The 57671-nt window shown below is 69.1% G+C and carries 48 protein-coding genes and 4 pseudogenes; 31 read left to right on the top strand and 21 right to left on the bottom strand.

All coding sequences use genetic code 11. From position 1 onward, the window contains the following. Nucleotides 1–32: 32 nt before the first annotated feature. The 3 genes and pseudogenes from ML5_RS31245 to ML5_RS33310 all read left to right on the top strand — a co-directional run. Entirely contained in the window at nt 33–1556 is a 1524-nt protein-coding gene (locus ML5_RS31245) for a VCBS repeat domain-containing M23 family metallopeptidase (protein ID WP_013476116.1), read from the top strand. Between the two features lie 15 nt (nt 1557–1571). Then, nucleotides 1572–2567, top strand: a complete 996-nt coding sequence (locus ML5_RS21340) for an alpha/beta hydrolase family protein (protein WP_013476115.1) — start codon at nt 1572–1574, stop codon at nt 2565–2567. Between the two features lie 153 nt (nt 2568–2720). Then, nucleotides 2721–2798 (top strand): annotated as a pseudogene (locus tag ML5_RS33310) (50S ribosomal protein L31); the annotation flags it as partial. A gap of 155 nt (nt 2799–2953) precedes the next feature. Here ML5_RS33310 and ML5_RS21335 read toward each other — a convergent pair. Together ML5_RS21335 and ML5_RS21330 are read right to left on the bottom strand one after the other, a co-directional pair. Then, on the bottom strand, nt 2954–3601 hold the full coding sequence (locus ML5_RS21335; RefSeq protein WP_013476114.1) for a response regulator: 648 nt from the start codon (nt 3599–3601) through the stop codon (nt 2954–2956). A 9-nt stretch (nt 3602–3610) separates the two neighbouring features. Beyond that, on the bottom strand, nt 3611–4882 hold the full coding sequence (locus ML5_RS21330) for a sensor histidine kinase (protein WP_041784246.1): 1272 nt from the start codon (nt 4880–4882) through the stop codon (nt 3611–3613). Nucleotides 4883–5023: 141 nt separating this feature from the next. Here ML5_RS21330 and ML5_RS21325 point away from each other — a divergent pair, with 141 nt between their 5' ends. After that, complete coding sequence (locus ML5_RS21325; RefSeq protein WP_013476112.1) at nt 5024–5818, top strand: hypothetical protein; 795 nt, start codon at nt 5024–5026, stop codon at nt 5816–5818. Between the two features lie 802 nt (nt 5819–6620). Here the strand turns inward: ML5_RS21325 and ML5_RS21320 are convergent. Further along, nucleotides 6621–7820, bottom strand: a complete 1200-nt coding sequence (locus ML5_RS21320; RefSeq protein WP_013476111.1) for an IS110 family transposase — start codon at nt 7818–7820, stop codon at nt 6621–6623. A 418-nt stretch (nt 7821–8238) separates the two neighbouring features. On the opposite strand from ML5_RS21320, the gene ML5_RS31240 reads away from it, so the two are divergent. The 6 genes from ML5_RS31240 (at nt 8239) to ML5_RS32410 (ending at nt 12087) form a co-directional block, all read left to right on the top strand. After that, entirely contained in the window at nt 8239–8991 is a 753-nt protein-coding gene (locus tag ML5_RS31240) for a hypothetical protein (RefSeq protein ID WP_236619253.1), read from the top strand. Nucleotides 8992–9648: 657 nt separating this feature from the next. Next, a complete protein-coding gene (locus tag ML5_RS33305; RefSeq protein ID WP_143766954.1) occupies nt 9649–10071 on the top strand; it encodes a hypothetical protein in 423 nt (140 codons plus the stop codon). Between the two features lie 220 nt (nt 10072–10291). Next, complete coding sequence (locus tag ML5_RS21305; protein ID WP_013476110.1) at nt 10292–10765, top strand: response regulator; 474 nt, start codon at nt 10292–10294, stop codon at nt 10763–10765. Nucleotides 10766–10853: 88 nt separating this feature from the next. Then, nucleotides 10854–11165, top strand: coding sequence for a transposase (locus tag ML5_RS21300; protein ID WP_013476109.1), 312 nt, complete (start codon nt 10854–10856; stop codon nt 11163–11165). Then, nucleotides 11162–11677: an IS3 family transposase gene (locus tag ML5_RS32905; RefSeq protein ID WP_091331546.1), complete on the top strand. Its 516-nt coding sequence runs from the start codon at nt 11162–11164 to the stop codon at nt 11675–11677. Before ML5_RS21300 ends, ML5_RS32905 begins: the two co-directional genes overlap by 4 nt. Continuing rightward, nucleotides 11635–12087, top strand: a complete 453-nt coding sequence (locus ML5_RS32410; RefSeq protein ID WP_236619455.1) for an IS3 family transposase — start codon at nt 11635–11637, stop codon at nt 12085–12087. The genes ML5_RS32905 and ML5_RS32410 overlap by 43 nt, the downstream gene beginning before the upstream one ends. Nucleotides 12088–12147: 60 nt before the next feature. Here ML5_RS32410 and ML5_RS31615 read toward each other — a convergent pair whose 3' ends face one another. Together ML5_RS31615 and ML5_RS21290 are read right to left on the bottom strand one after the other, a co-directional pair. Next, nucleotides 12148–12435, bottom strand: a complete 288-nt coding sequence (locus ML5_RS31615; protein WP_227457594.1) for a hypothetical protein — start codon at nt 12433–12435, stop codon at nt 12148–12150. Nucleotides 12436–12486: 51 nt separating this feature from the next. Next, nucleotides 12487–13269: an IS5/IS1182 family transposase gene (locus tag ML5_RS21290; protein ID WP_013476108.1), complete on the bottom strand. Its 783-nt coding sequence runs from the start codon at nt 13267–13269 to the stop codon at nt 12487–12489. 520 nt (nt 13270–13789) lie between these two features. On the opposite strand from ML5_RS21290, the gene ML5_RS21285 reads away from it, so the two are divergent. From ML5_RS21285 to ML5_RS21270, 4 genes are read left to right on the top strand one after another with little or no spacing between them, the layout of a single operon-like run. Continuing rightward, nucleotides 13790–14494 (top strand): tryptophan 2,3-dioxygenase family protein, encoded by a 705-nt coding sequence (locus ML5_RS21285; protein WP_013476107.1) that lies wholly within the window; start codon nt 13790–13792, stop codon nt 14492–14494. Nucleotides 14495–14552: 58 nt separating this feature from the next. Then, nucleotides 14553–15824 carry a tryptophan 2,3-dioxygenase family protein gene (locus ML5_RS21280; protein ID WP_049800115.1) on the top strand — a complete coding sequence of 424 codons (1272 nt, stop codon included), beginning with the start codon at nt 14553–14555 and terminating at the stop codon, nt 15822–15824. Beyond that, complete coding sequence (locus ML5_RS21275) at nt 15825–17003, top strand: aminotransferase class V-fold PLP-dependent enzyme (RefSeq protein ID WP_013476105.1); 1179 nt, start codon at nt 15825–15827, stop codon at nt 17001–17003. After that, entirely contained in the window at nt 17000–18031 is a 1032-nt protein-coding gene (locus ML5_RS21270) for a methyltransferase (RefSeq protein WP_013476104.1), read from the top strand. The genes ML5_RS21275 and ML5_RS21270 overlap by 4 nt, the downstream gene beginning before the upstream one ends. A 214-nt stretch (nt 18032–18245) precedes the next feature. Here the strand turns inward: ML5_RS21270 and ML5_RS21265 are convergent, their stop codons facing one another. After that, nucleotides 18246–18776 (bottom strand): hypothetical protein, encoded by a 531-nt coding sequence (locus ML5_RS21265; RefSeq protein WP_013476103.1) that lies wholly within the window; start codon nt 18774–18776, stop codon nt 18246–18248. A 357-nt stretch (nt 18777–19133) separates the two neighbouring features. On the opposite strand from ML5_RS21265, the gene ML5_RS21260 reads away from it, so the two are divergent. Both ML5_RS21260 and ML5_RS21255 read left to right on the top strand, forming a co-directional pair. Continuing rightward, entirely contained in the window at nt 19134–20672 is a 1539-nt protein-coding gene (locus ML5_RS21260; protein ID WP_013476102.1) for a ricin-type beta-trefoil lectin domain protein, read from the top strand. A 315-nt stretch (nt 20673–20987) separates the two neighbouring features. Then, entirely contained in the window at nt 20988–21338 is a 351-nt protein-coding gene (locus ML5_RS21255; protein WP_013476101.1) for a hypothetical protein, read from the top strand. Nucleotides 21339–21663: 325 nt separating this feature from the next. On the opposite strand, the gene ML5_RS21250 is transcribed toward ML5_RS21255, so the two are convergent. The 3 genes from ML5_RS21250 to ML5_RS21240 form a co-directional block, all read right to left on the bottom strand. Beyond that, a complete protein-coding gene (locus ML5_RS21250) occupies nt 21664–22731 on the bottom strand; it encodes a glycoside hydrolase family 43 protein (protein ID WP_069089513.1) in 1068 nt (355 codons plus the stop codon). A 217-nt stretch (nt 22732–22948) separates the two neighbouring features. Continuing rightward, on the bottom strand, nt 22949–24178 hold the full coding sequence (locus ML5_RS21245; protein ID WP_013476099.1) for a serine protease: 1230 nt from the start codon (nt 24176–24178) through the stop codon (nt 22949–22951). Nucleotides 24179–25138: 960 nt separating this feature from the next. Then, complete coding sequence (locus tag ML5_RS21240) at nt 25139–26134, bottom strand: LacI family DNA-binding transcriptional regulator (protein WP_236619252.1); 996 nt, start codon at nt 26132–26134, stop codon at nt 25139–25141. 303 nt (nt 26135–26437) lie between these two features. On the opposite strand from ML5_RS21240, the gene ML5_RS21235 reads away from it, so the two are divergent. The 4 genes from ML5_RS21235 to ML5_RS21220 all read left to right on the top strand — a co-directional run bounded on the left by ML5_RS21235 (nt 26438) and on the right by ML5_RS21220 (nt 31049). Further along, complete coding sequence (locus ML5_RS21235; RefSeq protein WP_236619251.1) at nt 26438–27691, top strand: ABC transporter substrate-binding protein; 1254 nt, start codon at nt 26438–26440, stop codon at nt 27689–27691. Nucleotides 27692–27755: 64 nt separating this feature from the next. Then, a complete protein-coding gene (locus ML5_RS21230; RefSeq protein WP_013476096.1) occupies nt 27756–28688 on the top strand; it encodes a carbohydrate ABC transporter permease in 933 nt (310 codons plus the stop codon). 10 nt (nt 28689–28698) lie between these two features. Further along, entirely contained in the window at nt 28699–29598 is a 900-nt protein-coding gene (locus ML5_RS21225) for a carbohydrate ABC transporter permease (RefSeq protein WP_013476095.1), read from the top strand. Then, nucleotides 29595–31049 carry a GH1 family beta-glucosidase gene (locus tag ML5_RS21220; protein WP_013476094.1) on the top strand — a complete coding sequence of 485 codons (1455 nt, stop codon included), beginning with the start codon at nt 29595–29597 and terminating at the stop codon, nt 31047–31049. The genes ML5_RS21225 and ML5_RS21220 overlap by 4 nt, the downstream gene beginning before the upstream one ends. Here ML5_RS21220 and ML5_RS32900 read toward each other — a convergent pair. The 4 genes and pseudogenes from ML5_RS32900 to ML5_RS32105 all read right to left on the bottom strand — a co-directional run. After that, nucleotides 31025–31156: pseudogene (locus tag ML5_RS32900) on the bottom strand (IS3 family transposase); the annotation flags it as partial. The gene ML5_RS21220 and the pseudogene ML5_RS32900 overlap by 25 nt on opposite strands. 135 nt (nt 31157–31291) lie before the next feature. Continuing rightward, a pseudogene (locus tag ML5_RS21215) lies at nt 31292–32383 on the bottom strand (IS256 family transposase). Nucleotides 32384–32717: 334 nt separating this feature from the next. Beyond that, nucleotides 32718–33842: a hypothetical protein gene (locus tag ML5_RS31230; protein WP_143766952.1), complete on the bottom strand. Its 1125-nt coding sequence runs from the start codon at nt 33840–33842 to the stop codon at nt 32718–32720. Between the two features lie 156 nt (nt 33843–33998). Continuing rightward, nucleotides 33999–34397: a hypothetical protein gene (locus tag ML5_RS32105; RefSeq protein ID WP_128136011.1), complete on the bottom strand. Its 399-nt coding sequence runs from the start codon at nt 34395–34397 to the stop codon at nt 33999–34001. A 335-nt stretch (nt 34398–34732) separates the two neighbouring features. Between ML5_RS32105 and ML5_RS21205 the strand changes: the two genes are divergently transcribed. From ML5_RS21205 to ML5_RS21195, 3 genes are read left to right on the top strand one after another with little or no spacing between them, the layout of a single operon-like run. Continuing rightward, a complete protein-coding gene (locus ML5_RS21205) occupies nt 34733–34954 on the top strand; it encodes a hypothetical protein (RefSeq protein ID WP_013476092.1) in 222 nt (73 codons plus the stop codon). Nucleotides 34955–34961: 7 nt separating this feature from the next. Further along, a complete protein-coding gene (locus ML5_RS21200; protein ID WP_013476091.1) occupies nt 34962–35519 on the top strand; it encodes a DUF6879 family protein in 558 nt (185 codons plus the stop codon). A gap of 30 nt (nt 35520–35549) precedes the next feature. Then, complete coding sequence (locus ML5_RS21195) at nt 35550–37694, top strand: tetratricopeptide repeat protein (RefSeq protein WP_013476090.1); 2145 nt, start codon at nt 35550–35552, stop codon at nt 37692–37694. Between the two features lie 321 nt (nt 37695–38015). Here ML5_RS21195 and ML5_RS21190 read toward each other — a convergent pair whose 3' ends face one another. Genes ML5_RS21190 through ML5_RS31225 form a run of 3 tightly spaced genes read right to left on the bottom strand, consistent with a single transcriptional unit; the run spans nt 38016 to nt 43307 of the window. Continuing rightward, nucleotides 38016–40613 (bottom strand): DUF2510 domain-containing protein, encoded by a 2598-nt coding sequence (locus ML5_RS21190; RefSeq protein WP_013476089.1) that lies wholly within the window; start codon nt 40611–40613, stop codon nt 38016–38018. Continuing rightward, complete coding sequence (locus ML5_RS21185) at nt 40606–42684, bottom strand: DEAD/DEAH box helicase family protein (protein ID WP_013476088.1); 2079 nt, start codon at nt 42682–42684, stop codon at nt 40606–40608. Before ML5_RS21185 ends, ML5_RS21190 begins: the two co-directional genes overlap by 8 nt. Then, on the bottom strand, nt 42684–43307 hold the full coding sequence (locus ML5_RS31225; protein ID WP_013476087.1) for a hypothetical protein: 624 nt from the start codon (nt 43305–43307) through the stop codon (nt 42684–42686). Before ML5_RS31225 ends, ML5_RS21185 begins: the two co-directional genes overlap by 1 nt. Before the next feature lie 408 nt (nt 43308–43715). Here ML5_RS31225 and ML5_RS21175 point away from each other — a divergent pair, with 408 nt between their 5' ends. The 3 genes from ML5_RS21175 to ML5_RS21165 all read left to right on the top strand — a co-directional run bounded on the left by ML5_RS21175 (nt 43716) and on the right by ML5_RS21165 (nt 50273). Continuing rightward, nucleotides 43716–44429, top strand: a complete 714-nt coding sequence (locus ML5_RS21175; RefSeq protein WP_085983669.1) for a recombinase family protein — start codon at nt 43716–43718, stop codon at nt 44427–44429. Nucleotides 44430–44705: 276 nt separating this feature from the next. Continuing rightward, entirely contained in the window at nt 44706–46856 is a 2151-nt protein-coding gene (locus ML5_RS21170) for a DEAD/DEAH box helicase (protein ID WP_227457214.1), read from the top strand. A gap of 240 nt (nt 46857–47096) precedes the next feature. After that, nucleotides 47097–50273: an AAA domain-containing protein gene (locus tag ML5_RS21165; RefSeq protein WP_128136010.1), complete on the top strand. Its 3177-nt coding sequence runs from the start codon at nt 47097–47099 to the stop codon at nt 50271–50273. A 68-nt stretch (nt 50274–50341) separates the two neighbouring features. Here the strand turns inward: ML5_RS21165 and ML5_RS33300 are convergent. Further along, nucleotides 50342–50454, bottom strand: a pseudogene (locus tag ML5_RS33300) (IS5/IS1182 family transposase); the annotation flags it as partial. Between the two features lie 298 nt (nt 50455–50752). Between ML5_RS33300 and ML5_RS21160 the strand changes: the two are divergent. After that, on the top strand, nt 50753–52363 hold the full coding sequence (locus ML5_RS21160) for a copper resistance CopC/CopD family protein (RefSeq protein ID WP_227457212.1): 1611 nt from the start codon (nt 50753–50755) through the stop codon (nt 52361–52363). A 125-nt stretch (nt 52364–52488) separates the two neighbouring features. On the opposite strand, the gene ML5_RS21155 is transcribed toward ML5_RS21160, so the two are convergent. After that, complete coding sequence (locus ML5_RS21155) at nt 52489–53910, bottom strand: MFS transporter (RefSeq protein ID WP_013476082.1); 1422 nt, start codon at nt 53908–53910, stop codon at nt 52489–52491. 241 nt (nt 53911–54151) lie between these two features. Between ML5_RS21155 and ML5_RS32895 the strand changes: the two genes are divergently transcribed. Continuing rightward, complete coding sequence (locus ML5_RS32895) at nt 54152–54436, top strand: heavy-metal-associated domain-containing protein (protein WP_013476081.1); 285 nt, start codon at nt 54152–54154, stop codon at nt 54434–54436. Nucleotides 54437–54522: 86 nt separating this feature from the next. After that, complete coding sequence (locus ML5_RS21145; RefSeq protein ID WP_227457211.1) at nt 54523–54816, top strand: glutaredoxin domain-containing protein; 294 nt, start codon at nt 54523–54525, stop codon at nt 54814–54816. 33 nt (nt 54817–54849) lie between these two features. Here ML5_RS21145 and ML5_RS21140 read toward each other — a convergent pair whose 3' ends face one another. Further along, a complete protein-coding gene (locus tag ML5_RS21140) occupies nt 54850–55773 on the bottom strand; it encodes a M56 family metallopeptidase (protein WP_013476079.1) in 924 nt (307 codons plus the stop codon). Further along, nucleotides 55770–56132 carry a BlaI/MecI/CopY family transcriptional regulator gene (locus tag ML5_RS21135; protein WP_013476078.1) on the bottom strand — a complete coding sequence of 121 codons (363 nt, stop codon included), beginning with the start codon at nt 56130–56132 and terminating at the stop codon, nt 55770–55772. The genes ML5_RS21140 and ML5_RS21135 overlap by 4 nt, the downstream gene beginning before the upstream one ends. 165 nt (nt 56133–56297) lie before the next feature. Between ML5_RS21135 and ML5_RS32405 the strand changes: the two genes are divergently transcribed. Together ML5_RS32405 and ML5_RS21130 are read left to right on the top strand one after the other, a co-directional pair. After that, nucleotides 56298–56438: a hypothetical protein gene (locus ML5_RS32405; protein WP_168168220.1), complete on the top strand. Its 141-nt coding sequence runs from the start codon at nt 56298–56300 to the stop codon at nt 56436–56438. Further along, the gene (locus tag ML5_RS21130) at nt 56435–56815 is read left to right on the top strand and encodes a hypothetical protein (protein WP_049800113.1); all 381 of its coding nucleotides are present in this window, start codon (nt 56435–56437) and stop codon (nt 56813–56815) included. Before ML5_RS32405 ends, ML5_RS21130 begins: the two co-directional genes overlap by 4 nt. A 92-nt stretch (nt 56816–56907) precedes the next feature. Here the strand turns inward: ML5_RS21130 and ML5_RS21125 are convergent, their stop codons facing one another. Further along, nucleotides 56908–57585: a C39 family peptidase gene (locus ML5_RS21125; protein WP_013476077.1), complete on the bottom strand. Its 678-nt coding sequence runs from the start codon at nt 57583–57585 to the stop codon at nt 56908–56910. Nucleotides 57586–57671 lie beyond the last annotated feature (86 nt).

The following is a 57671-nucleotide window of genomic DNA, read 5'->3' as shown; positions in this document are numbered from 1 at the left end:
AGTGCATCCCTCTTCCGACGAGGAGTCACCGCATGCCCAGATTCCCGACGCGTCCCGTCCGGCGGGCCCTCGTCGCGCTGCTCACCCTGGCCGCGGCCATCCTCACCGCGGTGACGGTCACCCCGTCACCGGCACTCGCCGCGCCCACCTTCAAGGCACCGTTCCCCTGCGGGCAGCGGTGGACGTACAGCCACCACAACGCCGAGGTGCGGCAGGCGCTGGACTTCGTCCGCGCCGACGGCGGTGTCACAGGCGGTACGCCCCAGATGGCGTCCGCCGCCGGAGTGGCCCGGCGCTACTCGCAGCCCAGCGGCGCCGGCAACTACATCGTCATCGACCACGGCGGCGGATGGACCACCTACTATTTCCACCTCAGCGCCTACTCGGTGCCCGACGGCGCCTACGTGCAGCAGGGCCAGCAGATCGGGATCACCGGCAGCACCGGCAACTCCTCCGGCGCACACGTGCACTACGAGCAGCTCTACAACGGTGTCGGCCAGGTCATCTCGATCAACGGCGTCTCGCTCGCGCCGTATCCCGGCCAATACAACCAGCGGTTCCTGGTCAGCGACAACTGCGGCACGCCGCCGCCGCCCGCGCCCCGCTATTTCGGTGGTTCGCCGACGGATTTCACCGGTGACGGCCGGGATGACGTGGTCGCGTTCACCCACGGTGCGCTGGCCGACGCGTATGTGGCCACGTCGACGGGTTCGTCGTTCGCGGGCACGTCGGTGAAGTGGCACGACTGGTTCGCCCTGTCCGGAGAGACCCCCCTGACCGGAGACGTCAACGGCGACGGACGCGACGACGCGATCGTGTTCACCCACGGCACCACCGCCGACGTCCACGTCGCCCTGTCCACCGGCACATCCTTCGCCGCATCCGCGAAATGGCACGACTGGTTCGCCCCCGGCACCGAAGTCCCCGCCGTCGGCGACGTCAACGGCGACGGCCGCGACGACATCATCACCTTCACCCACGACACCAACGCCGACGTCTACGTCGCCCTGTCCACCGGCACCTCCTTCACCGGCACCGCCGTGAAATGGCACGACTACTTCTCCATCGCCGGGGAGTTCCCCGCCCTCGGCGACGTCAACGGCGACGGCCGCGACGACATCATCACCTTCACCCAAGGCCCCGCCACCGCCGCCGACGTCATCGTCGCCCTGTCCACCGGCAACGGCTTCGGGGCACCGCAGAAATGGCACGACCTGTTCGCCGTCGGCGCCGAGCAGCCCCGGGTGGGCGACATCAACGGCGACGGCCGCGACGACATCGTCACCTTCACCTGCAACACCGACGCCGACGTCTACGCCGCCACCTCCACCGGCACCACCTTCGCCGGAACCACGATCAAGTGGCACGACTTCTTCTGCCTAACCGGCGAATTCCCCTACCTCGCCGACGCCAACGGCGACGGCAAAGACGACCTCATCGTCTTCACCAAAGGCACCACCAACGACATCTACGTCGCACTCTCCACCGGCACCACATTCGCCCCCAGCACCAAATGGCACGACTACTTCGGCCTCACCAGCGAAACCACACTCTGAGCCCCAGGAGGAACCATGCCGCACGACCGGAACATCTCCCCCACCGTGAGCCGCCGGCGGCTGCTCACCGGCGCCGCCGCGGTCGCGGCGACCGGCGCCCTCGCCGGCGCCTTCACCGCGCCGTCCGCGGCCAGTGCAGCCGTCAACGGGTACGGCCTGCGCATCGTCGACCGCAACGAGAACGGCGGCCGGTTGCAGTACTACCGTTTCGCCACCGACGCGATCGAGTGGGATCCGGCGGTGAACGTGCTGCTGCCCGACGGCTACCACACCAGCCGCAAGCGTTACCCGGTGTTGTATCTGCTGCACGGCGGCAACGCGGACTTCCGCACGTTCCACCTCCAGGACAACATCATCAACCTCACCGCGGGCCGCGAGATCATCGTCGTCATGCCGGACGCCTCCACTGGCTGGTACAGCAACCCGGTCAGCACCAATGTCGGGCCGCGCAACTGGGAGACGTTCCACATCGCCCAGTTGCTCCCCTGGATCGAGGCCAACTTCCGCACATTCCCCGAGTACAACGGCCGCGCCGTGGCCGGCTTCTCGATGGGCGGCTTCGGGGCCCTCAAGTACACGGCGAAGTACTACGGCCACTTCTGCTCGGTCAGCTCCCACTCCGGGCCAGCCAGCCTGCGCCGCGACTTCGGCCTGGTCGTGCACTGGGCGAACATCACCTCGGCCGCGCTCGACCTCGGCGGCGGCACCGTGTACGGCGCGCCCCTGTGGGACGAGGCACGGGTCAGCGCGGACAACCCGATGGAGCGCATCGAGAGCTACCGCAACAAGCGGATCTTCCTGGCGGCCGGCACGTCACCCGACCCGGTCAACTGGTTCGACTCGGTCAACGAGGGCCAGGTACTGGCGGGCCAGCGCGAGTTCCGGGGAGCGCTCAGCCGGGCTGGCATCCCGCACGAGTGGCGCGAGGTGCCGGGCGGCCACTACTTCCGCCACGAACTGTTCGTCCAGGACCTCGCCGGCATGCTCGGCCGGCTGCGCCGCGCCGGCTGACCCACCGGACCTGCGGCGCGTGGCAGGCCGCCACCAATCCGGCGACGGCCTGCCACGCCCGGTCGGCGGACCGCACGCCGCGCGTCCAAGGGGGCTCAGCCCGATCATGAAGTCATCCTCCGCCACCGCGCCGAGGCTACCGACCGCTCAACACGCCTTCTCGACACGGCGGGCCGGGTCGAGAAGTTCCGCGCCAAGTACGCCCGTCGCGAGCCCCGGGAGCCGCGCTGACCGAGGCGCGCATGCTGCTGCGCGCCGGGTACGCGATGCGCGGCGTCCGTCCGTCCACGACGAGGTTGCTGGTCGAGATCGTGGAGAGGTATCCCCGCCCCTGGTACGTGGTCGCGGCTGACGCGACGCCGGCTGGATACTGCCCAGGTGCGGGCTCAGCGGCCGGGACCACCCAGGTCGAGCCGGTCCTCGCGCACCCGGTCGGCCAACTCCAACTTCGTCCGGGTCGGGCGGCCCACCTCGGCATACTTGCGTTTGACCCGTTCCAGATACTCGCGCGCGGTCCCGTAGGCCACGCCCGCGCGGCGCGCGGCGGCCGCCAGGGTGGCCCCGGAGGCGTACGCGGTGAGCACCGCGCGCTCCTGCGGGGACAGCCGCGGCCGGTCGGCGCGGGCGTCGCGGCTGAGTACGAACGCGAGTTCCGGACTGATCGCCGACCCGCCGGACGCCACCTCGCGGATCGCCTCCACCAGCACGTCCAGGGGATGGCTCTTGGTGAGGTAGCCGGCCGCCCCGGCACCGATCGTGGCCAGCACGCCGTCGGCGTCGGGGACCGCCGAGACGACCAGCACCCGCCCGCCGCCGGCCCGGACACGCGCCACGTTGTCCGCCGGGTCGGATCCGTCGCGCAGGTTGAGATCGAGCAGGACCACCCGGGGCGCGTCCGCACCGCCGAGTCCGCCGAGATAGCCGTCGACCGTGGCGGCGACCTGCACCAGGCGAACGTCCTCGACCGGTGCCAGCCAGGTACGCAGCCCGTCGAGCAGCATCCGGTCGTCGTCGATCGCGGCGACAGTGATCATCCGGCCCTCTCACCCAGCCGCCGACGTCCACGCGCCGGGCGGCCAGCTCATCTCGACGGTGGTGCCCTGACCTGCTCCGCTGTCCACCAGCACCTCGCCGCCGGCCTCACCGATCCGCGCGCGCACCGACCGGGACAACCCTAGCCCTGGCCGGATCCGGTCCGGGTCGAAGCCGCGCCCGCGGTCCGCCACCGTGACCCGCAGCCTCGCCGGGTCCGGGTCGTCCGTCCCCGCCGCCGGGCCGGCCACCGTCACCAAGGCGGTCGAGGTGCCGCTGTGCCGGATCACGTTGTTGAGCGCCTCCCGGACCGCGCCGGTGAGCGCTCGCACCACGGCCGGCGGCACGTCCGGCGGGACGTCGGTGACCCGCAGGTGCACCCGCAGGCCGGTCGGCGCCAACTCCCGGATGACCGTGGTGAGCTCGCCGACCAGCCGCATTCCGACCGCGGAACCGGCGGACGCGATCAGGCCACGCAGATGGTCGGCGTCAGCGGCGAGTCGACGCCGCACCACCGGATCACCGGTGTCGACCGCGCCACGGGCGACCGCGTCCAGCGTGGACAGCACGGTGTCGTGCAACATGCGGTGCTGCTGTGCCACCTCCGAGGCGTAGGCGGCGTGCGCCGCGATCCGCTGCCCCGCCTCGGCCAACGCCGCCTCCGCCTTCACCGCCCGTACGGTCGCCCGGTCGGCGCGCAGTGCGGCCTGCCGCAGGGCACCGACCACCAGGCCGGCGGCCGCCGGCACACCCACCAGTGCCAGCAGGTTCCCCGCCGCCCCGGACAGCGCCGCCGGACCCAGGGAGACCGTGGCGTGCACCCCGAGCAGGTAGCCGACCGCCAGCGCGGCGTACCAGGCGAGGGCCTGACGACGCGACAGTGCCAGCGCGACGGTCAGGCCCGCGCCGATCGCGGCCGGCAGGGCCGGATGGCTGAACCCGGTGCCGTGGCCCGGCCGGGTGAGCAGGCCGCCGGCCACGAGGGCGACCAGCGCCACCGTCGCGTCCAGCCCGGCGACCCCCCGGCCCACCGCGCCCTGTCCGTGGACCCACACCAGCACGCCGACCACCGCGAGAGTCTGGACCGCGTACACCGTCACCGCCGCCGGCACCGACCGCAGTCCGGCCGTGCCGCCGGTGAGGACCGCGACCGGCCAGGCGGCGACCTGGCAGATCCGCACCACGACGAACAGCCCGATCAGGCCGGTGGTCAGCGGAATCGCCGGGGAAGGGCCGGGACCGGAGCGGGAAGCGGGCGGAGCGACGGCGGCCGTGGCAGTCATGGCACTCAGCATGCCGGACCGGGCCGGACCGCTGTCGGCAGGACTGCCGACAGCAGTTCGTCCGTCGTGCGGGGGTGCGACCGCACCAGGCATGATCGGGACGGCTCCACCGAATCCTGGTACGACCGGAAGGACAGGCAGATGAGATGTCTCCAGCGGAAGCTACCCGCGCTGGCCGGGATCGCGCTGCTGATCGCGGCGCCCGGTTGCGGCAACCCGGCCGTGCCGGTGAGCGGACCGGACAGCGCCACCCCCACGAGCACGGCTGCCCCGGCGAGCCTGCCGGGCAGCGACCAGGGCGACCGGGTCGAGGTGGACGGCCGGACTGTCGCCGGGGTGGCACCGGGGCTCGGGTTCCCCGCCGGCAGCAAGGTCGACACCGCGTTCGGCGACCCTGGCTCGGCCACGGTGATCCTCACCGCTCCTCCGCCCGAGCAGGTGCTCGCCCACTACCGCCAGGCGGGCCCGCCGGCCGGATACCCGGTGGGCACCGACACCGGTCAGACTCTGCACCTCGACGGACGCGGGTGGACCGTCGAGGTCATCGCCACCTCGCGCGACACCACAGTCACGTTCGCCCGCAACCGGCCGGCCGAGCAGTCGACCGCGCCGCCACAGGCGGAGGAGCCGGCGCTGACCGGCCGGGATCTGGGCGTGACGAACCTGCCGTTCAACTTCCGGTTCCCGCCGGGCAGCCAGGTGCGCGACCTCTCCGACACCGCCGCCGGCGCCCGGCTCACCCTGGTCGAGCCCGACCCTCAGCGGGTACTCGCGTTCTACCGCACCGCCCTGCCCCAGGGATTCTTCGACGTCACGGGCGACCGCACGACCGGCGGGACCACCATCATCACGTTCGAGAAGGACGACGGTGAGTGGACCGGCACCATCGAGGCTACGGACGACCGGGTCACCGTCAGCACGGTCCATCGTCGATAGGACGACCCTTCCGGCGGCCGGCACGTTCCCGTCCGACGGGCTTCGACGACGAACCGGGGCGGTGAAGGGCAACCGTCGGTGGCGTCAGCTGCGGGGGCCCGGACCGGCCACCTGCGTACCCTGGTCGCGCCGTACCCATCTGGCATCCTTCCGGGACACCCTGCGATCGACGAGCGCCAGCACCGTTGCGGGCCGGGCGAGGGCGAGGGCGGTTGGTCGAGCCGATGCTCATGCTCTGGCCTGCGAACGATGGCGTCGCCAGACGGCAACAACCCCCCGATGTGAGCCCGATCATCGATGCACGAGCACCCTATCCGACTGGGGAGTCGAGGAGAACTGGAGCGCTCCGGGTACGCGCTGCCCTCGAACCGGCGGCGTTCGCCACCGGTCTGGGTGTCGTGACCGCACCGCACGGCCGGCGCGTCCCGGCCGGACAGGGCAGGTCCGGCCGGGGGTCACCACGGGTTCGCCGGCGCCACCAGCAGCAGGCCGGTCGCGGGCAGCCCGGTGGTACCGCCCGTGGTACGGCCCGCCGTTGTCGCGCCGGCCTGCCGGGGCCGGTTGGCCTCACCCGGCTCGACGGCGTGCCCACGCTCGTGGTCTTCTGATCGTCCGCGGCCGTGGGCCGCTCTGCCTGCTCGGCTCCCCGCTCGCGCCTGTCCAACGTGTGTCATGCCGACTCGACTGTGAGGATGATCGGGTGCTGCCCGGTGCTCGGGTCTGACTCGCGTTACGGCCGGCCCTTCAGTGCCTTGAGTTTGATCTGTCGGCTCGAGTCCCGGGGGGTGTCCCTATGGGTTCGTCAAGCGGCGATCGGCGTCGTGGGGCGGGGTTGGTAGGGGATCTTGTCGCGGAGCATGGCGTATAGGACGTCGCAGCGACGGCGGGCGAGGCAGATGAGGGCGGCGTTGTGGCGTTTGCCTTCGGCGCGTTTGCGGTCGTAGTAGGCCCTGCTCACGGGGTCGGCCAGGGCTGCGAACGCAGCGAGGAAGAGCGCGCGTTTGAGGTTCTTGTTGCCGCCGCGGGGTGGGTGTTCGCCACGGATGCTGCTGCCGGATCGTCGGGTGACGGGGGCCAGGCCTGCGTAGGCGGCGAGGTGGCCGGGGGTGGCGAAGCTGCTGCCGTCGCCGACTTCGAGCAGGATCCGGGCGGCGGTCCTGACGCCGATGCCGGGCATCGAGGTCAGGACCGGGGCAAGAGGGTGCGCATCAAGCATCCTTTCGACCTGGGCGGCGGCCTGGTCGCGTTGCCGCAGGATGTCGCGGAGGCTGTCGGCCAGGCGGGGCAGGATCGTCTCCGCGGCCTGGGTGCCGGGGACGGTGACGGTCTGCTCGTCGAGAGCGGCCATGATCTGCTCAACGAGCCGGTCACCCATGCGAGGTGCGTGGACGGCGGCGATCGAGAGCAGTTTGCGGCGGCCGGCCTTGCGCAGGCCGACCGGGCCGCCGCAGCGGGACAGCAGTTCCAGGACCGCCTTGTGGTGGACCTTGGGGCCGAGGACTCGTTCCAGGGCGGGGTGGATCTGGGTGAGCAGTCCTCGGATGCGGTTGGACACGCGGGTGGCTTCGCCGGCGAGGTCGTCGTCGAAGCCGACCAGGATCTCCAGTTCGGCCAGAGTTTCGTCGCCGGTGTCGACCCGCCGCAGCGTGTGCGGCAGGGTGCGGGCCGCGTCAGCGATGACGTAGGCGTCGCGGGCGTCGGTCTTCGCGCTGCCGGGGTGCAGATCGGCGATCCGCCGCATCGCCAGGCCAGGCAGGTAGGCCACCTGATGCCCGGCCGCCCGAGCCACCGCGACCGGCAGGGCGCCGATCGAGGCCGGCTGGTCGACCACCACCAGGACACGGCCATGGCGGGCGAGTTTGTCGAACAGCTGCCGCAGCCGAGCCTCGGTGTTCGGCAACGCCGCGTCATGCAGCCGCTTGCCGTCCGGAGCCAGCCCGACTGCGTGGTGGTCACCCTTACCGACGTCCAAGCCGAGGTAGACGCCGTATTCGTCGTTCACCAGACCCGCCTCCACGCATCGTCCGTGGCCTCGGCCGCTGGTCCAGGCGTCGGACTGCCGGCAGCCACGTTACGAAGAGACCTACCCCCACACGGGTGGCCGTGTCCCTATCAGCGGTCCACCGACGCCACCCGACCCGGCGACAACACCCCCCGGATCATCCGTACGACAGGGGCAGGAAGTCATACCGGGCCGGGCGACCGAGGGGCCCCGGCTGGGGACGATCAAAAAGGTAACCGGGGGGGGCTTGCTGCCGCCGGACCGGCGCGACGTGTCCCGATAGGGGCTCCCGCCAACAAGGCGCCGTCACAGCCTGACCATCCTTGCCGGCCCGGCGACGGCCATCCGCTCCCGAGCCGTCAGGAGCCGAACAACCCCGCCCAGCTCGTCGCACCTGCGCGACCTCCGGCACCACCAGTTGTTCTTCGCCGACATGGACCGGCGGACGGCCAGGCCCCGGGCTGCGCCGCGACCCTACGGAGCCAAGGGCCGGCCTCTCAAACCACCACCACCGCCGGCCGCCCGGCCGGTCACTGGATGGATCCAGCCGCCGCTGCTCGACGCCGAAGTGCGCAGCTACCGCTACGCCGCAATCGATCTGCGGCACGGCCCCGCGCCGGACAACCCCTGGCTGGCCTGGGTACTGCACCTGGCCCACACCAACGCGGAAGCCCGTGGCTGGACCCCGGTCACACGCCGGGGAATGCAACGGGTACTGGTAATGCTGCTCGCCGACTACCAGGAAGGCGATCTGATCCGGGTCAGCGGCTTCGCGGACATCGTCGTGCGCCGCTGCACCAACCTCGACTGCGTCATCGAGATCCTCGCCACCTTGGCCGTCGTTGACGATGACCGACCGGCCGCCCTCGAACCATGGCTGCACGCCAAACTCGCCCACCCTCGCCCCGCCCTTTCGGCGCGATGTGCTGCGGTGGGCCCGGTCCTGCGCGATGGCGGACCACACGTCCGCGCCCGGCGCGTCGAGACCGTTCGCGGCTATGTTGCCGCTACCGTGCCCGCGCTGACCGACTGGGCGTGGCATCGCGAGCACCTGCGGGAGGTCACCCGCCGCGACGTCAGCACGTATCTGGACAGGCTGCACGGCAACCCACGCCAGACCGCGACCACGCCCTGCGGTCGCTTTTCGGCTGGGCCAAGCACAGCAACCTGATCTTTCGTAATCCGACCGCCCGGGTCAGAGGGCCACGCGTCGATGACGCGATCTGGCAGCCCCTGCGTCCCGACGAGCTGAACCAGGCCGTTACAGCCGCGACAACCCCGCAGGCCCGGCTCTTCCTCGTACTGGCCGCGGTCCACGCGGCGCGCCCCGGCCAGATCCGCGCGATGCACCTCGACGACGTCGACCTGCCTGGCCGGCGCATCACCATCGCCGGTCACGACCGCCCGTTCGACGAGCTGACCCACCACGCACTGCTCGACTGACTCGACTACGGGCGCCGTCATTGGCCGAACACCGCCAACCTGCACCTGCTCGTCAGTACCGAAAGCGCACTGTGGCACGGCGGGTCAGCCACACCTGCGTTTCACGCTGCCCGCCTCCGGTCTGGCCTCGCCGCATCTGGTCTACGGCGAGCGACCCTTCGACGTCTCCGCGAACTCGTTACGGCTGCTGACCACCGTCCCGGAGCCGCTGCCGGTCGACGGGCCGGCGCTCGGCGGTGGTCCGCCGCGTCGGCGGATCGCGCTGTCAGAGTTGACCGCGATCCTGATGCATCTTTCCTGCGGCTACACCGTGAGTGACCGGGTGGCGGCAGCTCACCGACAGTGCCCGAGGTGGCGGTCCGCCTGGGTAGTCGGAGCGGTCGGGGTGCTCCTGCCCGGGACTGCACCAGCGGCTTACCGGCTGCGCGGCTTCTCCGGGGACGTGCAGGCCGAGGTGATGACCGCATTGCGCTCAACCACGCGGGGGCCCAAGGTGGCGCGGCGGCTACTCAGACTACGCTCACCCGCCGCTCGGACGCCGCTGCGCGCCGGTGAGCCGCGTACGCCCGTGGAGCCGCCGGTGCCGCCGTCGGACGGCGGACACCCCGACGTCGTGCTCGCCCGCACGGTCGCCGCCGGGCTCATCACCACCGCCGAGGCCGACCTGATTGGCGCCACCCGCCTCGAGGACGTGTCGGCGGCCGACTTCGCCGATCGCCCACGGACGCGGCTATTGGGCGTAGCCGAGGAGCGCTCGCGGGCTGAGGAGCGCCTGATCTCACTTTCCCGCACCTGGCGATCCTTTTGACCGGCCCCGCTGACGGCGCTGACACCCCGCAACGGCCCGCCGAAGCCCTTCGAAGGAGGACGGCCACCGCGCCGGGCGCAGGTCCACCAGCTTTCCCTCGCTCATTCGCCCAGCCCTACACCTTGGGGCATAGGGCTCCGAACTGACTGGAAGTGATCATCCGAACGCTTGCGGAATCGCCCTCGTGACCTGCGTCAGGCCTGGGAAGTACTCTTCCGCTGTGAACGTTGCCCGAGAAACCGCCCGCGGTCGACTGGGTCCGCTGCGGGTGCTGCTGGTCGAGGACGATCCTGCCGACGTCGCTCTCATCGAGGACACCTTCGCCACTCACGCCCTGGCCGCTGAGTTGCACCACGTTCCCGACGGGGTAGAGGCCATGGCGTTCGTGCGCCGTCAAGGCCAGTACGCCGACGCTCCGCGCCCGGAGTTGATCCTGCTCGACCTGAACATGCCCCGCATGAACGGCCAGGAGGTCCTCGCCGCGATCAAGGCCGACCAGTGGCTCAAGACGATTCCGGTCGTCGTGTTCACCACTTCCGTGGTCGACGCCGACGTGCTGGCCAGCTACACAGCGCACGCTAGCGCCTACGTCACCAAGCCCATCGGCCTGGACGACTTCGAGCGCGTCGTTGGGCAGATCCACCGCTTCTACGGCCGCACCGCAAGCCTGCCTCCCGATTCCAGCACGGCCTGAGAAATCCTCCGCCCCAAGCGCTGAGCCACCCCCGCTTTCGTGGAGCTTCTTGACCACGGTCTGATGGCCGTGGGGGAGGAAGTCGTCCGTGGCAGCACCGAAGAAGTACCCCGATGAGCTTCGTCAGCGCGCTGTGCGCCTGTACCGCGAGTCGGACCCGAAGCCGGTGATCCGGCGTCTGGCCGAGCAGCTTGGTGTGCATCACGAGGCGCTCAGGAACTGGATCCGGCAGGCCGAGGCGGATGAGGGTGAGCGTCACGATCGGTCGAGCAGCGAGATGGTCGAGGAGAACCGCCGGCTGCGCAGGGAAGTTAGCGAGCTGCGGCGGGCGAACGAGATCCGGAAGGCTGCGAGCGCGTATTTCGCGGCGGAGCTCGACCCGCCCCGGCGACGGTCATGAGGTTCATCGGTGAACATCGTGACCAGTTCGCGGTCGCGCTCCTGCTACGGGTCCTGAACATCGGCGCCTCGACCTACTACGCGTGGGTCAAGCAGGCCGAGCAGCCCTGTGATCGGGACGTGGTCGACCTGGGGCTGATCTCCAACATCTACGAGATCTGGGAGACGTCCGGGCGCACCTACGGCGCGGACCGGGTCCACCGGCAGCTACGCCGTGACGGCATCCGCGTGGGCCGCAAGCGGGTGGAGCGGTTGATGGCGCAGCAGGGCTGGCAGGGGGCGTTCCTGCGTCGAGGCTGGCGCGGCGGCTCCACCCGACAGGATCCCCGGCACACGCCGGCACCGGATCTGGTCAACCGACAGTTCACCGCGACCGGCCCGAACCGCCTGTGGGTCGCCGACGCCACTCGCATCCCTGCGGCGAGGGCGCGTTCTGGCTCGCCGCAGTCCGCGATGCGTTCTCCCGCCGGATCGTCGGCTGGAAGACGTCTGACCGCTGCGACACCGACTTGATCCTCACCGCCCTCGAATACGGCATCTGGTCGCGCGACGTCCGCGACGGCCAATTGATCCACCACTCGGACAGGGGATCGAACTACACGTCTTTCCGCTTCGCGGAACGCTTGCAGGACAACGGGATCCTGCCCTCGATGGGTTCCGTCGGCGACAGCTCCGACAACGCGCTCATGGAGAACTTCTGGTCAACGTTGAAGATCGAACTCGTCTACCGCACCTCGTGGCGGACCCGCGACGAGGCCGAGAACGCGATCTTCGCCTACATCGACGGTTGGTACAACACCCGCCGCATCCAGAAGGAACTGGGCTACCTCAGCCCGAACGAGTACGAGGCCGCCTGGCACAACCACCAGACCGAACCAGCCGAACCACCTATCACCACCCCTGCACCAGCCGGCAGCAGGTAACCACCGCTCCAACAAAGCAGGGGAAACTCAGGAGTAGCAGCCGCGATAGGAAGCAGAGGGCTAGATCAACCCGATTCGGCTGGCGAACTCACGTACACCTAGCAGGTTGCGGCTGTCGCGGTTGAGTAGTTCGGTTGTGAGTTGCTGCGCCCATGGCCGGTAGCGAACCTCCTGCGGGGTGTCTCGCTCGGCAGCAAGCAGCGCCTGGAATGTCGCCTGTGGGCGCCCGCGGCCGTGTAGTGCCAGCGCTGTGTCTTCCCAGTAGCGAGCTCGGCGCTCCGGCATGACGATCCGGGCCGGGTCGACCTGCCGAGCGTAGTCGACAGCGGTGCCGTAGTCACCAAGCACCCGGGACACGCTGATCTTGTAGACAGCCAGGTCGAGCAGATTGAGCCATTTTCATCCTGCGTGGCGGTCGGCTTCGACGCGGTGCAGGACGAGGATGGCCTGCACGATCGCGGTCGCTCGGCGTGGGCAGCAGCGCTGCTTGACCAGGATTTTCCAGGTCTTGAGGGTGGCGATCGCGCGTTCGCCGCGGGCGCGGATCTTCGCGTGCGCTCGGTTGACGGCCTTCTGCCGGCGTGACAGCTTCGGCCGGAAGCGGCGCCGCTTGAACGGGGTGCGCACGCTGCCGGGGGCGCCTTGATAGCCCTTGTCCGCGAAGGTCATCACGTCGGTGCTGGCCAGGGCGTCGATGATGCCGTGGGTGCGGGCGGCGGTCAGGTCGTGCGTCGAGGCGGGCAGCGCGGCCGAGGCCCAGACGAGACGCCCGGCCGCGTCGGCGATGACCTGCACGTTCACGCCGTGACGCTTGTGTTTTCCGGAGTAGTACGGCTTCTGGTTGGCGACCCGGTCGATCGGGATCAGGGTGCCGTCGAGGATTGCGTAGGCGAGCAGACGGATCCTGGTCATGGCCGTGGCCAGGTCGTCGGCGGTCGCGGCGAGCAGGTCGATGGCCTCGCGGACATAACGCCAGGCGGTCGTGACGCCGATGTCGAATCCGGCGGCCAGGCGGGTGTAGGTGTCGCCGTTGCGCAGGTGGGCCAGGGCGAGCAGGGCTTGCCGGCCGGGGTCGAGGCGTCGCCACCGAGACCGTTGCTGCTGGCGGCGGGTTCGGATGAGGGCGGCGAGGTGGTTCAGGCTGCGGGTGGACAACGGAATCGCGGCAGGGTAAGACAGCACAGCGAGGCTCCCGGTTGGGGCATCTGATCTTGGTCGATTGCTGTCTTACCGGGAGCCTCGTCCTACCTGGACACCGGCCTCCCACACCGCCCGTGACCTGCGCCGTCACGATGAAAATGGCTCATAGGTGGCACCGCGAATCCGGCTCCTGCCGCGCCGGCCCTAACCTCGACGAGCACCAGCGCCCGAAGGCCCGGTGAGCACCTGGCCCAGCCAGAGCAGGTCCACCTCGCGGCTGATCAGCAGGGGCGCCGCCACCCCGCCCGCGCCCGGGCCGGCCACATCGCAGCCTTTCCCCGGCTGCATCGGTGGACGGCCTGCCGACCCACCGCACACGTACGGCCAAATCTCGCCCTGCCCAGCCTGACCGTTTTCAAGGGCGGAAAGGAGGTTTTACGCTCTCAGATCGATCGGGTTGAGATATAGCACATTGTCGTTTGCCGTTGCATAATGTCCGCTGCACGCATGGTCGCACCATCGGTTTCCGATGCAGCGACGTCGACCGAAGGGAACCGATTCCGTGAAGCAGGACCACTCACCTGTGCTGCCCGGCGACGGCGCCACGGACTATGCGCGCTACATGCGACTGAACACGCTGCTCGCCCTGCAACGACGGCCGGACGAGATGATGCACCGCGACGAGTTGCTCTTCCAGGTGGTGCACCAGTCCACCGAGTTGTGGCTGAAGCTCATCGCCGCCGAGTTGGCCGAGGCGGTCACCCGGCTGCGCGTCGGCGAGCTGGCGGTGACCGAGTCGCTGCTAACCCGGGCGACGTTGGGGATCCGACTGGTCACCGACCAGCTGGAGATGTTCCGGCACCTGTCCCCGGCCGACTTCCAGGCCATGCAACCGGCGCTGGGTAAGGGATCCGGGGCCGAGTCACCCGGATGGCGGCAGGTCCACGCTATGAGCCGGCAGCTCGGCCGGGCGTTCGCCGAGCACCTCGAAGTCCGAGGAATTGAACCGGCCGCACTGGGTCGGCCGGATCCCGCCGACCCCGTCCAGCGGCTCGCCGAGGCGCTCATCGAGTGGGACGAGCGGGTGTCGCTGTGGCGTATGCGGCACTACCGGGTCGCTCTGCGCGTCGGGGGCCACGATCCCGGCGGCGCCGAGGCGACGATGCTCGCCAAGTTCGTCGGGCACCGGTTCTTCCCTGCACTGTGGCGGGCCCGCCTGAAGCCCTCCGACGGATCCGCTAACGAATCACAGGCCGACCAACGTTGACAATCCTCGTTCACCAGTAATTGTCAATTTTTCCTCACCCACCTGCGTAGCGACCGAAATGTCGAGGTGCGGTTTCGTGCGCGAACTGACGAGTTGGCTGTCCGGCGGCGGTCAGACCTGCCGTTTTCCGTACTCCGCCGTGCTGGCGGAGTTTCACCGGGTCGGTAAACACTTCGTCGAAAAGGAAGTGCTGGCTCTGCTCGACCAGGCCCGTACGCAGCTGACGGTGCCGGCGACCGCGCGGGAGCCGCAGGCCCGGCTGCTGGGTGACTTCCTCGACGTCGCGCTCGATAAGTGGGACGGCCGGTACGACTACCGCAGCTATCTTGCGCTGCGGCTGCTCCGGCTGCCCGGCGGGGGCGACGTCGCCGGCCCGTTCGGTGCGCGACGGGACCGGGACCGGCTCCTCGTTCGCCTGGTCGCCGACGTGCTGGCCTTCGAGTTGACCGCCGCCTCCGGTGCCACCGACCTGCTGCCCGAGCGGCGCCCGAGCCGGGACGTGGTGTCCAAGCGCTACCGGCTCGGCGTGCGGGCCGTGTCACCCGCTCTCGCCCGGCTGGGCATCGCCGGGATGGTCCCCGGCCGGGAAGCTGTGGCGACCCCGGACGAGCTGCGGGCCGTCGCCGCCGACGCCGATCCCGCCGGCGAGTTGGTCCTGCGGCTGACCATGCTGCCGGTCCATGTGTCGCACGACGAGTACCTGTTCATCCGGGTGCTCCAGTCGTACGAATGCCTCTTCGCGGGGGTCGCCGAGGAGTTGCGCGCCACCATCGCCGCCCTGACCGCCGGCCAGGCGGGGCGGGCGACCGAACGGCTGGCGTACGCCCGACAGCAGCTCACCGCCGCCGGGCCGCTGTTCGCGCTGCTGGCGACGATGCAGCCGGAGGCGTTCCGGACGTTCCGGGAGTACACCGCGGGGGCCAGCGCCATCCAGTCCCGCTCCTACAAGCTCATGGAGTCGCTGTGCCGCACACCCGAGGGGTCGCGATTGGACTCGGCCGCGTACCACCAGGTCCCGGAGGTACGCGAGCTGGTGCACGCCGGCCAGCCGTCGATCGACGACGCGTTCCGGGCGGCGGTGCGTGACGGCCTGCTCGCCGCGCCCGAAGGCGGGCGGGTCGAGGAGGAGATGCGGTCGTTCGCCGCCGCGGTATTCCAGTGGCGGCGCACGCACCACCGGCTCGCGACCCGGATGCTCGGCCCGCGGGCCGGCACCGGCTACACGGAGGGCACGCCCTATCTGGCCGCCGCCCGATCCATCCCGGTCTTCACCTCCGTCGCCTGCGAGCCCCGACCCGTCCCCCATCGAGCCGACCAGAGGCAGCCCTGAGTGAGCCCACCGCACCGGAACTCCGACCTCGATACGCCCGAGTGCCTCGACGCCAGCGCGCACGCCGCACTGCGCGCCGAGTTCCCCCTGCTGAGCACCGGCGTCTACCTGAACAACAACTCGACGGGCGCGGTGCCGCGAGGCGCGGAACAGGTGCTCACCGGCTACTGGCGGACGCTGCGGAACTGGCGGGACGAGGTCTGGCAGGACTGGCACGCCGGCCTCGACCGGTACGCCAGCTCCGTCGCCGCGTTCATCGGCGCACCGCCGGGCAGCGTGGTCACCGACGCGAACCTGAGCACGCTGCTCGCCCGGGTAGCGTCCTGTTTCGACTATCGTCCGCCGCGGAACCGGATCGTCACCACCGATCTGGAGTATCCGACGGTGCCGTTCATCTGGAACGCGTTCCGTCGGTACGGCGCCCGGCTCGACGTGGTCGGCTCGGGCAGCCCGCGGTTCGACGAGGACGCCGTCGAGGCACGGATCGACGAACGCACGCTGCTGGTGTGCATCCCGCACGCCAGCTTCTCCTCGGGGGCCACCGTCGACCTGCCCCGGCTGGTGCGGCGCGCCCACGACGTCGGCGCGCTGGTGGTCGTTGATGCCTTCCAGAGCGTAGGGGTCATGCCCATGGACGTGACGGCGCTCGGCGTCGACGTGGTTCTCGGCGGCGCGCACAAGTGGCTCTGCGGAGTCGGCACTGCCTTCCTCTACGTGCGCCCGGGTCTGGTGCCGCAGCTGGAGCCAGCGGCGACCGGCTGGCAGGCCGGTGACCGGGCCTTCACATTCCAGCCGTCGACAGGCTGGGCCGGTGGGGCCCGACGGTTCGCCGGCGGGACGCCGTTCCCCCTGACCTCGTTGATCTCCCAGGTCGGCCTGGATCTGCTGGCCGGGGTAGGTGCCGGCCCGATTCGACGGCACTCGCTCGCCTGCACCCAACGGATCCTGGAGCGGGCCGCGGTGGCTGGCATCGACGTGGTCAGCCCGACCGAGCCGCACCGGCGCGGTGGCGTCGTGTGCCTGGACGTCGCCGACGGCGAGGCGGTCAAGCGGCGGTTGGTCGCTCGCGACATGGTCTGCAGCTGGCGGGGCTACCTGCGGGTCGGCCCGCACGTCTACAACACCCTCGACGAGATCGACACGTTCATGGACGCCCTGGAAGAGGAGCTGAAACGGTGAAGGTCACGCTGTCCCCACGCGCGCTGATGAGTCTGCTCGCCAACGGGCCGAAGGCCATGGACGTGCTGGAGACCGCGCTCGGCACGGGTCTGCTCGACGCCTTGGAGCCCGGGCCGGCGAGCCTCGGTGAGCTGGCCGCCCGCTTCGACGTGCGGCCCCTGCGGCTCTACAAGTTCCTCGACTGCTTGGAAAGCCTCGGTGTCGTTGAGCGCAGCGAGCCAGGTGACGACATCGCGATGGCAACGTACCGTGCGGTACCCGGCCTCCGGGATGCCGTCATGGCGGTCGTCGGCCCCGGTGCTGTCGAACGTGACCGGGACCGTTACCCCTGGCGGTTGCTGCACGGCCGGCTGGCCGAGAGCCTGCGCGGCGAGGTGAGCATGAGCGACGACGACTTCGCCTGGCCCCCGAAGACCGACGAACAGACCGCCGACTTCGAGCGCAGCATGGCCGTCGGTCTCGGTCCGGTGATCGAGACGATGCATCGCAACGCCAGCCGGCTGTGGTCGGACCGGCGCCGTCTGCTGGACATCGGCGGGGGTGACGGCACGCTCGCCGCGCACATCCTCGACGACGCGCCTGGGCTACGGGTCGACGTGTACAACCTGCCGGCCGTGGCTCCGCTGGTGGAGGCGACCCGGACCCGCACCGGGCATGTCGACAGGCTGGGTTTCGTCGGCGGCGACTTCTTCGCCGAGCCGCTGCCCTCGGGCTACGACGCCATGGCATTCGTCCGGGTGCTGCACGACTGGCCGAACGACGTCGCCCGCCGGCTGGTCGAGAAGGCGTACGCGGCCCTCGAACCGGGCGGGCTGCTGGTGATCTGCGAGGAGTTCCGCACCCCAGACCGCCTGGCGATGCAGTTCTTCTGGAGCTACTTCCTCATCGGGGTCGACAGTTGCGTCAGTCGGCTGCGGGAGGTGGAGTTCTACACCAGTCTGCTCAAGGAGGTCGGCTTCGACCGGGTGGCCGTGCTGCCCGGCGGCTGGGAGCTGGCCTGCGGGCACAAACCGCTGGCCGAAGCGTGACCCGCCCAGCCGGCGTGACGGTGCGGGCGTGGCCGCACCCGCCGCAAGTCGTCCCGGGCTCACCGTTGCCGGCCGGCGCGCCCGTCCCTGCGGCCGTGACGGCCGATCCGTCCGGCGCATCGGTGCGGAGCTCGGCGTCGCGCACCGCCCACCGTGTCGCCGTCGGTCAGACACGTCCCAGCGCTGTGCGGCACCAGCGACTCCGGCAATACACCTAGGTGAGCGCGTGCACCAGTGCGGTCGCCGCTCCGGCCAGGAGGGCCACACCCGTGCCGGCACCGACGACGGCGCTGGGGGTGAAGTCGCACCGTCGGGCGACAGGGACGCTGACGAGCGCGACCAGGGCGACGAGCGCGGCCCAGATCGCGAGGGCCGGATACCCCAGAAGCGGCGCTAGGGGGAAGAAGTGCAGGCCGACGATCAGGGCGATCCAAACCGGAACCAGGGAGGTGCGGCCGGCGCGCCGGAGCCAGATCGCGCCGACGGCACAGAGGACCACCTCGATCAGGACGATCACCCCGAAGACCGGCCCCGTCCTCTCGTCCACGGAACTGCCCTTGTCCCAGGTGCGTGCGGTGACGATGCCGCCGATGATCGCTGCGACCAGAGACAACACCGAACCGATGCCGAGCCACGGACGCCACGCCTTGGGCGGTGCCTCCTGCGCCCAGCCGAACCAGACGATCCCGAAGACCCCGAAAATCGCGGCGGTGGCCGCGGCGTTGGCCGCGAATTCAGCATCCATCGGCGCAGTCTAGGTGCAGATGACCACCGCTCCGAGCGGTGCCCGCACAGGCGCCACGACGCAATGTCGCCTAGGAAACACGACCAGGACGGCCCGCACCAGTGCGTCACGGTGGACGGCACCCCGGTCGACCATATGGGACTCCGGCAACCGCCAGTCCGACCAGACGTGGAGCTCCCGCTGACGTCCGGGTGGTGACCGGCGCTCGTCCCGTCGATCCGCCGAGACGGGCGCGACGGCCGCTCAACTGGGGAATAAATCGAGTCCAATCTATTGACAAGGATTGTTTACGGTTTCAGGCTGAGAGCGCTCTCCCGCGCCGCCTCCGGTGCGTCACGAACAACCGGAAGGAGTTCGATGATCAAGACAACTGCGCTGCTCACCGCTGCGATGCTCGGCCTGTCTGTCCCGGCCGTCCCCGCGGCGGCTCACATCGCCCACCAGTCCGAAGCACGGCCGGCCGTGGCGGGCCTGCCGCTCGGCATGGCCGCCGCGATGCGCCGCGACCTGCACCTGACCGACGATCAACTCACCGCCCGCCTCGCGGCCGAGGCCGCCGCGGCGGTGGTCGACCGACGGCTGCGCGGGCGCCTCGGCACCGGGTACGCCGGCTCGTGGCTGGAGACGGACGGCCCGCTCACGGTCGCCGTCACCGACGCCTCCGCGGCCGACGCGGTGCGGGCCGAGGGAGCCCGGCCCAGGCTCGTCCCTCGGACGCTCACGAGCCTGACATCGGCGCGTACCGCCCTGGACCGGAGCGCCGCCGGTCAACCGCCCGGGGCCGCCGTCCGCGGCTGGTACGTGGACGTCGCCGCCAACCAGGTGGTGGTGCGGGTGGCACCGGGACAGGAACGCACCGGCCGAGCGTTCGTGCGCGGCGCCGGCCTCGCCGACGCGCTCGTTCGCTACGCGCCTGCGCCCGACGCGCCGCGCCCGATGTACGACATCCGCGGCGGCGACCAGTTCGTCATCAACGGCAACGTACTCTGCTCCGTCGGCTTCGCCGTGGTCGGCGGGTTCGTCACCGCAGGGCACTGCGGAGCCGCCGGCAGCCCCACCCGCGGCTTCAATAACGCAGCCCAGGGCACCTTCGCCGGCTCGTCGTTCCCGGGCAACGACTACGCCTGGGTCCGCACCAACGCCGACTGGACGCCGCGGCCCTGGGTGAACAACTACGCCGGCGGCAACGCTCCCGTCGCCGGGTCCCGGGACGCGGTGATCGGCAGTTCCGTGTGCCGGTCGGGACGCACGACCGGCTGGCGGTGCGGCGTACTGCTGGGCCGGGAGGAGACGGTCAACTACGCGCAGGGCGCGGTTTACGGGCTCAGCCGCAGCAACGCCTGCGCCGAGGGCGGCGACTCCGGCGGCGCCTGGCTCTCCGGCGATCAGGCCCAGGGAGTCACCTCCGGCGGATCCGGCAACTGCACCACCGGCGGCACCATGTGGTTCCAGCCGGTCAACGAGATCCTCGGTGTCTTCGGACTCAGTCTGGTCACCACCGGCGGGGGCGGCTCCGGCACCCGGATCATCAGCAACTGGAACAACAAGTGCGTCGATGTGCCGAACTCGAACTTCTCCGACGGAGTCCCGCTGCAGGCGTGGAACTGCAACGGCACGGCCGCGCAGGCGTGGACGTTCACCGGCGGCAGCCTGCGCACGCAGAACAACATGTGCATGGATGTCGCCTGGGGCTCCCGGGACAACGGCGCGGTCATCCAGATCGCCACCTGCAGCGGCAACCCGGCCCAGCAGTTCGTGCTGTCCGCCGCCGGCGACCTGGTCAACCCGCAGGCCAACAAGTGCGTCGACATCAAGGACTGGAACGGCAACGACGGTGCGCGGTTGCAACTCTGGGAGTGCGCCGGCACCGCCAACCAGAAGTGGCGCTCCGGCTGATCCGAGGCCTGACACGGCGTCCCGCCCGGGACGGTCCGAGGTGGGCCGACGGCGGCACGCCGTGTCGCTCCGGGACGTGCCAGCTCAGGTGCGGCCGTCGCCGGCAGTGACCGGTGTCGAACGGTGCGCCGATCACCCTCGTCGCGGGTGCTGGCGAGCCGGTTCCGCGCTGCGCCCACGGTGACCGACGGCCCCGGCGGACCGACGAGCCCGCCGAGGCGGACCCGCTACTCCGCCAGTCAGGATGGCCGGACCGAACCCTGGAGGCCACCTCGGTAGGCATGGCGGATCGTTCGCCGGGGAATACTGCCGGGCATGGCCTCGTACTCGGTGGATCAGGCGGCTGTCGTCCGCGCCCGGCGGCTCATCGAAGCGCGCCAGTACGTGCTCGACAGTGACTGGGGCGTTGTCCAGCCCCGGGCCACCGACGAGAACGGCTACCTCGACAAGCACTCGTGGCGCGAGTATGGCGAATGGTTCCTTGGCCGTACCGAGGGTGCGAACGAGGAGACGAAGGCCCGGTACGCCTTCGCCTATGGCGACTTCCGCCGCGTCCACCGGTCCGGTCTGGTCGCGTGCGTCTACCGCGCCTCGGAGTGGCGGCACAAAGACGTCGAACTGGCCGCGCACGACCTGCTGCAACTGCTCGACCAGGTCGCCGGCTGACCCTGCGCGGGGTGGACCGGACACACGCGCGACGCCAGTTCAGCAAGCCGTGGACCCCGGCACCGGCGCCCGCCCTCGAAGAGGGACGATGGCTCACCACGAGCCGGCACACGTGCCCTCGATATCCTCACCGCAGCCGAAACCGACTCGCCGCTGGGCGAGGTGGAGCTTGGCCACGTGGCGGCGGCCTTCCGGCAGGCCGGGGCCCGTTCCCTCCCGCCCCGGCACGCTCCTGTTGCACGCCACCGGGCGGGCCCGGATGCCGACACGCGGGCACGAGTGGCGTCCGCGCTGTCCGCCGCCCGTGTGGTCCCCCTACCGACCGCTACTCGAAGAACTTCAGGCTCCAGCCGGTGTCGGTGTTCGGGCCGGGGACGTTAGCCCGCCGGTAGGTGGTGTTGCCCCACCAGCAGAAAGTGCCGGTGTACCAGAACCGGTTGCTCCAGGTGTAGGGCGTTCCCTTCGGCACCGCGTGGAACATCAGCGGGAATCGCGGCCCGGCCGGTGGGCTCGTGGCGATGTCGCCATGCAGCAGCACGAAGGTGTGATGCCCGGGGCCGTTGACGTAGAGGGTCGGATCCCAGCCGGACATCATGGTGGACCGGTTCGAGCCGAACAGGCAGCCGTTGGACTTGTACCAGTCCCACACGTACGTCGGGTCGCCTCCGGCCCGCAGTCGCAGGTCCGCGAGACAGTACTGGTCGCTCCAGCTGCCGTTGGCGGAGTAGACGATGTGCAACTGGCCATTCGGGTCTCGAATCGGCTCCGGCCCCTCGTTGATGAACGGGTTGCCGACCACCCGCTCCCACGGCTCCCGGGGTTGGGAGATGACGTAGCGCGCCCCGACCGGCGTGGTCGGGCTGCTCATCCTGGCGAGGTAGATGTTCTGCTCGACGTTGGTGTCACCGGCCCATCCGGACCAGACGAACCAGCGCTGTCCGTTGAACGTGAACAACGACCCGTCGATCGCCCACTTGTCGTCCGGCAGGGCCAGTTTCTGCTCGGCGGTGTACCCACCGTCCGGCGACGTCGAGCTGATCACGAACGTGCGGCGACTGCTGCCCGCGCCCAGCGCGAAGTAGATGTAGTAGCGTCCACCGTCAAGGACGATCTCCGGTGCCCAGACGCCGCCGCGGCCCCGGGTGTCCGTCCACACCTGGCGCTGAACCGCCCCGCTCAACTGGTCGGGTGACGAGGCTTGACGAACGGCGATGCCGTCACCGACCGACTGGGTGGAGATGTAGGTGCCGCCGACCCGGATGACACTGGGATCCGCCGCACGGATGCTCTGCGCGGCTTCGGCCGGCGAGTAGACGAACCCCACCTGCCACAAGCCGGCCGCGGCGAGCAGAACGGCGACGAGGAGCTTGCCGAGCATCCGCTGCCGTCTCATGGCATCGACCGGTTCCCGCTAGAATCGAGAGGCGGCTGACCTCCCGGCGCGCAAGGGCGCTCTCCCAGACTGACCAATCGACGCTCGTCGTGTCAACCAACGACTCGGATCGAGTGCGGGTGGGGGCAACGGACCGACCGTCGGCCGGCGCGTGCGACCGCGACGCGCCGGTGGCCCGGCCGCCGGGTGCGGTCGGCGAGCCACCGGCAAGCGCCCGTCAGCCGTTGTCGATCAGCCCGGCGATCTCGTTGTAGATCAGGTGTGCCTTCGCCCCCTGGTTGGACGGGCACCCACCGAGGTGGTGCAGGGCGATGACGCGGTGATTGGCGTCGAGTACCGGGGAACCCGAGTTGCCGCCCGAGGTGTCGCAGCTGTAACTGATGTTCCAGGTGTTGTAGTTCGCGTTGCGCACCGTGCAGACACCACCGTTCTGCGTGTCCTCGTAGATCGACAGTCGCTTCGGGCTGCCATCACCGTGCCCGGGCACGTACATCCGGGTGCCGGTGCTGGTCGCGGTCGTCCTCAGGTAGAGCGTGCCGAACCCCTGGATCGCGGCGAAATTGTTCACCGAGTAGAGCGCGTAGTCCAGTTCACCCGAGCCACCGCTGCTCACCCGGTAGAGGGTCGCACCGCTCACCTTCGTGCCCGGGCCGGGGTTGCTGCCACCGCAGGTGGCGCACTGGTAGTTGAACTGCGCCTCGCTGGCGCTGACCGCGGACTGGGTCGAGAAGCAGTGCTTGTTGGTCAGCATCCGGTTGGTGTTCCCGACCCGCCAGGTGGTGCACAGTCCGCCGCCACCGATGAGCAACCGTGCCACCGCCCGGCCCCGGGCGTACTCGGTGGGGTGTGTGCTCTGGTAGCAGACCACGTCCCGGCGGGCGTCGGTGCTACAGACGGACGTGGTCGAGAAGTTGTGCTGGGCGATCTCGGCCTGGTCGTACCCTCGCCAGAACCGGTCGATGTCGACGACCGCGCGAGCGGGCCGCGCGCTGTGCAGCGTCACCACGGCGGTATCCCCCGTCACGGACATCGCCCAGAAGCCCGGCCCGCCGTCGGTGGTGTAGTCCGAGCCGGTCGTCCGGTCGAGGCTCCGGTCGTACCGGTAGGTCTCCCGGCCATCCGGGCTGGACACCGTGACGTAGTCCCCCTCGTTCAGCCGCAGTGCACTGAAGTGGACCTTGACGTACGTGGCGCCGGGATGCCGGATGAGCTGACGCGCACCCGGCCGGTCGGCGGTGCGGGTGGTGTCGAGTGTGCGCAGCTCACCCACCGTGGTGACGCCTTCGGCGGAGAACTGTGCAGCCTCCGGCGCCCGGACCGACGCCGGAGCCACCGGCCGGGTCGGATTCGCCCCGGAGGCGGACGCGGGCAGCATGCTCACCCCGAGCGCCCACACGCCGAGCACTACCGCCGCGTATCGCGCACCGCGCCGCAACATGTGTCTCATCCGCACTCCTTTCCGAGGAACGGCGGATGCCGTTCCGACGGGCTCCCTCGCACGAGCTCTTATAGAAGAGTATCGATTGATGGCGGGATGCGGTACCGCCAAATCGAACGGCTGCCCGCGCCCGTCCGCTCGCCTTCGACGGCCGGCCCGGCAGCGAGGCCGGAGCGCCGCACGGTCGCCCGCCCCCGCGGGTCCGTGGGGATGCCGAGATGGCGTAACGCCCCGGCCCTCCTGCGGCTGCGGACGGAGGCATCGACAGCTTCAGTCGGATGTGACGACCGCAGGTCGATCGGTGACCACGCCCTCGGGCGTCGCGGTCGTTCCGGGGTCTAGCTGACCTCCCCGCCCGGACAACGTCGCGTCGGTCAGGAAACCCGGCTGCATGAACCTTCGGGCTCGCCGAAGAGGTCACCGAGCACGATGCCCTGGTCAGCAGGCTTCGGGTGGGATTCGAGTCTCAGCCCCCGGGATGCATGCCGACGTCACCGCGATGGCATCCGTGCCATGCGGTGACGCGACGAAGCCCTGTTGGCTGACGTCAGCGAGCTTCGAGACAACAGCCGACACCAGTCAAGCGGGGAGCGATGCGCGTGACCACTCCGGAGTTCTCTGGGAGGTCACACCGGATTCATCGCCCACATCACCGCAGGCCAAAGCCTTCCGTTCTGCCCGGCCTCGGTGACCACTTCGGGCGGGCGACGAGACCCAGTCGCTCCATCGCCCGATGGCCGCCATCAAGACTTCGAACTGTGGGACCCGCTCCTCTGGCCTTCATCCTGCGCGCCGCATGGACCTGGCCCCGGATCATTCGAGCCACCGCCGGCCGCGACCTCGTCCAGGCACGGGTGTGACGCTCGAGGCAGGCCCGGTTGCGGGGGCGGTGCCAGCGGCTCCGGCAACAGCAACCGCGAGCAGCAGCACGATCCAGAGCGGGACGGCGCCGACGTCGCGCGGTTCGGGTCAGGTGGAGCCGCGGACGACCAGCGTCGTCGGCAACACGGTCGGCTTGGGCGGGTCGTCGCCGCCGTGCAGCATGGCGACCAGCGCCTCGGCGGCGGCCGTGCCGAAGCCGGGCTTGTTTTGGGCGACGGTGCTGAGCCCGGGCGGGATCAGCGCGGCCACTTCGATGTCGTCGAAGCCGATAATCGCAATGTCGTCGGGGATCCGTAGGCCGGCCGCCTGGGCCGCGCGCATCGCGCCGACAGCCATCTCGTCACCGGCGACGAACACTGCGGTAGGGCGGTCGTCGAGGGCGAGCAGCCGGTTCATCGCGGCGTGACCGCCGTCGAGATAGAAGTCTCCCTCGATGACGTGGCTGTCGGCGAGCGGCAGGCCGGCCCCGGCCAGAGCGGCCCGGAAGCCGACGAGCCGTTCGGTTCCCGGCCAGGTTCGCAGCGGGCCGGTGATGGTGGCGATGCGCCGGTGGCCGCGTTCGACGAGGTGGCGCACGGCGAGCGCCGCGCCGCCGGCATTGTCCGAGGTGATGTAGGTCGACGTCGGGCCGTCGACCCGCAGGTCGAGAGCGACGCACGGCACCTGGGCTTCGACGAGGGCGAGCACGGCTGGGTCCCGGGTGCCGTTGTCGATGATGACGGCGCCGTCGAGATTGTGCTGGCGGACGGCGCGCACGTATCGCTGCCCGTCGTCGGGCCCCGCCGCGTCGTGGCCGGCGAGCATGAGCAGGTTCAGCCCGTGCGCGCTGAGCGCCGTCTTGAGCGCGACGAGGATCTCCTGCAGGAACGGGTGGCGCCATCCAGGGCGGCGATGGTCGGTGTCCCATACCAGGCCCACCATGTTGGATTTCTTCGTGGCGAGCGTCCGGGCCGACCCGTTCGGCAGGTAGCCGATCTCGGCGGCCAGGTCGAGGATGCGCTGGCGGGTGTGCTGGCTGACGACCTCGGGGGTGTTGAAGACGCGGGACACGGTGGCGACGGACACGCCGGAGCGGCGCGCCAACTCCCTAATTGTGGTCAATGTGGTGCCTTCTCTGTAACCGGTTTCACGACCGTAACGCCAGCGATGTCCGCCGGTCAAGACGCATCGACCGTTACCGTTTCGTAACTTGACACCCCCTAGCCGAACCCGTTCACACTTCCCAGGACAGGCGCTCACCGGCGGTCACCCGCAACTCAGCCGGCATCCGATCTTCATCCAACTCCACCCACCCCCACCACCATCGCTTCGCCGACAATGTAACCGGTTTCAGGTAACCGGTTACATCGCACGAAAGGGTTCCCTGGCATGCACCCAAAACGACTGTTGCGACTGGCGGCGGCCACCCTGGCCGCCGGAGTACTGCTGACCGCGTGTGGCACCGGCACCGAGGGAGGCTCCGGCGGCGGCAACGAAAAGATCACCCTGAACGTCAACCTGTTCGGCAACTTCGGGTACCAGGACCTGTACGCCGAGTACCAGAAGTCGCACCCGAACATCACGATCCAGGAGCGCACGGCCGCCTACAACGACCATCATCGCGACCTGATCACCCACCTGGCCACCGGCTCCGGCGCGGGCGACATCGAGGGCGTCGACACGGGCTTCATCGCGCAGATGCGCGAGCGGGGCAACCTCTTCGTCGACCTGGGCAAGGACCGCCAGTCCGAGTACCTCGACTGGAAGTGGGCGGCGTCGCTGGCCAAGGACGGCAAGCAGATCGGGTACGGCACCGACGTCGGCGGCCTGGCCATCTGCTATCGGCGTGACCTGTTCGAGAAGGCCGGCATGCCGTTCGACCGCGACCAGGTGTCGGCCGCCTGGGGCAGCGGCTGGGACAAGTACATCGAGTTCGGCAAGCGGTACGCGGCGAAGGCCCCGGCCGGCAGCGCCTTCTTCGATGGCGGAGGCCAACTGTTCAACGCCATCATCGGCCAGGCCCCGGTCGGGTACTACAACGAGGACAACGGCATCGTCGTGGGAACCAACCCCGATGTCCGCAAGGCCTGGGACCTGACGGTGACGGCGATCCAGAGCAGCCTGTCGGCCAGGCTGATCGGCAGCTCGCAGGAGTGGAACAACGGCTTCGCGAAGGACCAGTTCGCCACCATAGCGTGTCCGGCCTGGATGATGGCCAAGATCAAGGACCAGGCGAAGCATGCCGCCGGCAAGTGGGACGTGGCGAGCGTCCCGGGCGGCGGCGGCAACTGGGGCGGCTCGTACCTCACCGTTCCCAAGCAGGGCAAGCACATCGAGGAGGCCAAGAAGCTCGCGGCGTGGCTGACCGCCCCGGAACAGCAGGCCAAGGTGTTCACCGCGCGGGGCAACCTGCCGTCCATCCCGGCGCTGTACGACAAGCCTGACATTGCCCAGTACAAGGACGCCTTCTTCAACAACGCCCCGGTGGGCCAGCTCTTCACCACCGCGGCAAAGCAACTCAAGCCCCAGCACCAGGGCCCGCGAGCCGGGGATGTGCAGACCACCATCCGCGACGCCCTCGTCCGCATCGAACAGGGCAAGCAAAGCTCCGACGAGTCCTGGAAGCAGATGGTCAGCGACGTCGAGCGCCTCGCCAAGTAACTCGACCCGCGCCGCCGGCGGTCGCCCCTGACCGCCGGCGGCCCCCGGCGACGAAGGATCGACGATGGCCACCTACCTCCACCAGGCCCGCCGGGCCGGCCTGAGCCGGCTCGACACCAAAGGCTCGCCCTACCTCTACATCCTGCCGTTCTTCCTGCTGTTCGGCGCGTTCGGGCTGTTCCCGCTGCTGTACACGGCGTACGTCTCGTTCAATGACTGGGACCTGCTCGACTCCGGGTCGCACCGCTGGGTCGGCCTCGCGAACTACCGCGAGATGCTGCAGGACGCGTACTTCTGGAACGCCCTGGGCAACACACTCAGCATCTGGGTGCTGTCCACCGTGCCGCAACTGCTCGCCGCGCTCTGGATCGCCCACCTGCTCAACCACCGGCTGCGGGCCCGCACCGCGCTACGGATGGGCGTGCTGCTGCCCAACGTCACCTCGATCGTGGCGGTGACGATCGTCTTCACCCAGCTGTTCGGCCGCGACTTCGGCATGGTCAACTGGGCGCTCGGCCTCGTCGGCATCGGCCCGATCGACTGGCAGGCCAACACCTGGAGCTCCCACCTGGCCATCTCGTTCATCGTCGCCTGGCGGTGGACCGGCTACAACGCCCTCATCTACCTCGCCTCGATGCAGGCGATCCCGCACCACCTGTACGAGGCCGCCGACCTCGACGGCGCGTCGCAGGGTCAGCAGTTCAGGCGGATCACCGTCCCGATGCTGCGGCCGACGATCATCTTCACCACGGTGATCTCGACGATTGGCGGCCTGCAGATCATGGCCGAACCCCTGCTGTTCGCCAGCTCCCAGACGCCCACCGGCGGCTCCGACCGGCAGTTCCAGACCGTCGCCCTGTTCATGTACGAGCAGGGGTTCCGGGAGTTCCGCTTCGGCTACGCCTCGGCGGTCGCCTGGACGCTCTGTCTGGTCATCGCCATCTTCGCGATCATCAACTTCCTGCTCACCCGGCGCATCGCCAAGGACGAGGACTGAGGAGGACGCCGTGACCACCCTCGCGGACCCCGCACAGACCGGCACCACACCCTCGCCGCCGCAACGCCGGTCCCACCGGCGCCGGAGCTTCGGGTACCCACGCAAGGGCTCGGTCTGGAGCTACGGCGCCCTGCTGGCGGTCGTGGCCGGGTCAGTCTTCCCGCTCTACTGGTCCATCGTCGTGTCCTCGCAGACCAGCGACGCCGTCACGAAGGTGCCGCCGGCCCTGGTGCCCGGCGGGCACCTCTTCGACAACATCGCGCGCGTGTTCGACACGACCGACTTCGGCCGGGCCCTGATGAACTCCTTCATCGTCAGCGGCTCGATCACCGTCTCCGTGGTGTTCTTCTCGACCCTGGCCGGGTTCGCGTTCGCCAAACTGCGGTTCCGAGGCCGAAAGGCGCTTCTCGTCGTGGCCATCGCGACCTCGATGGTGCCGCACCAGCTCGGCATCATCCCGCTGTACATCCTGATGGCCGACCTCGGCTGGACCGGACGCCTCACCGCCGTGATCGTGCCTGGGCTGGTAACCGCGTTCGGCGTCTTCTTCATGACCCAGTACCTCGGCCGCGCCGTGCCCGACGAACTGCTGGAGGCCGGCCGCGTCGACGGGTCCAGCACGTTCGGCCTGTACTGGCACATCGTCCTGCCGGCGGCCCGCCCCGCCGCGGCGGTGCTCGGGCTGTTCACCTTCATGCAGGCGTGGAACGACTTCTTCTGGCCGCTGGTCGTGCTGCAGAACAACGCGACCGTGCAGGTGGCGCTCTCCGCACTGGCCAGCGGCTACACCACCGACTACACCCTGACGCTGACCGGCACGTTGCTCGCCACGCTGCCGATCCTCGTCGTCTTCATGCTCCTCGGCCGGCATCTCGTCGACGGCATCATGCAGGGGGCGGTGAAGGGATGACCACCACATCCCAAGGTGCCGCCGCGGCCGCAACCCAGCCGGACCTGCCCGAGCTGCCGGACCTGCCGGCCGGCTTCAGCTGGGGCGCGGCCACCGCGGCGTACCAGATCGAGGGGGCGGTCGACGAGGACGGCCGCGGGCCGTCGATCTGGGACACCTTCTGCCGCCGCCCCGGTGCCGTCGACGACGGCACCTCCGGCTCGGTCGCCTGTGACAGCTACCACCGCTGGCGGGAGGACGTGGACCTGCTGGCCGGCCTCGGCGTGGACGCCTACCGTTTCTCGATCGCCTGGCCACGGGTCATGCCGGCAGGGCGGGGCGCGGTGAACCGGCGGGGCCTCGACTACTACGACCGGCTCGTCGACGCCCTGTGCGGGCACGGCATCCGGCCGTTCGTCACGCTGTACCACTGGGATCTGCCCCAGGCGCTCGAGGACGAGGGTGGCTGGCGGGTACGGGATACCGCCGAGTGGTTCGCCGAGTACGCCGCCGCGGTGGCGGGCGTCCTCGGTGACCGGGTCCAGGACTGGATCACGCTGAACGAGCCGTACTGCTCGTCGATGGTCGGCTACGCGGAGGGCCGGCACGCGCCCGGCGCCGCCGAAGGACACGGTGCCCTGGCCGCCGCCCACCATTTGCTGCTCGGGCACGGCAGGGCGGTCGCCGCAGTCCGGTCCGCCGCCGGCCCGCGGGCGCGCGTCGGCATCACGCTCAACCTCTCCCCCGCCGTGCCGGCCAGCGATACCGAGGCCGACCGGGCGGCGGCGGATCGGCAGGACCTCATGCTCAACCGGCAGTTCACGGATCCGGTGCTGGGCGGCGCGTACCCGTCCGGGTTCGAGCGGCTCTACGCCGGGGTGAGCGATCTGTCGTTCCGCCGGGACGGTGACCTGGCGGTGATCTCGACACCGTTGGACTTCCTCGGTGTCAACTACTACTACCGGGTGCACGTCGCCGACGCCCCATACGAGCAGCCCGACCCGGCGCTGCGCAGCGCGTTCGACATCGGGGTCCGGCAGCTACGGCCAAACGGGTTGCCCACCACCGACCTGGGCTGGCCGGTGGAGCCGCAAGGGCTCTTCGACACCCTGACCGGGCTCGCGGACCGTTACCCGGGCCTGCCTGCCGTGTACGTGACGGAGAACGGCTGCGCCGACCTGCGGGACGAACCCGAGCCGGACCCGGAACGGATCTCGTTCGTGGCCGGGCACCTGGCGGCGGCGGCCCGTGCGGCCGCCGTCGACGACCGGCTCGATCTGCGAGGGTACTTCTACTGGTCGCTCATCGACAACTTCGAGTGGGCCCGCGGGTATGGGCCCCGCTTCGGTCTGGCCCACGTCGACTACGGCACCGGATCCCGTACGCCCAAGGCCAGCTACCACTGGCTGCGTGACCGCTTGCGGGTGTGGCGGAAACGCACCTCCACCTGCCCATCGTCGACCTGCGCCTGACGGACCCACTTGCGCAACGTCTCGGCCGTACCGATCCCGAGCCGGGCCGCCACCGCCGTGGTCGCCGCCCAGTCCGACTCGTAGTTCGGCCGCACCTCCGCCACCATCCGCACCGCCGCTCCCGCAACTCCAGCGGATACGGCTTCGTTCCTGCCATCTCTCGATCCTCCCCAAGCGGGGAGGTGATGTTTCCCGGGAGTGTGTCGATTTCCGTGTTTGGGCCTGTGGTGTGATCGGGATTGTTAGATGGCGATCCGGTCGCCGTAAGCGAGGATCAGGGCGTTGAGGGCCTTGGCCCAACCGTAGACCCGGCCGGTCATGCTCCCGCCTCCCTTACGTTTCTGCTGGACGACGAGGTAGAGCACCTTCATCGCGGCCTGCTCGGCCGGAAAGTGGCCCCGCCGGCGGGCGGCCTGACGGAACCGGGCGTTCAGGCTCTCGATGATGTTGGTCGTGTAGAGGACTTTGCGGACCTCGTGGTCGTAGTCCAGGAACGGCACGAACTGCGGCCAGGGTGCACGACGCACTGCTGGTGCACCGCCAGCGGCCAGACCTGCTCGATCGCGTCGGTCATGCCCTTGAGGCCGTCAGAGCAGACCATGAACACGTCCTCGACACCGCGGTTGCGCAGCTCGGTGAGGTAACCGGCCCACTCCTTGGCGCCCTCCCGGCCGGTACCGGCCCACATACCGAGCACGTCGCGTTCCCCGTCGAGGCTGATACCGACCACGACGTAGACGGGCCGGTTCGCGACCTGCCCCTGGCGGATCCTCATCACCAGGGCGTCGATGAACACCACCGGATAGACCCTGTCGAGGGGCCGTTGCCGCCAAGCCTCCATCTCGTCCACCACGCCGTCGGTGACCCGGCTGATCAACTCCCGGGACACGTCGGCGTCATACACGTCCGCCAGATGCGCGGAAATCTCCCCGGTGGTCAGCCCTGTGGCATACCGCGACAGGATCGCCTCGTTGAACCCGTCCAGCCGGCGGGTGTGCTTCGGGACGATCCGCGGCGTGAACGAACCCGTCCGATCCCGCGGGACCTGGGATCCGCACCGGCCCAACCTCGGTCTGCACCGTCTTCGCACCGTGCCCGTTACGGATGTTGACCCGCCGGCCGGTGGCCTCCTCGACGCCAGCCTCGTCGAGGTGAGCATCCAGCTCCGCACCGAGCGCTGATTCCAGGACGGTCCGGGTGATCCCCGCGAGGAGCCCACCCGGCCCGACCAACGACACTCCGTCGGCCTTGGCCCGCTCGACCAACTGCTGAGCGAACTCCACCTCCGCCGACGTCGGTTCAGGAAGCTGAACAGCGTTCTTCTTGTCTGCCATGACGTGGTCCTTCCCGGACAAGGATCAACGTCCTGTCCAACGGACCACACCCAGGTCAAACACGCAAATCTACGCAGTCCCTGAAGCGCAAACGGTGCACGCTGAAACCGATCTCAGCGCGCACCGTGGGGTTATCGTTTGTGTCCGAGGGGGGATTCGGACCCAAATTCGCGGCACCCATGCTCAGCATGGGTGCTCATGCCGAAAGTCTATAGCAGTGAACTCGTCGCCGAGATGCGCACGTCTGGGTTTCCTCATATTGTTCGGGAGCAGGCTGGCCCCCGAGAGCGACCGGCCGAACTCGGCATGCCGGCCGACGCCACGGCCGGCATGGTCACCTACGTCTAATGGCAGATGTCGTCTCTGCTGCGGCGTCGATCAGCACCACCCCAGTGAGGCCACTCCACGGATCCAGCACCTGGACGTCGCCTTGAAAGAAGGCTGCCACCTGGGCGGGCGGTTGTGTTGCCGGTGACAGAATAACTGGGAGTTCTTCAGCCTCGTCAGTCTCAGGTCGGATCGCCACTTCAGCTTTCACCATGCGTTCAACTACGCGGCGGACTCCGATGGTCACGCTCGCGCCGGCCTGGCAGACCAGGTGATACCAGGGCATGCCGTTGCATAACATGGTGTCGGCATCGCGCTGATTCGACGCCGTCAAGCGGAGCGCGGTCTCGGCGAACACGATTGTGCAACCCCATTGAGCAAGGTCAGCGGGTCCGTGCGGGCACGGACCCGGACCGGCAAGTTGAGGCCTGCTGGGCTGCCAGTCGCTGTAGATGCAGTACAGGCCGAGGATGTTGTCAGTTCGGCATCGATTGACGAAAACCTCGATCTGCTTCTCAAAGGAAGCCGTGGTCGCCGCCCGTTGATCGAGGGCTATCTGCGCCGTTACCGGATTCGCCCGTTTGGCCTGGACCCGGAACCCTGCGTACCCGTATCGATCGCGGATCCACCACTCCCAGTCGGCGCCGGATTGGGCCTCCTCATAGGAGGTGAAGCGTTGGATCTTGATCTGGCCAGAGTGCTGGATCGCTAGGGCGAGCAGAGCGTTGTCGGTAAAGGTGGGCTCCATAGGCACCAGTCCGACCAACCGCCCCGCAGCCGTGGACCAAGTTACGTTGGCCGCGATCGAACGAAATGACGGGCAGAGCGGTGCGTCCTGGTTCGCTCGCAGGGCCTGAGACTTCCGCTTCCCTGCGGGCGACAACGTCCACGTACCGTGCCCAGATACCGTTTTCGATAAGAGTAGTCCCGCCTTGACGAGCCCGTCCCGGGCGAATGAGGCGTTGTTCTTCCAGACAATTTCTCCCCTCTTGCGCCGCCCGCGGTCGTCGGCCGCAAGACAACCGCCAAACTGCCCTTCCATCACGTCAAGGACCCGGGCTCGGGTGGCGCTGCCGCCAAGGTCCCCCAAGACGATCAAGATCCAGTCAGCGAGTTCGTCATGGGTGATCACAGTTACCTACGCTCGGGGAGTTGACGTTCAGGTGCGACCCGTCCCAGCACGGCTCTCCTGTCTGCCCACCATCAGCACCGGCAGGGAAGCGACGTGCCCGGGGCAATCACTCAGTCGACTCAGGCCGTCTACCGTTCCACTGATTCGACGTCACCGTCAGCGTCGCCCGGTGCCGGCGTCGCCGAAGAAGATACCTCCATGGACATCACGGGCCTGCACCACTGGCCCACTGACGTCACCGGAGATTGAGTTTGCTACTCCGCCCAGACTCGCTGCGACAGCCTTGCTGGCCTGCTCCCATCGAGTGTGGAACTCGGCACCGAACGCTGGGTCCCGCAACGTCTCGCGATGCAGCAGTTCGGCAAGCAGACGAGCGGCATCCGATGACGGCTGGTGAAGCACGGCCTCAATGGCCTCTCGCGCCCCGGGCTCGCGCCGGAATCGCTCTCGCAGGAAGTCGATCAGCGCCGATACTGCCAAGCGACCGCCCTGAGCCAATTCGGTGGTCGTCCACGCGACGAGTGTCGTGGCGGCAGCAAGCAGAAGCGGATCCACTGTCTGTTCACCTCCAAGCGTCCGACCTCGGGCACCCTAAAGATCAACTACAACCACGGCGCTCATCCATCCGCCTGGATGTTACAGACGGCTCGCAACTGCTGGCAGGAGCTTGTGCAACAGATGCCACCGACGACCTCGCGCCAGGCGGCGAGATCCGGTTCCGGGTTCGGCCCACCTCGGCGAGCCTCACACTGAGGCATCTACGACGGGCGCGCTACCGGGTCACTATGATCGGGCATCTGATATCGGCTTGTCCGGCGACTACGCTACGCATTACCCTCCTCACCGACGGCACTGGCCTGTCGTCTGCTTCCCCTCTGAAGGAGGCCGCGATGAAGCTGACCAAGCTCTACAAGGACCCGGGATCGGGTGGCAACGGTTGTCCCACGGTCTACCTGAGTGAGAGCGGCGATCTGGTCGTCCAGGGGAACCTGGTCGATGAGGACACCTACGGCGAGCTGGAGAACGTTCTTCCTGGCGAGGGTGCGGTTCGGATCCCTGCCGAGGTCGTGCTGGGCGCCATTGAGCGCTATCGCGAGTCGGGGCAGCGGTGATCGAGGGTTGACCCATTCCTTTACGTCTCTGGATGACGACGAGTTCAACCGGCTGTTCCGCGACTTCCGTTACACGGCCTACCGGTTGGAGACGCTGCAGCGGTACGACGTGTCGTACGAGCAGGATGAGTTCGCACGGTTCCTGGCCGGTGAGAGCCGTGGGGAGTTTCCCGGGATCGCGGCGTGGTGCGACACCGTGCGGGCGGCTGCGTCGGCCGGCAAGCGCATGCACCGGGTCCACGTCGTCGTCGAGCCACTGTCAGATTACGTGCGGTTCGAGTGCGGCTGGGCCTACGAGCACACCGTCGAGGCGGGCGAGGACGTTCGCCTCATCGTGGTCTCCGGCGACGACTGGCCAGCCGGGTTGCCGCACTACGACTACTGGTTGTTCGACTCCTCCCAGCTCGTGGCGATGTACTACGACGAGGCGGGGCGGTTCGTCTCCGGTGAGCTGATCAGCGAGCCTGAGAAAATTGTGCAGGCCAATCTGTGGCGTGATGCGGCCGTAGCGGAAGCCATCCCCTACCGGCAGTGCGCGGATCAGCTTCAGCCCAGCTCCCCCTAACTTGTAGTTCGCCGTCGGGGAGGAGGCACCGTGCACACCGCGCGCAACGAGTTGTCCGGCGGTGCTGGGGCCGTCGTCCAGGCCGGTACGGTACACGGCGGGGTTAACCTGTTCGGGCGCAGGGAACCGCCTCCCCCGCCGCCTCGCCAGCTTCCCCTCGACACCGCTCGTTTCGTCAACCGCGAGCAGACCCTTACGCAACTGGACGCGACTCTGCCGGCGCACGACGACGCGACAGCAGACGAGGGCACGTCAACGACCATCGCAACCATCGCCGGCGCCCCCGGGGTCGGCAAGACAGCGCTGGCCGTTCACTGGGCCCACCGGGCCCGCACATGGTTCACCGACGGAGACCTCTACGTCGACATGCGCGGCTACGGCCCGGGACCGGCCCTCGACGTCGGACAAGCACTGAACACCTTCTTGCGTGCCCTTCACGTACCGGCCGAACAGATCCCGACGGACACCGACGGACGCGCCGCTCTCTACCGCTCCGCTCTGACCGGCAAACGGATCCTGATCGTGGTGGACAATGTGTCCACGGTCGGCCAGGTCCGCCCACTGCTGCCCGCCACACCGACCTGCATGGCGATCATCACCAGCCGCAGCCGGCTCTCCGGCCTCATCGCGCGGGAAGGAGCGTCACGGATGACCCTCGACGTCCTGTCCCCCGAAGAAGCGATCGCGCTACTCAGCGACAGCATCGGCGGAGACCGTGTCCGCGCCGAACCACAGGCCGCCGGCGAACTCGCTCGCCGCTGCGCCTACCTCCCGCTAGCCCTGCGGATCATCGGGGAACGCATCGCCAATGCCCCCTACGTCACCCTCGCCGAGTTCGTGGCGGACCTCGCGCTGGCCGACCACCAGCTTGACGCCCTCACGATCGGCGATGACGAACTGTCCGACGTACGTGCGGTGTTCTCCTGGTCCTACTCGGCGTTGCCCGAGGATGCGGCGCGGTTCTTCCGGCTCCTCGGGTTGCACGCAGGCTCCGACATATCCGTCGCGGCAGCGGCAGCGGCCGCTGGCGTGAGCTTGCCCCGAGCTCGTAGCCTCCTCGACCAACTCACCGCGGCACACCTCATGCAGAACCCCGCTCGCGATCGGTACTTGTTCCACGATCTTCTGCGTGCCTACGCCCTCGAACGCGCGCAGGCAGAGGAGACACCCGAACAGCAGCGCCAATCACGACGCCGCGGTTACACCTGGTACCTATGGATGGCGGAGGAAGGGCGGAAGATCATCCTCCCCTACTCCCACGCCATCGCCCTCCCCGCAGCCGACCCCGACGTCCCCCTGACTCCTGTCCGCACCGTGGCCGAGGCGATGGCCTGGTTCGAGCAGGAGCGACTGAACCTGCTCGACACCATTCGGCAAGCAGACGAGCTGGGTGACCACGACATCGCCTGGCAGCTGCCCGTCGTCAGTGACGGCTTCTTCGAGCTCAAGTCGTACTGGGCCGACTGGCGCGACGTCCACCTCACCGGCCTGCGCGCTGCGCGCTCGGCTGCGTCACGCCTTGGCGAGGCCGCCAATTTCCGCTGCCTCGGGGACGCCTATTGGCGGATGGAGCAGCGCGAGACCGCCCTCGACTGCTACCGCCAGGGCGTCGACGCGAGCCGTGACGTCGGCGACCACTGGGTGGAAGGATTCTGCCTGCGTGGCCTCGGCCTCATCCACGAGGAACTCGGGCAGATCGACCAAGCCATGGACCTCTACCGCCAAGCGCGGGAGGTCTTCCGCCACCATGGCATCACCCGAGGCGAAGGCATGTCGCTGCTCAGCCTCGGCAACTGCCACCGCGCACGCGAACACCTCGACACCGCCATCGCCCACTACCAGGAAGCCGTCTCCATTCTCGGCAGCATCAACGACCAATGGAGCATCGCCTGGGCTTCCTACCCACTTGGCCTGGCGTACCAGCGGGCCGGCCAACTCGACGAGGCCCTTCGACAGCATCAGCGAGCCCTGGAACTCTTCCGCAGATTCGACGACCGACGCTGCGAGGGCCTCACCCTCGCAGCTCTCGGCGACACCTTCCACGCCACTGGCCAAACTGACGACGCGCAGCGCTGCTGGCAGCAAGCACTCCAAATTCTCGACCCGCTCGGAGACCCCCACGCCAACGCCGTCCGCCGCAACATCGCACAACACGACATGACTAAGGGGCCGTAGCCGGACATGCAGCCATCAACACTGCGGTGGCCCAAGTTCTCTTCACAGTCCGGCGGAGGAGATGCCGGCGCTGCCTGACGCTGATGGATCGCCCGTTCCCCGCACCTGCGATCAGTGGGTACCGGTCGTCTCCCACTGCTTGCTCCATTGGAATGAAGGCACTGGACATCCCGCGCCTGTCGTCGCCGCGAGAGCACGCGCATCAGCAGGCGGCCCGCGCCTACGCCCCGGTATCCGCCGGCTCGTTACCTCGCGTCAGGAGGGGACTACGACCGAAGGCTGGGAGCGCGCAACCGGCCAGTAGTTCGCTCGGGTCGGTCGTCACGGTCTGTGGATGTGCTCCGTCCACGCGGCGCCGTCCCACCAGCGCAGCTGCGCCGGCACGTGGGGGTCCGGGTACCAGCCGGCGCCTGGGGCTGCCGGGGCCGACGCCTGCCGGCGGCCGAGCAGCCGCCCCAGCACGCCTGAGCGTCGTTCGGGGGCCGCGGTGTCGGCGTCCGGCGAGACCGCAGGTGGCGGTGTGGGCGGTTGCCCTGGTGGGGCTGGGGCTGGCTGCGCCGCGGTAGCGGGCGTCGACGGTGGCGCAGGGGTTGGCCGTTGCTCCGGGGCGGGTCGGGCCGGAGCTGCCTGGCCGGTGGACTCCCATGACCGCCCGAGCGGAGCCATCCGCGCGGGCGGGGATGCCGACGCTGGCGGCCCTACCGAGGTGATCGTCGGCTCCGTGCCGGCGACCCGGCTCGCAGCTTGTTCCGTGGTGGTCGAGGTCTGACGGACGGTGTCGAGTCCGGCACGGACCTGCCGGACGGCAGCAGCGTACCGGTTGAAGGGAACGGTGGTGGGCCAGGTGAGCCGGGCCGCGCCGAATTCCTCCGGAGTCGGCGGCCGGTCGAGCGCCTCCTCGAGCTGGACGAATCGGGGGGCCTCGGCGGCCAGCCTCCGGAGGTCCCACGAAAGGCGGTTGCCCTCGATGTCCTCAACCGCGCGGCTGTTGGGCACGTACCGGCCGCCGAGGTCGGTGAAGACCTGATTGCAGAACGCCGCCCGGTCATAGGGCATCAGCTGCACGCGAGTCTGCTCGACCGGTGCCCTTTCGCCGACGGCGGCGTAGAGCGCGGCGAGGTCCCCGCCGAACCACGCATTGGCGACCGGCGCCCCGAGGGTGGCGAACTGCTTGAGGGTAGGGAGCTTGCCGCGGCGGGCGACGGCAAGGTTCACCTGGCGGGCGAGCTCGCGCAGCGGCTCCTCCCAGGCGCGGTTCAGCGCAGTCTCCAGGTTCTGGGCGGCCCATGCGCGGCGGTGCGTGGTAACGATGTCGCGGAGGATCTCGAACCCGTCGCGGCGAACGCCCCCGCCCATCGACATCGTGATGCTGACGCCGGGGCCTGCTTCGAGGACGCGGCGGTCTGCCCACAGTTCCTGCGGGGGTCCCAGCCGCTGCTGCGCGGCGCGCAGATCAGCGAACAGTTGCGGGTCGACCGGTGTGTCAGCGGCGGCGAGGGCCTTGACGCTGCGGCTGTAGAACTCGGCCGCGCCGTCGATGTCGGTGCGGGAGTAGGGGCCCTCGCAGTAGAACCAGCAGGTGAGCGCGATGTTGTTCCAGAAGGTCAGAGCGGGGCCGAACGCAGCGACCATCTCCGCGTGTGGAAACAGCGCCGAGACGATGCGGTCGGGGTAGCGAGGAACGCATGCGCCGTTCCATAGGGCTTCGATGTCGGCGAGCACGGCCGGGGGCAGAACCCGCTCGAGATCGGGACGGGTGAATGGCACGTCCTTGCCGATGTCGAAGCCGCGGCCCGGCGTCAGGTCCGGTGGCGCCGGCATGCCGGAGGCCTGCCGCGCGTGGACGGTGTCGAACGCGGTCCAGTAGCGGCGCAGGACGTCGAGGCGGCGCTGGATTGGGGAACGGATTTCGTCGGTGCCGAGGTAGCTGGCGAGGATCTTCGCGACCTCCGCGACCGGCAGGTTCTTCTCCGCGGCGACCTGCTCGACCTTCGCTGAGGCCTGCACATACAGCCGCGGCTCCGGCAGAGCGGTGGTGATCTCCTCGCTGGCGGCCACGGCCTCGCCGAGGTAGTCCAGCAGCGCCAGCCAGTTGCCGCCGAAGTAGGCGGCGGTCGCTGGTTGCAGCGCCTTTGTCAGTACCACGCGTGCGGTGGGCGCGTCCTTGTTCGCCTTCGCGTAGTACCGGCGCACCAGCGGCCGTAGCACCTCGGCGCGCCAACGGCGGACTGTCTGCCGGCCGACGACCTGGCGGAGCGCGTCGAGCAGCGCCACCTTCGTCGCAATCTGCTCCGCGGTTGGCAGCTGCGACCAGCCGTTGCCCGGACGCATCCGGGTCAGCGTGGACCGCACGTTCTCGCTCGCGAGTCCAAGCGCGGTATACAAGGCGTCGACCGCGGCCCAGGAGGCGTCCCGGGCGGCGGGCTCGAGCGCGCCGGCGTCGGGTCCGCGCAGGATCAGCGGCGCGTAGAGGGCGTTGGCGAACGGAATAAGCAGCGCCCAGCTGGCCAGCGCGTCCGGGCTGCCGCCGAACTCGACGCGTACGGCGTCGGTCGCCGCGGTGTTCATCGCCCACTGCGGCTCGATGGCGTAGTACGCGGGCAGGTTGACCGTTCCTGGCTTGATCGGCGCGGACTCCGGCAGCCACCACGCGCCCGCCGCCTGTTGCGTGGCGAGGTCGAACCCCTCCTTGAGCGCCGCACGGGCCGAGGCGGGAACGTGCCGAAGCGTGAGCGCCCTGGTGGCTCCGGCGGCGGTCACCCGCACTGGGGGCTTGCCTGCGAACGCCGCAGACGTGACCGCGGCCAGCAGCCCGTCCACCGCGGCGAACCGCTTGCCGGCACCGGCCTCGTCCTCGACGGCCAGCCACTCCTCTGCGTCGGTGGTCGCGGCCAGCCGGCGTCCCAGGCTGTCAGTCACGCATGCCTCGCATCACCTCGACGTACTGCTCGAACTTCACCGGGTCGGCGGTGCTGGCCGCGTAGGCGGCGTACCGGGCGGCCAGCGCCTCCCGTTCGCGTTCCGCGCGGCGGGTCTCGACCCGGTCGGCGTCGTACACCACGCGGCTGGCAATCTCGCCGCGCTCGAACAGGACGAAGGCGTCCATCCGGCCGGCCTCGTCACCGCCGGTAGTGCCGGGCAACGGCGGCCGGGTGCCGCCCGGGAGGGCATCGAGCTTCGCATCACCGGTGACTGGGTCCATGTCGTTCTCGGCGTAAAGGGTGTTCAGGTGCTCGTCGAGACCGAGTTCAGCGTGCAGCACGGCGTCGAGGAACTGCTGCTCCGGGCCGACCCGGCCGATCAGCGCCGGGTGGAGCAGCACCCGGATCCCGCGGCCGATGAACTGGTAGAACTCGCTGAAGCTGCCGTACGGGCGCATCGGGACGACAACGCAGATCGGCGGGAAGTCGTAGCCCTGGCCGAGCATCTTCAACTGCACGACCGCGTCCAGGTCGCCGGCATCGGACTCGAATCGCTCACGAACCCGCTTGATCTTGGCGTCAGTCATCGAGTGATGCAACACGTCGCAGGCGATGCCGTGCTCATTGGCGATGCGGGAGATCTGCTCGGCGTGTGCCTGACCCATCGCCGCGAACAGCGCCCGCGGCTTGACCGGGAACAGCAGCTCCCGCTGAGCGCCCAATGCGCTGGCCACGACCCGCATGACCTGACGGATGGGTTCGGTGGACCGCGCGGTAATCCGCGACAGCTTGCGTTCGTCTCCGAGGACAGCGAGCAGCGCGTCGCGTCCAACGATCTCCTCCCGGCGCCCGCCGGGCCACACCAGCTCGTAGGTGGTCACTGCGGTGTCGGGGATGAAAGGCAGCAACCGCAGGTTCTTGGCGTTGCCGTCGGCGATGGAGTCGATCAGCCGGTAGCGGTAGACGACGTCGGCATCGATCGGCTTGCCGTCCAGGCGGGTGAAGCAGGCGCTCATCAGCAGCGACCGGGCACCAGCAAAGTGCGCGAACAGTCGCTGATAGGACTCCGCGGCGGCGATGTGCGCCTCGTCAACGACAATCATGTCCACGTCGCCGGGGGCGAGCTTGGCCAGCAGGTCGTCGGGGTCGTCACCGGTGCCCAGGGAATGGAAGTTGGTCACGATCACGTCGGCGGCGAGCAACTGTTCGCAAGTGACGCGCCGGATGCCGCCGGTGTCCCGGTCGAGCACCCGCACCACTGGCGGGCGGCGGCCGGGGATGAGCGGGCCACCGGGGAGCCCGTAGAGAGCGTTGCCGGGCGCCTGGTGGTCGAAGGCGCGGTCGAACGTGCCTCGGATGACGTTGCCCGGCGTGACGACCAGCGCGCGGCGCCGGGTGAACGCTAGGGCCGCGACCACGCCGAGGACGGTCTTGCCGGCACCGACGCTCATCACGCAGGCGGCCTTCGTGCCACCGGAGCCGTAATAGTTGCCGAGCGCGGTGAATGCTTGCTTCTGACACTCCCGCAGGGTGCGGACGTCAACGGCGGAACGGACGCCGACGAAGTACCCGGAGGACGTCGCCGCCGCGGCGCGCGGGGAGGGCGCCAACGCCCACATCGGGTCGGGGGCCATGTCGGGCGCCTCCACATGGGGATCGGGGACGACGAGGAGAGCAAGCGCGGCGTCGCGGGTGATTACCGCTTGAAGCTGGGCAATGCAGCGGGCGGTGTCGGTGCGGATCGCATCGTAGGAGAACCGAATGACGGCACGGCCGGTGGCGATCAGGTCGTTCTGCCGGAGCCGGTCGTACGTGAACGCCGCACGGGTGCCATGCACGGCGAAGCCGTCGAGCTCGACAGCGACAGTCAGCTCGTCCCCAACGATCTCATAGTCCAAGCGATAGGTGCGCCCGTCGACAGTGACCTCCGCCTGCGGGCGGACCCGAGCGGCGATCGCGTGGGACGCGGCCGGCGTGAGTACCCACCGCAGGAACGCCCACTCGAGAAACGAGTCGCTGGGCAGCACGTCCGCCAGCGACGTGACCTTGCCCGCCTGGGCGGGGATCATCAGCTGTTGTCCTCCGCGGCGAACGCAGCACACCGCTCCCGTGCCCGCCGGGCCGATGGAGTGTCGCCGTTGTCGAACCGGTCGGCGAGCTCAAGCACCTGGGCTGCGTCGCCGAGTGCCCCCTCGGTGAGGTAGAGGTCAAGAAGTGTCCGGAACGCCGTGATGCTAACGAACCGCACCCCGCCGTCACGGTGCTCATAGGTGACCGCGTCGGGGCAGGCCTGGATCAGCTGGAGGTCTAACCAGCCCAGCCGCTCCAGCTCGACGAATGCCTGCGGCCCCTCGGCGCGGCGCGACCACAACAGCGAGACGACCTCCTGGATCGCGAAGTGGTAGTCGGCGGGTTCGCCGGGTAGCTCGAGGGCTTCGGCGAGGGTGCGCAGCACCCGGGCCGTCGTCGCCTTACGGGAATCATCGAGACGGTGAGCACCGGCAGGGGCCTCACTGGTGGTTCCGTTCGGCAGCGGCCAGCTCAGCGACGGCGGCATGTCCGGCCAATGGTCCACCGTCGGGCGGACGCTGCGCTGCCTGAGCTTGGACACGTCCAGCCCTGCCGGCGGGGAGTAGCGGACGCCCGGCACGTCCGCGAAGCGCGGGAACCACAGCGGCGCCTGGGAACTCATCTGACGACCTTCCCCGTAACGGCGCCCGGCAGCGGCGCCGCGTTGCAGAACCAGTACGTAACGTACCGACGGGCGGCTATGTTGTCACGCTGCGCCGCCCCGGCGCACCCTTATCAACGAGCAGCCAGGGTCGCCGACAGACCTTGCCCCGACGCTGCCCGTCAGCCACTCGGCCGGATGTCGTTAATACCACCCGAAAGGGTGGCGGACCTGCATGAATCAGCCGCCCCTCCTACTCTGGCCCCAGGACGGGGGTAGACACGCCGATCGTGGAGGTCCTATGTCGACGAGGATGACGACACCCCCGGAGCGGGGCACTCTTTCGTCGTGGGCCACCGGGCAGCGGAAGCTACGGCCACGACGGTTCACCTCATCTACCGATGGGCTGCGGTTCGCGTTCTACGCCGGATGTCCACGGTCGAATTCCAGGATCGAGTGTCGTCGTGCCGGTGGCAGTGCGGCTACGCCGAAGATCTTGTTGCTGGTCATGGTCGGATTGTGGTCGAGTTCTTCGACGAGGGTGTCTCTCGCCGAATCGCTTGGCCGGATCGGCCGCAGGCGGCACGGCTGCTCGCCGCGCTAGCAGACCCGGCGCGCGGGTTCGACGCGATCGTCGTGGGCGAGTACGAACGTGCCTTTCACGGCCAGCAGCTCGAACAGATGACCCCCACGTTGCTCAGGCATGGTGTGCAGCTGTGGCTTCCGGAGACCTATGGGCCGGTGGACTTCAACAACCCCCGACAGTTGGCGCTGCTGGACCTGCTGGGCGTGCACTCCCAGCGGGAGGTGTCCCGGGCGCAGCATCGCACGACTGCGGCCCTGCGCGCCCAAGCCGAGCTGCAGGGTCGACATCTCGGCGGCCGGCCACCCTACGGCTACCGGCTGGTCGACGCCGGTCCTCATCCGAACCGCGCCCACGCCGCCTGGGGACGCCGTCTGCACCGCCTGGAACCCGACCCGGCCACCGCCCCGTACGTCCGGTGGATCTTCGAGCAGCGGCTCACCGGCCGCAGCGTGGCCAGCATCGCAAGACGGCAGAGGCGCTCGAACTTTCGGCCTGGACCTGCCAGCCCGGCATCTAAGGTGCATGCGGGCGGCACCATCACGACGCAAGCACGCTGACCGCCGGGCGAAAGGATCAGGCCAGCTCGCCTGGCCGGAGAGCACCCGGTGTTGGGCGTCGAGCCGTCCCGGCTTCAAGTGGCGCTTGTCTATCAGCCATCCGACATCGCCGTCTCATTGCCTCGGGTGTCGACCTGACGCAGGCTGGTTGTTCCAGCCGCTAGAAGGGATAGCAGCTTGGGCCAACGGGGAGCGGCAGGATCAGAGCCCCGGGACACGGCAGAGCCATCCGTTGGTCGAGCGGTCGCCCGTGAGGCCTGGCGCCGTGGACAGCTGTTGATCGAGCAGCTGGACCTGTTCGGCTCAGCTCGCAGGGCTGCTGAACATCAGGCGACGGAGCTGTATCGCCAAGCGCATCATGCCGCCGTGCTTGAGCGGCTGCGGAACATGCCTGTCCAAGAGCTGCGGTCGGTGCGGCAAGGTGTGCGAAGCATTCCAGCTCTCGAGCGTGCGGGTTATCGGACAGTCCTGGACGTGCTGCGAGCATCGCACAACGATCTTGTGCGGCTGCAGGGGGTGGGAAATCACAGTGCGGCGGCAGTCGCGGAGGCGGCGCACACGATGCAGCGCCTCGTCGAGCAAGACGTGACTGTCCGCTTGGCCGTCGACGGTAGAGATCCAGGTTTGGATCCGCTGCTGCGCGCTCTGCGGCTGCTTCGCGATATCACACGGCTGCAGGCCGACAGCACCGCCCGGATCGGCTCTCTCACGGACGATCTCCCCGGTGCGCTGCGTAGGGCGAGGCCAGCCACCCGCCTGGCAGGTTTGGTGTTAGCTCGGGCGGCCACCAAGGCGGCTGTGTGGTCCGCAGTCGCGGATGTCCAGCGCCTTCTTGCCAGTCGGCAGGCGAAGGCCGCAGGGGCGCTGCTCACCGAGTGGGAGCGCGCGGCGGCCCAGGCAGGTGCAAGCGGGCACGAGGAGTTGTGGGCGGACTTCGCCCAACATCCAGCGGTCTACACCACGCTGCTGGAAAGGGTCAGCGGTAGGGCTGCAGACGGCGCGGCGGCCCACGGGCACCTGCCACAGGCGTTGCAGAACCGGGCCGGGCAGATCGGTCTGGACTTGGGAAAGCTCCGCGTGACGCTGCGCGGCTATCAGGCCTTCGGAGTGCGATACGCGCTCCTGCAACGGCGATGCATCCTCGGGGACGAGATGGGGCTGGGCAAGACCATTGAGGCCATCGCCGTCTGTGCCCATCTCGCCGCGGCCGGAGAGCGCCACTTTCTCGTCGTCTGCCCGGCCAGCGTGGTCGTCAACTGGCTCGGGGAGGTAGCCCTCCACAGCACGCTGACCGCTCACCGCCTTCACGGGCCGGAGCGCGACGACGCGGTCCGACAGTGGCACGCCGATGGAGGTGTGGCGGTCACGACCTTCGAGACACTGAGTCGGCTTTCCCTACCCGGTGACCTCCGTCCCGGACTCGTCATCGTCGACGAGGCTCAGCAGATCAAGAACCCGAAGGCTCAGCGGTCTCAGGCCGTCGCCGCTTATCTCGCTCAAGCTCCGCGAGCGGTCTTCCTGACCGGTACGCCAGTGCTGAACCGGGTCGAGGAGTTCCGGAACCTGATCCGATACCTCAACCCAGCGGTGGCGGCCACGATCAACATCACCGACGGGTTGGCCGGCGCCGACAACTTCCGCCGCAAGGTCGCCGATGTTTACCTCCGCCGCAACCAGAAGGACGTCCTCACCGAGCTTCCGGACCTGATCGAGGTCGAAGACTGGGTCGAGATGGGTCGAGCTGAAGCGCGTGCCTATCGGCAGGCGGTCCAAGACCGGAAGTTCGCCAGCATGCGTCGTGCTGCCGTGGTGACGAACGAGTCAGCAGTGCCGGCGAAGGTGGAGCGGCTACGCGAGGTGGTGCAAGAGGCCGCAGACAACCAGTGGAAGGTCGTGGTCTTCTCCTACTTCTTGGAGGTACTGGACCGCGTACGCGCGAGTCTGCATGATTCGCCGACTTTCCTGCTCACGGGTGCCATTGCTCCCGCTGCCAGGCAACAGGTCGTTGACGAGTTCAGCGCACTCGACGGTCATGCGGTCCTGATCAGTCAGATCACCGTCGGAGGGGTGGGCCTGAACCTCCCGGCGGCGTCCGTGGTCGTGCTCACCGAACCGCAGCTCACGCCTGCGGCCGAAGAGCAGGCCATCCGACGGTGCTACCGGATGGGGCAGACCCGCGGGGTGCGGGTGCATCGCCTGCTCGCCAGGAACACCGTCGACCAGCGGCTGTTGGAGATGCTTGGACGTAAGACCGCGCTGATCCGCGCGTATGCCCACGACAGCGTCGCGAAGAGAGCGGACCCGTCAGCGGTCGACGGCCGCTACGTCGACCACGGCCTGCTCACCGATGAGGCGATCCCACTTGAGCAGCGAATCATCATGGTCGAGCGGCAGCGGCTCGGGCTCGACAAACGGCCGGTTGGCTGACGGCGCGATGGCGCCGTAGCGCATGCCTCCCAGAGCTGACGGCGGATCCTCCTCAGCTGGCTTGGCAAGCATTCGGAGGTGATCGTGTCGGGGTGGCGCGAGGAAGTCTGCTCGGTGGTCGATGTGTGGAGGTCGGTCGCGGGTGGTACCAGCAGGCCGACGTGGGGGCGAGTGGGACGCGCGCACCCCACTGCCGAGCCGGGTTGGTACCGCGTTGACCTTCGCGGGTCACGTGCCGACATGGAACAGCTTGATGCGCTGCGGGTGGCCGGCCCGACCCTGCCGAGGGGAGATCAGGGAGGGTACCGGCCGCTTGAGGTGATGCAGGAGGGGCAGCAGCTCCGGGTCAGGGTGGCGGATTTCGTAGACCTCGCTGACGCCTATCTGTGGCAGCTGCGGCAGTCTCCCGCGTACCTGCTAGATCGGCTTCGCGAGGTCCTGGCCACCGTAGAGCCGGAGGGTCTGGCCGGAGACCTCGCCGCCGGCCGCCTCTCGCCCGCGCCTCAGCCGCTGGAGCATGTTGCGGGCTTCACCCCAGCACAGTGCGAGGCGTACACATCCTGTCTGCGTCCGGGTGTGCGCCTGGTGTGGGGGCCTCCGGGCACAGGTAAGACATGGGTGCTCAGCGAGGCGGTCAGCTCCCTGATCGCCAGCGGTAAGCGTGTCTTACTGGTGTCGGCTACCAACATCGCCGTCGACAACGCCCTCGCCGGAGTGATTAGGCATCGTCGGCACCGTCCAGGACAACTGATCCGCGTCGGGCCGCCTCATCTGCGGGAGATCGCCACCGACCCCGACGTGTCGCTCGCCCATCTCGTGAAGGCCGCGCTGGCCGAGGCCGAGCAACGACGGCTGAAGGTGCAGAACCAACTGCTGGCGCTCAAGCAGACGGTCAACGAGCTACGCGTTGTTGAAGAGCTCGTCGCCGACTACAACCCGGACGAGCACACAAGCGCCCAGGCGGCGGTTGACCGGGACCGAAACATCCCTCGATTGGCGCAACAGGTGGCGGATGTCGGGAATCACGTCATCGCATGTCGCCACGCGCTGGCGCGCGCCGAGACGGCAGTTCGCAAAGCGCGAGCCGCGGTCGCGGACGCCTCGGAGTCACGAGCCGCTCTGGATGCCTTGGACGACATTCGGCGGCAGGGCGCGCTGGCTCAGCAGGAGGCTGACCAGGTTGCGATGCGGCTGCTCGCCGCTCGGGGCGAGCGCGACCGCACCGAGGCGCAGCTGGCTGCTGTTCAGAGCGGCGGTCTACTGGCGCGGACCCGAGATTGGCGCCAGCTGCAGCATCTGCGGGGGCTGCTTCACCAGCAGCAGGAGATGCTTACCGCGCTCGAGGAAGAGGTACAACGCAACGAGTCTCTCCTCAGCCGGTTCCAGCGATCCAGCGAGCCGAGGGTGGCTGCGCTGGAGGCCGAGGCTCGGTACACCCGCGAGCAGATCGCTGGCCGTGACCACGCTCTGGCCGAGGCGCAGCGAGCCCGCGAAGCGTCGAGCGCTGACCTGTCCGCGGCAATCGCCGAACAGGAGACGGCTCAGCTGCGGCTGCTGGCGGCCGAGGCGGCACCGCGCGCTACACCAGCACAGTTGGCCCTTGTCGAGCAGGCCGATCGTCACGACCTGCCAGCCCAGTACGAGCGTCTGCAGGCGCTGCGCCGTCGCGTCGCTGCCGAAGCGTGTGCCCGGTCCCGCCTCGAGAAGGAGCACGCTAAGGCCCACGACGACTACGACCGTCTCCGCCGGGATGCGGAAGCCACCCTGATACGCCAGGCGCGCCTGATTGCTACCACCCTCGCACGACTGCGTACCGCTGACGTCCTCCTCGACGGGCCCTACGACGTCGTACTCATCGACGAAGTCGGCGCCGCCACCATCCCGGAAACGCTGCTGGCGGTGTCCCGCGCCACGACCACCGCGGTGCTGCTCGGTGACTTCATGCAACTCGGCCCTGTCCTGCCGAAGCCCCTCACCGACAGCAAACGTCCCGACGTACAGCGGTGGCTGTGCGACGACGTGTTCGGTATGTGCGGCGTCGCCGTTGCCGCCGACGCCATCGCACACCCCGGCTGCACCGTGCTCGACGAGCAACACCGCTTCGGACACGACGTCATGCACGTGGCCAACGCCATCGCGTACGACGGCCTGCTGCGCGCCGCACCCACCATCCCGAAGCGGGGCAACGACGACCCGGAGATCGTCCTCATCGACACCGACAGGCTCGGAGACCTCGCCACCGTGCGGGCAACCGGCCGCACGAAGGGCTGGTGGCCGGCGGGTGCGCTCATCAGCAGGGCCTTGGCCGACTATCACCGCTCCCGCGGGGAGACGATCGGCGTCATCACTCCTTACAACCCGCAGGCCGAGGCCACGCTTGAAGCGCTACGCGACCGGGAAGAGACCAGCACCGAGCCCACCGAGGTCGGCACCGCTCACCGCTTCCAAGGACGAGAGTTCGACGTCGTGGTGCTCGACCTCGTCGAGGACGATGGCAAGCCTCGATGGATTGCTCAAGCCAGCGTCTCTCGCGGCGGCTTCGCCCGCGAAGGCCTCAAGTTGTTCAACGTCGCGGTCACCCGTACTAAGAACCGTCTCTACCTCATCGGCAGCCGCGACCTTATCGAGGGAGCGCCGCCAGACACCGCGCTCGCCCACCTCGCGCCGTTACTGGGTGACCCCATTCGCACCGTGCCCGCAGAGCGGCTGATCACCGCACCATCGGTGGCAGAGCCCGACCGCCCCGCTCTCGGAGAGTTCGGGAGCGACCTGGCGGACATCCTGGCCCAACATGTCCGCGTCGCCGAAATTCAGGATGAGAAGCAGTTCTACGAAACCTTCACCGAGCATCTCAACTCCGCACGCCACTCCATCTGGATGTGGGCCACCTGGACGACGAATCGCACCAGGTCCGTGGCACCAGTGCTCGCAGACGCCATCGCACGGGGCGTTCAGGTGATCATTTTCGTCCGAGACGCGCGAGACCACCTACAGGGCACCGCCAACGCGCAGCAGAACCTTGCGACACTCCGCGCAGCCGGACCGATCATCGTCGAGATGTACAAGATGCACCAGAAGATCGTCGTCATCGACGAGCGAGTCGTGCTCCTTGGAAGCCTCAACGTACTCTCACAACGCCAAAGCCGTGAAGTCATGCTCGTGATGGAAGGCGCCCACTTCGCACGCAAGATACTTGAGCACGAAAGTGCGGCTCAGTTCCGTCAGTCACCACCCATATGCGAGCGTTGCTGCAGTACCACCACGCTCGCGTTGCACCGCACAAAAGAAGGCTGGCGTTGGCGCTGCTACGCCCGCGTCGCCGACCCCGCCAACACACGGGCTGCTACCTGCGGCTGGAGTGCAAGTCCGAGCGAGCCGATCGGCGGCGACATGGCGATCAGCCGGAGCTTGCGCTGACGGGTGGGGAGCCCTGCAGACGGTCTCTGACAGGAGTTGGACGCTACTCACAATGCCGGTGTCGCACCGATCGCGTTCCCGCCACGCTCGGCGACCAGTCGCACCAGCCTGCGGAACAGGCCGAGCTGCCGCCCTGTGAACGGAAGATCTACTCCTGGCGGGCTGCCAAGATCACCTCCACCCCGACATGATCCACCATGGACCGGGTACCGAGTTGCGAGACGTCCTCTGGGGCCGATGCCACCGACGACTCAGGGTCCGCCTCTGCTGCACAGGAGATCGTGACCTCAGACCCGTCGTCCGCCCTAATCACACACCCGCCTCGGATCGCCGCGCATCCGCAGGGGCTTTTCAAGTCCTCGAGGCCGGATGCCCCTACTATCGGGTGCTAGTAGTTGCCCTAGGATGGCAACCGCCAGGTAAGAGTGATAGGTGGGCATCGGGTCCACGCCTCCTTCGGGGGAAGGATCGACAGTGTCTTGTCAGCGGCGTCGTCGGGCGGCCTGATTTTGCTTGCTGCATCGTCGCGTCCCGCTTGTCGTCAGCCGTCAGCACGTCACGCCGCACGCTGGGCACTGCGGGTGTGGCTGGCGTTGTTTCCGGCCCTCGTCGTGGCGCTCGGGTTTGCTTCGCCTGCCGCCGCGCATTTCAAGCTGGTCAGGGCCGTTCCGGCCGACGGCGCGCGGATCGATGGCACGGTTCGGGAGATCCGGCTGACGTTCAGTGCCGCCGGCACACCCACGGGTGCGGGTTTCAAGCTCTCCGACGGCATGGGCAACGCCGTGCCTGCGGGCAGTCACACGCCCGACGAGGGCCGCACGTGGTTGGTCCACCCGGGCACTCCCCTGACTGCCGGCACGTTCCACCTGCGGTGGAGCGTCGCAGCACCCGACGCACATCCCCTAACAGGTGTAATCACCTTCGCGGTGGCCTCACCGCCGGGGACGCCGGGAGTGACACCCACACCCCACCCGACGGGCAGCCCGCACGCGCATGCCGGCCACTCTGGGATGCCCTCGACTTTGCCATCGGCGCATCCACGGGGACATGCGGTTGCCCACCCGAGCGATACGGAGCCAGGGCCAAGCATTGTCGGTGCCGTTGGCCGTTGGCTGTGCTACGGCGCGATCCTGCTTGGTGTCGGCGGTCTCGTCTTCGCCCTGACGACATTGGTCGGCACCCGTAGCGACATCCGGGTGGTCCAGGTGTGGGTGCGTTCGGCCGGGCTGGTGGTAGCGGTTGGGGCGTCGCTGGAGTTGGCGGCGTTGGCCGCGGCGTTCAGCGAGCAGGGCACCTTCACCTCGGGCGCCGGTACGCCGGCGCTGGCCGCGCTGAGTCGGACTCCGGTAGCTGCCGGCCTGGTGCTGCGGCTCATGGGCGCGGCCGGTCTATTCGTGTCCGGGACGCTGGAAGCGGCGTTGATCCGGGGACGTCATGCTGTGGGTCGTCACTCGATACCGACGGTCGCCGCAATTCCGACGACCTCACGGTCCTTGGTTGTGGCGGTGGCAGGGGGCGATGCGACGAGTGGGGCGGCTCAGCGCGTGCGAGCGCGGGCTGTTCGCCCGGTGCTGCTGGGCGTCACGGTGATGCTGTTACTGGGCTCTTTCCTCCTCGATGGGCACACCGTCACCGCCGAGCCGCGAGCGGCCGTTGTGGTGGCCGATCTGGCCCACACCATCGCTGCCGCAGTGTGGGTCGGCGGGGTCCTCCTCCTGGCCGTCCTGCTGCTGGGTCGTGCCCGGTCGGGCGTGCCGACGGGCGCTGCGGAGATGGCAGTGCGCTTTTCCATTCCGGCCAGCGCCGCGGTCGTGCTCACCGGCGTGGCGGGCGCTGTTCTCGCACTGCTCATCCTGCAGCGGCCGGCACATCTCGTGAGCACCAGTTGGGGTCGGGTGCTCCTGGTCAAGGTCGCGATCGTCGCGGCGGTTGCACTCGTCGGGCTCTACAACAGTAGGCGCGTGGTACCGAGGTTGGACGATCGCGCCGCGGATGGCACCCGACAACTGCGGCGCACGGTCGTGGCCGAGGCGTTCCTGATGATGGCTGTGGTGGTCGCTACCGCGATTCTGGTGAATTCCGAAACCTAGGTGGAGTCGTCATCGGCCGAGGCTGGTCGGCCTACGGAGGCGATGACCGTTGGAGTCGTGCAACCCCCGGGCGCCGGCGGCGGCTGTGCCGCGCCGGCGCCCGGCGTGTCGCGACGACGGCCAGATCAGCCAACGTGTACCGGCTCGCTGGTCTCGGCCGGCTCCCGCTTCTCCGACCGCAGGGTGAGTCCGGCGGTGACGGCGCCTGCGGCGGCGATGATCCCGGCGCCGAGGAATGCCGCGGAGTAGCCGTCGGTCAGGGCGGCAAGGTCGCCGAGCCGGTCGGCACCGGCGGCGGAGGCCACGGCGGTCATCGCGGCTAGACCGAGCGCGGAGCCGACCTGGTAGCTGGTGTTGACGATGCCGGAGGCGAGTCCGCCCTCCTCGGGCCGGGCGCTGGAGATGGCCGTGCCGAGTGAGGGGATGAACGCCAGCGACATGCCCAGCGCCGCGACCAGCGAGGCGGGCAGGACGTCGACGGTGAAGGTGCCGTTGGGGCGGACCAGGGCGAGCCAGCCGAGTCCGACGGCGAGGACCGCGAGGCCGGTGACGACCATGGGCTTCGCGCCGAACCGGGCGATGGCCCGCGGGGCGATGGTGATCATGCCGATCATGATGAGGATCGTCATCGGCAGCAGCGCGGCGCCGCTGGGGAAGGCGCTGTAGCCGAGGACCTGCTGCAGGTAGAGGTTGAGGAAGAACCACATCGGGATCCACGCGGCCCCGAGGAGCAGTTGGGCGATGTTGGCGGCGGCGAGGTTCGGGGCCCGGAAGATCGACAGCCGCATCAGCGGCTCGCGGCGGGCCGCCTGGATGGCGACGAACGCGGCCAGCGCGACGACAGCGCCGGCGAGGACCAGCCAGGTCTGCCCGGAGGCCCAGCCGACTTCGGGGGCGCGGACGATGCCGTACACGGCGGCGCCGAGACCGACGGTGACCGTGAGGGCGCCGAAGACATCCAGTGAGCCGCGGCGGGTACCCCCGGCGGGCATCAGGAGCGGGGTCGCCAGCAGCGCGAGGGCCGCGATGGGGAGGTTGATGTAGAAGACCCAGGGCCAGCTGACGTACTCGGTGATGACGCCGCCGAGGAAGACTCCGGCGGTGCCGCCGGCGGGTGCTGCGGCGCCGTAGAGGGCGAGGGCCCGGGTGAGTTCCCTGGGCTCGGCACCGAAGAGCATCATCAGCAGGGTCAGCGCCGACGGGGCGATCAGCGCCGCACCAGCACCCTGGACGGCGCGGGCGGCGAGTTCGACGGCGACGCTGTCGGCCAGGCCCGCAGCGGCGGAGCCGATGAGCAGGACGAGCCAGCCGGCGGCGAACATCCGGCGGGCGCCGAGCAGGTCGGACAGCCGGCCGCCGAGCAGCAGCAGGCCGCCGAACGCGACGACGTAGGCGTTGAAGACCCAGGACAGGTTCTCGGGTGAGAAGCCGAGATCCGCCTGGATCCGTGGTAGGGCGACACCGATGATCGAGGTGTCCATGATGACCATGAACTGGGCCAGGGCGATGAGCCCGAGGGCCCACCAGCGCTTCGAGGTGGACGACATGACAGCCACTCCTTCAGGTACCCCTAGGGGGTATAGGTAGTGGCAAGTTTGTACCCCCCATCGGTATCTACCGTCAAGTGATCCGGATGACATCCCCAGCGCGCCGCTGGATTAGCCGAGATCTTGAGACAGATACCGGGGAGGGGTATCTTCAGTCCTGTGGGACGGCATACAACCGACCGTCGCCAGGACGGGGCCTTGCGCACCGTCACGCCATCGTCTGCGACACCGAGGAGATTCCATGTGCGGCAATGAATCGAGCTGCGGCTGCGGCACCGTCACGATCGACAGCGCCCCGGCAGCCCAGAACACCAGCAGCGGCGCCCGGAGCACCTACCAGGTGTCCGGCATGACCTGCGGCGGATGCGCCAAGAAGGTGACCGGGCACCTCTCCGAGATCGCGGGCGTGACTGACGTTCAGGCCGACGTGGCCACGGGCACCATCACGGTGCTCAGCGAGAACCCGTTGGACACCGCCGAGGTCCGCGCGGTCGTGCAGCGAGCCGGCTACCAGCTCGTGGACTGAGCCGCGGGCATCCCGCATCCCCAGGGCGCTGGTGGGTGCCCTGGGGATGCAGCCTTGCCATCCGTCCCGGCGACGAGGAGAACGAGTTGACCATCAACGATCAAGCCCGCCAGGATGAGCTCGTCGTGTACGGGACCGGCTGGTGCCCGGACGTGCGACGCAGCCGAGCGCTGCTCGACGCCGCCCGCGTCCCGTACGTGTACGTAGACGTCGATGAGGACCAGGCCGCGACGCACCTGATCCGTGGTCTGCAGCAGGGGCAACGCCGCATTCCCACCCTGGTCTGGCCGGACGGGAGCTTCCTGGTCGAGCCCACCGACGACCAACTGCGCGCGCACCTGGCCAGCAACCGCCATCAAACTGGTGGCCTCGCCAGCTGACGCCTCCACCGCGCCCGCCGGAGTCCGCGCCGCCTAGAGACAGGTGATGACTGCGGCGAGCATGCCGATGCCCACGGGCGCCCCGAGGGCGACCGCGGCGAAGGCGGTCCGAGTCGCGAGATTGCGGCCGTGGGGGGTACGCGACTGAAGCCGCTGCAACCGGATCCCCACCTCTCCCCCGGCCATCGACAGGGCGGACGGCGGGTGGGGCGCACCAGCGAAGCTCAAGAGCGCATCTCGCACAGCCGCCTGGCCGCACTCCCTTACGGCTGCGGCGTCCGCGCGCAGCTCGACGAGCAGGCGGACCGCCGTGGGTGCTTCCCGCGTCAGCGGCAGCCAGGGGACGGCCGACGCGAGCCCTTCCACGGCGGACACCAGCAGGTGGTGGCGCTCGCGCAGATGGGCCCGTTCGTGGCTCAGCACCGCGGCGAGCTGATCCGCCGGCAGGTCTCGGGTGCAGCTGGCGAGGACGGTCAGGCCGCCGGAGCCGCCGAGGCTGTACGCCAACGGGGTGGCGTGCGGGATCCACAGCACCGCCCTGGCACCGGGCTCGGCCGCGCCGCCGGAGAGAGTCAGCAGATCCGCGTGAGCGCGTCGGGCGCGACATGCCGTCCGTGTGCGGCGGACGCACGACGCGGCAAACTTCATGAACGCCGCGAACATGGTCAGAGCGCCCGCCGCCCCGAGGACCTCGCCGAGGGCCTGCGGGCGACTGGGCTGCGCCCAGTGCCAGCACAGCCGGGCGAGGTCATGCAGTGCCCACTCGTGGGCGGCGCCCGGGGCGAGCAGCACGGCGACGGCGACGCCGAAGGTGGCCGTCACGGCGACGATCAGCCCGAGCCAGCCGAGCAGCACGGCGACCGGGTCGGCGACGTGGCGGAAGCAGAATCGCAGCGCGACGGGCCCCCACCAGGCGGCGGCCACGACACCAGCGACCAGTGCCAGCGCGACGCTCACGCCCCGGGCTCCCGCTCGTGCAGCACCTGCTTGAGGATGTGCAGTTCCCGATCCGAGGCCGACCTGGCGAAATGCAGAAGCACCAGGTCGGGGTCCGTACTGGTCTCGAGCACCTGGCGCAGCGTGCGAGCGGCGATCTCCTCACGGCTGCCGGCGGGGCGATAGCGGTATGCCTTGCCATCCTTCTCCCGCGCCGCCCAACCCTTGCGGTGCAGGTTGTCGAGCACAGTGAGCACGGTCGTGTAGGCCAGAGCACGGTCGGCGGTCAGTGCGTCGAGGACCTCTCTGACCAGCAAGGGCTGGTCCGCCCGCCACAGGACGTCCATGACCGCCGCTTCGAGTCTGCCCAGCTCTGCCACGTGCGCTCCCTTCGTGCCCGCAAGGGTACGCGGGGCGGCCCGCCAGGCCAGCAGGGCGTGCCGGAACCGTGACGGCTGGCGAGCGCAGAGTCCCGATACCTCAGGAGCGTCCCGCTGTCCCAGGACGACCTCAATGGTGGCCCATATTCACGAGAGGCGAAAAAGTTGCATTCCGCAAGCCCGAAGACCTGTAAGGCCACCGCCGGCCGGGTGGAGGTCTGCAACTCCGCCTACGGCAACAACGGCTGGCTCGGCATCGCCTCGATCTCGGTCACCGGCGGCACCCACATCACCCAGAGCCCGTGAAGCTGAACGACACCTACTTCAACACCGCCCAGTACAACACGCCGGCGTGGCGCAACCTCGCCACCTGCCAGGGGGTCGGCCACACCTTCGGCCTGGACCACCAGGACGAGAACTTCAACAACGCCAACCTCGGCACCTGCATGGACTACACCAACGACCCGAGCACCAACCAGCACGACTACGACGAGCTGGTGACCATGTACTCGCACGTCGACTCGACCAGCACGGTTGGCTCCGCGCCGGCCAACGCGTCGGGCGGCAACTCCCCGGAGTCCTGGGGCACGCTGGTCAGCGGCTCGCGCGCTGACCGGCACTCCACCTACGTCCGGCACTTCGCCGACGGCACCATGGTCTTCACCCACGTGATCTGGGCCTGATCGTCGGGTCGACCGCGGTGGAGGGATCCGTCGTCGGATCGCCGAGCCGCATCGTGGCCCCTCGCCAGAACGGCGAGGGGCCACGGTGCTGGTCAGGCCGAGTAGCCGCGCGAGGCGGACCAGTTCGCCAGGTCCGCAGCCGAGATCCAGTAGGTGCCGTCGCCGACGGGCTGCCAGGGATCGGCGATCTTGAGACGTCCTCCGTCGCTGTCGTAGCCGACCACGGTCAGGTAGTGCCCGACGGGGAAGGACCGGGTGATGCCTTCGGCGTCCACGGCGGTACCGATGACATTCACCACCGGGATGCGCTGCTCGTCGATGGCCTTGGTGAGGTCGGTCCTGAGCCGGGTCACCTCGTCGGCGCTGGCCGATTCGTTGGGAATCTCCACGGTCTTGTACATCTGCCTGCCCAGACTGTCGTTGAGCACGCGGGTGATCTCGAAGGCCGAGGCGGTGCCGGCGAAGGTGGTGCCGAGCTCGCTCGCCAGCTTGTCCTGGTCTTCCATCTTTCCTTGCGCGCTCAGTGCGATCCGCGTGGAGGCAGGACCGCAGTAGTAGATGTTGGGCTGCGCCTGGAACGTGTAGTCGTTCACCTGCTTGGCAGAAGCTGCTCTGGCTGTCGCCGCGGCAGCCGGGGCGGCATAGGCAGCTGTCGCCGGACCTGCGGCGATCATGCCGGCAAGAGCCACTCCCGCTGCGGCCACGCATTTTCTCACCATGGCAAAGTTGTGTGTGTGGCTGACCGAAAGCCGTCGGGCAGGGTTGTTCATGTATCGCCTCTCCTCGGGGAGCCGCGGCGGTCACGGACCACTCACCGCTCTTCTCGGGTCGGCACGCGCCTGCGAGCCGGATGTGC

This window comes from Micromonospora sp. L5, assembly GCF_000177655.2.
GTDB lineage: Bacteria > Actinomycetota > Actinomycetes > Mycobacteriales > Micromonosporaceae > Micromonospora > Micromonospora aurantiaca.
The sequence above is the reverse complement of the archived record's forward strand: the minus strand, read 5'-3'. Positions and strand labels throughout refer to the sequence as shown.

Coding starts and splice junctions, on each gene's coding strand:
- ML5_RS21245 (WP_013476099.1), bottom strand. CDS start 24,178: ATGAGACACATGTTGCGGCGCGGTGCGCGATACGCGGCGGTAGTGCTC.
- ML5_RS21250 (WP_069089513.1), bottom strand. CDS start 22,731: ATGAGACGGCAGCGGATGCTCGGCAAGCTCCTCGTCGCCGTTCTGCTC.
- ML5_RS21265 (WP_013476103.1), bottom strand. CDS start 18,776: ATGGATGCTGAATTCGCGGCCAACGCCGCGGCCACCGCCGCGATTTTC.
- ML5_RS21205 (WP_013476092.1), top strand. CDS start 34,733: ATGAAGCTGACCAAGCTCTACAAGGACCCGGGATCGGGTGGCAACGGT.
- ML5_RS21260 (WP_013476102.1), top strand. CDS start 19,134: ATGATCAAGACAACTGCGCTGCTCACCGCTGCGATGCTCGGCCTGTCT.
- ML5_RS32895 (WP_013476081.1), top strand. CDS start 54,152: ATGTGCGGCAATGAATCGAGCTGCGGCTGCGGCACCGTCACGATCGAC.
- ML5_RS21325 (WP_013476112.1), top strand. CDS start 5,024: ATGAGATGTCTCCAGCGGAAGCTACCCGCGCTGGCCGGGATCGCGCTG.
- ML5_RS21165 (WP_128136010.1), top strand. CDS start 47,097: ATGGAACAGCTTGATGCGCTGCGGGTGGCCGGCCCGACCCTGCCGAGG.
- ML5_RS21175 (WP_085983669.1), top strand. CDS start 43,716: ATGTCCACGGTCGAATTCCAGGATCGAGTGTCGTCGTGCCGGTGGCAG.
- ML5_RS21280 (WP_049800115.1), top strand. CDS start 14,553: ATGTCGAGGTGCGGTTTCGTGCGCGAACTGACGAGTTGGCTGTCCGGC.
- ML5_RS21220 (WP_013476094.1), top strand. CDS start 29,595: ATGACCACCACATCCCAAGGTGCCGCCGCGGCCGCAACCCAGCCGGAC.
- ML5_RS32905 (WP_091331546.1), top strand. CDS start 11,162: ATGAGGTTCATCGGTGAACATCGTGACCAGTTCGCGGTCGCGCTCCTG.
- ML5_RS21340 (WP_013476115.1), top strand. CDS start 1,572: ATGCCGCACGACCGGAACATCTCCCCCACCGTGAGCCGCCGGCGGCTG.
- ML5_RS21255 (WP_013476101.1), top strand. CDS start 20,988: ATGGCCTCGTACTCGGTGGATCAGGCGGCTGTCGTCCGCGCCCGGCGG.
- ML5_RS21125 (WP_013476077.1), bottom strand. CDS start 57,585: ATGAACAACCCTGCCCGACGGCTTTCGGTCAGCCACACACACAACTTT.
- ML5_RS31225 (WP_013476087.1), bottom strand. CDS start 43,307: ATGAGTTCCCAGGCGCCGCTGTGGTTCCCGCGCTTCGCGGACGTGCCG.
- ML5_RS21330 (WP_041784246.1), bottom strand. CDS start 4,882: ATGACTGCCACGGCCGCCGTCGCTCCGCCCGCTTCCCGCTCCGGTCCC.
- ML5_RS21155 (WP_013476082.1), bottom strand. CDS start 53,910: ATGTCGTCCACCTCGAAGCGCTGGTGGGCCCTCGGGCTCATCGCCCTG.
- ML5_RS21185 (WP_013476088.1), bottom strand. CDS start 42,684: ATGATCCCCGCCCAGGCGGGCAAGGTCACGTCGCTGGCGGACGTGCTG.
- ML5_RS21230 (WP_013476096.1), top strand. CDS start 27,756: ATGGCCACCTACCTCCACCAGGCCCGCCGGGCCGGCCTGAGCCGGCTC.
- ML5_RS31245 (WP_013476116.1), top strand. CDS start 33: ATGCCCAGATTCCCGACGCGTCCCGTCCGGCGGGCCCTCGTCGCGCTG.
- ML5_RS21335 (WP_013476114.1), bottom strand. CDS start 3,601: ATGATCACTGTCGCCGCGATCGACGACGACCGGATGCTGCTCGACGGG.